This is a genomic window from Okeania hirsuta, from assembly GCF_003838195.1.
GTDB lineage: Bacteria > Cyanobacteriota > Cyanobacteriia > Cyanobacteriales > Microcoleaceae > Okeania > Okeania hirsuta.
Map to the genome: position 1 here is coordinate 1 of NZ_RCBY01000047.1, position 41,330 is coordinate 41,330.

The 41,330-nt window shown below is 36.4% G+C and carries 29 protein-coding genes; 20 read left to right on the top strand and 9 right to left on the bottom strand.

Annotation, left to right across the window (positions count from 1 at the left end; genetic code table 11):
* Window positions 1–90: 90 nt before the first annotated feature.
* Window positions 91–390 (bottom strand): DUF2103 domain-containing protein, encoded by a 300-nt coding sequence (locus tag D5R40_RS10555; RefSeq protein WP_124144238.1) that lies wholly within the window; start codon window positions 388–390, stop codon window positions 91–93.
* Between the two features lie 62 nt (window positions 391–452).
* Here D5R40_RS10555 and D5R40_RS40925 point away from each other — a divergent pair, with 62 nt between their 5' ends.
* From D5R40_RS40925 to D5R40_RS10580, 6 genes are all read left to right on the top strand, one after another.
* Window positions 453–587, top strand: coding sequence for a hypothetical protein (locus D5R40_RS40925; RefSeq protein ID WP_275670324.1), 135 nt, complete (start codon window positions 453–455; stop codon window positions 585–587).
* 549 nt (window positions 588–1,136) lie between these two features.
* On the top strand, window positions 1,137–1,568 hold the full coding sequence (locus D5R40_RS10560) for a cupin domain-containing protein (RefSeq protein ID WP_124144239.1): 432 nt from the start codon (window positions 1,137–1,139) through the stop codon (window positions 1,566–1,568).
* Window positions 1,569–1,699: 131 nt separating this feature from the next.
* The gene (locus D5R40_RS10565) at window positions 1,700–2,818 is read left to right on the top strand and encodes a DegT/DnrJ/EryC1/StrS family aminotransferase (protein ID WP_124144240.1); all 1,119 of its coding nucleotides are present in this window, start codon (window positions 1,700–1,702) and stop codon (window positions 2,816–2,818) included.
* Window positions 2,819–3,541: 723 nt separating this feature from the next.
* On the top strand, window positions 3,542–5,347 hold the full coding sequence (locus D5R40_RS10570) for an LA_3751/LA_3752 family putative glycosyltransferase (RefSeq protein WP_124154623.1): 1,806 nt from the start codon (window positions 3,542–3,544) through the stop codon (window positions 5,345–5,347).
* 699 nt (window positions 5,348–6,046) lie between these two features.
* The gene (locus tag D5R40_RS10575; protein ID WP_124144242.1) at window positions 6,047–6,811 is read left to right on the top strand and encodes a polyprenol monophosphomannose synthase; all 765 of its coding nucleotides are present in this window, start codon (window positions 6,047–6,049) and stop codon (window positions 6,809–6,811) included.
* Window positions 6,812–7,587: 776 nt separating this feature from the next.
* Complete coding sequence (locus tag D5R40_RS10580) at window positions 7,588–9,453, top strand: HTTM domain-containing protein (protein ID WP_124154624.1); 1,866 nt, start codon at window positions 7,588–7,590, stop codon at window positions 9,451–9,453.
* 286 nt (window positions 9,454–9,739) lie between these two features.
* On the opposite strand, the gene D5R40_RS10585 is transcribed toward D5R40_RS10580, so the two are convergent.
* Both D5R40_RS10585 and D5R40_RS10590 read right to left on the bottom strand, forming a co-directional pair.
* Complete coding sequence (locus D5R40_RS10585; protein ID WP_205127635.1) at window positions 9,740–11,872, bottom strand: tetratricopeptide repeat protein; 2,133 nt, start codon at window positions 11,870–11,872, stop codon at window positions 9,740–9,742.
* A gap of 105 nt (window positions 11,873–11,977) precedes the next feature.
* A complete protein-coding gene (locus tag D5R40_RS10590; protein ID WP_124144244.1) occupies window positions 11,978–12,475 on the bottom strand; it encodes a hypothetical protein in 498 nt (165 codons plus the stop codon).
* Window positions 12,476–12,938: 463 nt separating this feature from the next.
* Here D5R40_RS10590 and D5R40_RS10595 point away from each other — a divergent pair, with 463 nt between their 5' ends.
* On the top strand, window positions 12,939–13,694 hold the full coding sequence (locus tag D5R40_RS10595; RefSeq protein WP_124144245.1) for a choice-of-anchor K domain-containing protein: 756 nt from the start codon (window positions 12,939–12,941) through the stop codon (window positions 13,692–13,694).
* 129 nt (window positions 13,695–13,823) lie between these two features.
* Here D5R40_RS10595 and typA read toward each other — a convergent pair whose 3' ends face one another.
* A complete protein-coding gene (gene typA / locus D5R40_RS10600) occupies window positions 13,824–15,614 on the bottom strand; it encodes a translational GTPase TypA (RefSeq protein WP_124144246.1) in 1,791 nt (596 codons plus the stop codon).
* Window positions 15,615–16,075: 461 nt separating this feature from the next.
* Between typA and D5R40_RS10605 the strand changes: the two genes are divergently transcribed.
* From D5R40_RS10605 to D5R40_RS10640, 8 genes are all read left to right on the top strand, one after another.
* The gene (locus D5R40_RS10605) at window positions 16,076–16,489 is read left to right on the top strand and encodes a SufE family protein (RefSeq protein ID WP_124144247.1); all 414 of its coding nucleotides are present in this window, start codon (window positions 16,076–16,078) and stop codon (window positions 16,487–16,489) included.
* A gap of 619 nt (window positions 16,490–17,108) precedes the next feature.
* Entirely contained in the window at window positions 17,109–17,411 is a 303-nt protein-coding gene (locus tag D5R40_RS10610) for a helix-turn-helix domain-containing protein (protein ID WP_124144248.1), read from the top strand.
* An 88-nt stretch (window positions 17,412–17,499) separates the two neighbouring features.
* Window positions 17,500–18,396, top strand: coding sequence for a M15 family metallopeptidase (locus D5R40_RS10615; RefSeq protein WP_192901089.1), 897 nt, complete (start codon window positions 17,500–17,502; stop codon window positions 18,394–18,396).
* 1,199 nt (window positions 18,397–19,595) lie between these two features.
* Window positions 19,596–20,537: a peptidoglycan-binding protein gene (locus tag D5R40_RS10620; protein WP_124144250.1), complete on the top strand. Its 942-nt coding sequence runs from the start codon at window positions 19,596–19,598 to the stop codon at window positions 20,535–20,537.
* Between the two features lie 27 nt (window positions 20,538–20,564).
* On the top strand, window positions 20,565–20,789 hold the full coding sequence (locus tag D5R40_RS10625) for a peptidoglycan-binding domain-containing protein (protein ID WP_124144251.1): 225 nt from the start codon (window positions 20,565–20,567) through the stop codon (window positions 20,787–20,789).
* Between the two features lie 92 nt (window positions 20,790–20,881).
* Window positions 20,882–21,103, top strand: a complete 222-nt coding sequence (locus D5R40_RS35005) for a M15 family metallopeptidase domain-containing protein (protein ID WP_124144252.1) — start codon at window positions 20,882–20,884, stop codon at window positions 21,101–21,103.
* 327 nt (window positions 21,104–21,430) lie between these two features.
* Window positions 21,431–21,622 carry a peptidoglycan-binding domain-containing protein gene (locus D5R40_RS10635; RefSeq protein WP_205127318.1) on the top strand — a complete coding sequence of 64 codons (192 nt, stop codon included), beginning with the start codon at window positions 21,431–21,433 and terminating at the stop codon, window positions 21,620–21,622.
* A 162-nt stretch (window positions 21,623–21,784) separates the two neighbouring features.
* A complete protein-coding gene (locus D5R40_RS10640) occupies window positions 21,785–22,474 on the top strand; it encodes an ATP-dependent Zn protease (RefSeq protein ID WP_124144254.1) in 690 nt (229 codons plus the stop codon).
* Window positions 22,475–23,003: 529 nt separating this feature from the next.
* On the opposite strand, the gene D5R40_RS10645 is transcribed toward D5R40_RS10640, so the two are convergent.
* Entirely contained in the window at window positions 23,004–24,299 is a 1,296-nt protein-coding gene (locus tag D5R40_RS10645; RefSeq protein ID WP_124154625.1) for a DUF6745 domain-containing protein, read from the bottom strand.
* Window positions 24,286–24,579, bottom strand: coding sequence for a DUF8820 family protein (locus tag D5R40_RS10650; RefSeq protein ID WP_124144256.1), 294 nt, complete (start codon window positions 24,577–24,579; stop codon window positions 24,286–24,288). The genes D5R40_RS10645 and D5R40_RS10650 overlap by 14 nt, the downstream gene beginning before the upstream one ends.
* Window positions 24,580–25,661: 1,082 nt before the next feature.
* Between D5R40_RS10650 and D5R40_RS35010 the strand changes: the two genes are divergently transcribed.
* Complete coding sequence (locus D5R40_RS35010) at window positions 25,662–25,826, top strand: hypothetical protein (protein ID WP_161564972.1); 165 nt, start codon at window positions 25,662–25,664, stop codon at window positions 25,824–25,826.
* 628 nt (window positions 25,827–26,454) lie between these two features.
* Here the strand turns inward: D5R40_RS35010 and D5R40_RS10660 are convergent.
* The gene (locus D5R40_RS10660; RefSeq protein WP_124154626.1) at window positions 26,455–29,319 is read right to left on the bottom strand and encodes a zinc-dependent metalloprotease; all 2,865 of its coding nucleotides are present in this window, start codon (window positions 29,317–29,319) and stop codon (window positions 26,455–26,457) included.
* A gap of 1,195 nt (window positions 29,320–30,514) precedes the next feature.
* On the opposite strand from D5R40_RS10660, the gene D5R40_RS35015 reads away from it, so the two are divergent.
* On the top strand, window positions 30,515–30,652 hold the full coding sequence (locus D5R40_RS35015; protein ID WP_161564973.1) for a hypothetical protein: 138 nt from the start codon (window positions 30,515–30,517) through the stop codon (window positions 30,650–30,652).
* Between the two features lie 105 nt (window positions 30,653–30,757).
* Here the strand turns inward: D5R40_RS35015 and D5R40_RS10665 are convergent, their stop codons facing one another.
* Window positions 30,758–33,976, bottom strand: a complete 3,219-nt coding sequence (locus D5R40_RS10665) for a DUF1574 family protein (RefSeq protein ID WP_124154627.1) — start codon at window positions 33,974–33,976, stop codon at window positions 30,758–30,760.
* Window positions 33,977–34,672: 696 nt separating this feature from the next.
* Between D5R40_RS10665 and D5R40_RS10670 the strand changes: the two genes are divergently transcribed.
* The 3 genes from D5R40_RS10670 to ppc all read left to right on the top strand — a co-directional run bounded on the left by D5R40_RS10670 (window position 34,673) and on the right by ppc (window position 39,138).
* Window positions 34,673–34,903: a hypothetical protein gene (locus D5R40_RS10670; protein ID WP_124144258.1), complete on the top strand. Its 231-nt coding sequence runs from the start codon at window positions 34,673–34,675 to the stop codon at window positions 34,901–34,903.
* Window positions 34,904–35,397: 494 nt separating this feature from the next.
* Window positions 35,398–35,574: a hypothetical protein gene (locus D5R40_RS35020; RefSeq protein ID WP_161564974.1), complete on the top strand. Its 177-nt coding sequence runs from the start codon at window positions 35,398–35,400 to the stop codon at window positions 35,572–35,574.
* Window positions 35,575–36,042: 468 nt separating this feature from the next.
* Window positions 36,043–39,138, top strand: a complete 3,096-nt coding sequence (gene ppc, locus D5R40_RS10675) for a phosphoenolpyruvate carboxylase (RefSeq protein ID WP_124144259.1) — start codon at window positions 36,043–36,045, stop codon at window positions 39,136–39,138.
* Window positions 39,139–39,972: 834 nt separating this feature from the next.
* Here ppc and D5R40_RS10680 read toward each other — a convergent pair.
* Window positions 39,973–40,800 (bottom strand): class I SAM-dependent methyltransferase, encoded by an 828-nt coding sequence (locus D5R40_RS10680; protein ID WP_124144260.1) that lies wholly within the window; start codon window positions 40,798–40,800, stop codon window positions 39,973–39,975.
* Window positions 40,801–41,330: the final 530 nt, after the last annotated feature.

Sequence of the window (41,330 nt, forward strand, 5' to 3'; positions counted from 1 at the left end):
ACACTTCCCACACTTCCCACACTTCCCACACTTCCCACACTTCCCACACTTCCCACACTCCCCCGCTCCCCCACTACTGAAAAGCAAACTCTATTTAGTTAAGACATAAGCGATCGCCTCCTCTAAATCTTCTTGAGTTAAGCTAGTTAACATAAACACTTCTTGAACAGTTTTTCCTTGTCTAGCAATAAGTTTAAAACCACCTCTAATAGGCACTGAAACTTTTAACTTCATGTGGGGAATATGACTTTTGGACCTGCTGATAACTCCTGGAGTAACAGTTTCAATACCCTGACGTTGAGTTAATTTCTCTAAAATAGGAATCAACCCTTCAATATGAGTAGAATGATTCCAAACTAGACGACCTTTAGATTTTGATGATTTTTTCATAGGACTTTCTCCATCTGTATATCCTCAGTCTACTGAAAGGGAGAGACTAGAGGCAAAAAAAAATGGCCCGATACATAATTTGGTTGTGGTGCATAGTAATGGTAGATAGAGTGTGGGGGGATGGGGAGATGGGGAGATTGAGTAAAGATGCTGAGGATATAGAGGGAAATATTTTTCTCACTGTTGTCTTTTCCTGACTATAAATAGTAAATTTCACCACAGCTAAAGATGAAGAGAAAGAAAGGAGCGATCGCAACTTGACTTGAGAAAAAAGTCAAACTCCCTGTTTACTTTCTTACACAATGCTGGGCAAACAAGGAAGCATCATATTCGGACAACTTGTTTACTCTTTATTTGGATTTAGACTTAGACCTGGACTGGGACTAACTCATATGTACTCCGCAATGTCTTGAGCCTATTTTTTGATTTTGAACAGGTAATGAACATTTTGAACAGGTAAGTGAACATTTTGAATAAGTAAATGAACGGATAGGTGAGCAGAAAAATGAACGATTAGGCTAGAATTTTTGTGGTATTATTAATGAGGAAGCCAAACTAATTTATACAAGACTTACGCGTCAGGTAGGAAAAACTAGGATTTGAGATTGCTGTCCGTTGCGGACTGCTCCACAAACCCTGTTGGTCACTTTGGAGGGAAATACCTTGTACTGTGTAAGTCCTATGTATATATCAAGTTTATTGAGGCCTCACAAAATCATAAAATTACATGATCAGGATATTTACTTATGATTAAACAAATCATGTATCACAATGAAGTATTAGCGATGATTATTCCGGCTGATTTTAGAGAGCCTGGAATTCATTTTTTCACCCCAGATAGCTATTCTCAACAGCTAGCTTACATGAGACACCCTCAAGGCAAAGAAATTCAACCTCATCGTCATAATATGGTAAGGCGAGAAGTTTTTTATACTCAAGAAGTTTTACTAATCAAGGAAGGAAAATTACTAGTAGATTTTTACAATGACCAACAGGAATATCTTGAAAGCCACATTTTAAATAAAGGAGACGTTATTTTACTAATCAAAGGTGGACACGGCTTCAAGATGTTAGAAGAAGTAGAAATGATTGAAGTAAAACAAGGCCCTTATGTAGGAAATCTTGATAAAACCCGCTTTGAACGAAGCGATAATAGTCGAGAACAAGTTCTAGCATAATACCAAAATCCGGTGATTATAGACTGATTGCCTAAATTACTTAATCCGCTTTATACAAATGTTTTGAATATTTTTAATATAGTTATATTAAAGCGGATTTCGTATAAATTTAAATTGTAAGGTAAAGAAAAATGACAGAATTTATTCCTGTGAATGAGCCTTTACTAAAGGGAAAAGAAAAGCAATATTTGAATGAATGTATTGATACTGGTTGGATTTCTTCTGAAGGCTCTTTTGTTAAACAATTTGAACAAGCTTTTGCGAATCGTGTAGGTAGAAAATATGGTATTGCTGTTTGTAATGGTTCAATGGCAATTGATGCGGCAATTACTGCTTTAGGTATTGGTGAAGGAGATGAGGTTATTCTACCTACTTTTACTATTATTTCTTGTGCGGCAGCAATTGTTAGAGCAGGTGCAATTCCTGTTGTAGTAGATTGTGATTCTACTACTTGGAATATTGATATTAAGCAATTGGAAACTAAAATTACTCCGAAAACTAAAGCTATTATGGTGGTTCATATTTATGGATTACCAGTAGATATGAATCCAGTATTAGAAATAGCTGCAAAATATGGTTTAAAAATTCTTGAAGATGCAGCAGAAATGCACGGACAAACTTATTTTGGTAAACCTTGTGGTAGCTTTGGAGAATTGAGTACCTTTAGTTTTTATCCTAATAAACACATTACCACTGGTGAAGGAGGAATGATTGTTACTGATGATGAAATACTAGCTGAAAAATGTCGGTCTTTGAGAAATCTTTGTTTTCAACCACAACAACGTTTTATCCATGAAGAATTAGGTTGGAATTTACGCATGACTAACCTACAAGCAGCATTAGGTTTGGCACAATTAGAAAGGTTAGATGAATTTATCCAGCGTAAGCGAAATATGGGTAAACTTTATACTGAACTTTTAGCAGATGTTTCTGAATTAGAATTACCTCTGACAAAAACAGAATATGCTGATAATATTTACTGGGTTTATGGGGTTGTACTCAAAGATTCTGTTTCTTTTGATGCTAAAGAAGCAATGAAAAAATTGCGCGAACAAAAAATAGGTACTCGTCCTTTTTTCTGGTGTATGCACGAACAACCAGTATTCCAAAAAATGGGATTATTTAAGCAAGAATCTTGCCCTGTAGCTGAAAATATAGCAAGACGTGGATTTTATCTTCCTAGTGGTTTAGCTTTAAGTAACCAACAAATACAAACAGTTGTAAAATCATTAAAAACAATTTTTGCTTAATTATATTAATAGGTATTTAGGTGTTATATTATGTCCGGTTGAATAGTTATAAATAATAAAGGAGGAAGACCGAGTCAGGAAGACCGAGTCAGGAGGGAAAAAGAGGAGAAAGTTTTTTCATCACTAATTATCCGGACACGATATTATACCATTTATCAAGAGTAATGCTATATTTGGAAAGTGTCAAAATAAGCCTCAAAATAGCAAAGATGATTAAAGGCTTACATCACGTCAATAAATAGTATTTAGAAATAGAAATTTCAAGTAGAGCAAAGTTTTTGAGAATTGGTATTAGGTTTTCAAGTCGTAGGTTTTATACCAATTTAAAAAAAGAATTATACAAAATGGAAAGGTAGAGATTTATGCTTAAATTTTTAACCATTCAGTCGCTAGCATTCTGCCATGAAATTTCATCATTTATTGTATTTAAACGAGGAATTAAAATTAAGATTGAGCGATAATTAAAAGCCTGGGAAAAGGATTAATCATCAGCTAACTTTAGCTATTTATGTTTATTTTCATTGCTGATAACCCAGTTCCTCTGCAGGAGGCTATCTGACCGCTAATAGCTGTTTGCACAGCATTCCGCAGGAAATGCTTACTTTAAAATTAGCTCTCTCCAATGGTAGAAGCTACCTCTTTATATAATTTCCCCACCCTTTTTTTTCTTCTTTATTTCTTCCTTCTTCCTTCTTCCTTATTTTATAAATGGATGACAAATTTATGATAATTATCAAAGAACAATTATCTTGGCTAATAATATTAGCAGGAATTATTTATTCCTTGTATTTATTTTCTCAAGTCGCTTATGGTGCATTTTTTAATGGTGATTCTGGACTAAAAGCTTTATTAGCAAAACAATTAAGTAGTGGTAAATTGCGTTTTGACTTAATTCCATCTGAAGAAAAATGGGTGAAAGAACTTTGGAATCAAGGACTTTATCCCTATGAAAAACCGTTTGTTTTTTGTTTAAATAATCGCTACTACATTTCTTTCCCCTTTACTTTTTCTTTAATTACTGCGCCTTTCTATAAACTTTTTGGTTATAGAGGTTTATATCTGATTCCTGTAGTTTCTACCTGGGTTGTTTGGATAACTTTTAATTTAATTTGTCAATCTTTGAACTTTAACGTTATTAATACAAATCTAGGATTAATTGCTCTAATTTTTGCTTCAAATCTAACTTTATATAGTGCGATGTATTGGGAACATACATTAGCTATTGCCCTTTGTTTTGCGGGAATGAGTTTTTTCTTTATCCCTCAAATGTCTATATTTAATGTCATCATCACTGGATGTTTAGTTGGATTATCAGTTTGGGTTAGATCTGAATTTTTCGCTATGGTTGGTGCTTTGACAATAGTTGTTATTTTACAAGCATTTTCTCAAAATAATTTACTAGCAGCTTTAACAAATTCCAATAATTTCAACTGGCAGGATCTATATCTGAATTTGCAAGTACCAGTTTTCTACTTAATCAGTATGTTTTTGGTGGTCGGTGCTTTTTTAGTAACGAACAAAATTATTTATGGATATTTTTTAGGTCTTCATTCTCTGTTAGTGCTGGAAGAATTTTCCCTATCAAGAAGAATCGAAGAATTTAAAATAATTATTCAATTTTTAACTAAGTCTTTAATAGAATATTTTCCTCTAACCATTTTTCCTATATTTTACATTCTGTTATTTGGCATAGAAAATTCTCCTGATTTATTGAATGTTAATTTAATGATTGCTGCCCTTGTGTCAATAGGCATAATAATAACAGGATTTCAATTCATCAAAGGAGGTGTAAGAGAACTAAAAAATCAAATAAAAAAATGGTTGATTCCTTTGATAGCAACAATTTTATGGTTTTATTTCATGGGTCAAACAAGTGTAGAAGTGAATAATCAGATAACAATTATTTATTTGATATGTTTATTTTTTGTGGTAGGAGTATCTCTTTTAGTTGATATAGCACCTGATGAATTTACAGTTGGAGGAAAACAATGGGGACCAAGATATTTATTAATCCTTCTCCCCCTTATTTCTTTGATGGTGATTGAACAATTACAATACTTTCAAAATTTATCATCAACTATATTCTATTATGTTGCTTTATTTACTGTTTTGACTTTTGTAGCTTTAGGCATATACAAAAACCTATATTTAGGAACAATATACATAAATAAAAACAGCAAAGATATTGAGCCGACAATTCAGTTTTTAGCTAAAAATACTGACCCTGTGGTTGCTGTTTCTCATCAACACGCAGCCCAAGCATTAGAGTTTTCTTTGCCGTCAAAAACTTTATTATTTCGTGCTGAAGAAAGCAAAGATTTATTAAATTTAGCTCAAGCATTGTTACAAAAAAGCTTAGATAAATTCACTTACATTTGTTATCCCCATCGTGTCTGTCGTCCATTAACAGAAGCCACTGAAAAACTTCAATTTAGTCAAAATAATCAATTATTTCAGGTGAAGTTAAATAATTTAGGAACCCATGGTAAATATCCTATTTATCAAGGAGAAATTGTTGAAATAAGTTAAGATAGCAATTCTAATATTGGTGAGGTACAAAATTCGTTTGTTTTAGGGAGTAGGGAGTAGTAATTCGATAAACAGGGGATATAAAAAAACAAGGTAGTGGTGCATTGTAATGGTGGTCTATTGTAATTATGTTGGTCAAGGAAACGGTAGTGGGAGCATTTTGCTCCCATGAAGCAGCGCTATTCATCCTCATCTACCATTACTATGTAGGACTACCAAAAAGAAAAACAACTGTATCTCACTAATTTAAGAAACGCTATATACATTTATTTTGGAAATAGTAAATATGAAGTTTAAAGGGAACATAAAATAGGGAAAATAGGGAAATAAAGGAGATGATATAAGACACAGAAATGAAAAATTTTATTATGCCTAATTAATGAGACTTGACCAGAACACTCTTTTTAAAATCTATATCTATAATTTCCAATTTAAATGCGCAACAGCTTAAAGCAATTAAGTTTTTCAAAATAGGTAAGAATTTAGCTATTAGCTGCCAGCTCTCAGCTCTTATAAGGGGAATTTAATATATAGACTTTAAAAGCTGCTTTTATAGTAAAATTTAATTCTCATTCAATTAGTAAAGCTTTTATCTAGAACTAAAAAGAAGCAATAGCTGATGGCTGAATGCTGACGGCTGTTTGCGCAGCATTCCGGAGGAAATGCTTACCAAAATAGTAAAAAAATAAAAAAAAAATTATGTCTAATCAATTAGTTTGCACTGTTTTACCTACTTTCAATGAAAAAGATAATATTCGTCCTTTAATTGAAACTTTAATAGCTAGCGTGCCTCATCCTTATCTCATTTTAGTCGTAGATGATAATTCTCCAGATGGTACTTGGAAAATAGTCGAAGAAATTGCCCATAATTACCCCCTTTCTCTTCAAGATGACAGTTTTAAATCTGGTGTAGAATTAATTAAACGTATTGACGAAAAAGGTTTAACTTCAGCAATTCAAAGAGGAATAAATGAAGCGATCGCTACTTATGATGCTAAAATTATTACCTGGATGGATTGTGATTTATCTATGCCACCAGAAGATGTACCTAAGTTAGTCAAAGTAATAAGAGAAGGGAATGCAGATGTGGCAGTAGGTTCTCGTTGGATAAAAGGTGGAAAAGATATTGCTCATGGTATGATGGCTCGTATCTTAAGCTGGATTATCAATAATTATGCGATGTTATTTCTGGGTAATCAAGTACATGATTATACCAGTGGTTTTATTGCAGCACGAAGTGAAGTATTAAAGAAAATTCCTTTAAAAGGTGATTATGGAGAATATTGTATTGATTTATTATGTCGTTCTTTTCGTTTAGGTTATCATTTGGTAGAAGTACCTTATGTTTGTGTACCTCGCACTACAGGAGAAAGTAAAACAGGGATTAATTTGTTAGATTATTTAGATAAAGGACGTGATTATGTAACAACAGTTTGGCGACTTTGGCGGCAAAAAGAAGCTTAACGAAGTCAAAATTCAACAGTCAAAAGTCAAAAATAAAAAGTTAGAAGTTACAGTATATTTCGGGGAAATAAAGTCAGAAGTTACAGTATATTTCGGGCAAATGAGGTACAGGTTAATTAATTGATAATTACCTCTCGTTAAAACCGTCCTTCCAATAAGAGCGCGAACAAAAAACTTTCTCCTTTTACTACTCTTTCTTCTTCTTTCTTCTCTCCTGACTCCTAAATAATTAAGATTAATATCATACACTAATTCACCAACGCCAAAATAGGTAGTTTTGCTAATCTGTCTTGTACAAAACTTCTTGATAATTAATCGCTTAATAAACCATAATTATTGCTCTGCTGATTAAATATAAAAGCATTGACAAATAAAAAAAAGTTGGGTGCATCTCAATGCGTGAATAAAGCCAAAAATTTATCGCTTTTAGGGAACAGGGAACAGGGAATATATAGGAAAAAAGTATTTTTTTTTGCACATATTAAAGATACACCCTATTAATCCCTATTTATTGAGTACAATTACTTATCGCTTAATTGAGATGCACCCAAAAAGTTCCTTTTTGGAATCGAAAAAAGTGCAAATTTATCAGCTATTCATGCTCAAAAAGGAGCGTATTTTAGGCAAAAGTTGGGCAGAAAAATCATTCTTACAATTCTTACTTCTACCTCCTCGCTCCCGAACCATTTCTCCTGTCTCCTGTCTCCTGTCTCCTGTCTCCTACCCCCTACTAAAAGACTTTTTCAGCAAACCCATAATTAATAATTCGGTAAATTATGAGCAAACCCAATTTTTTTTCTCTTTTAAAATTAGATGAAATTATCGGTTTAGATTTACGATCGCTTGCCATATTTCGGATTGGTTTAGCGTTAATGACCCTTACGGATATAATTATTCGTTCTCAAGCTTTAAATGCTCATTATACTGATAATGGACTTTTACCACGTTCTGCTCTAATCGATATGCTTAATCCTTGGGATTGGTCAATTAATTTAATTAGCGGTCATCCCTTCATACAAGGATTAATATTTGCAGTAGCTATATTCTTTGCTTTAGCTATGTTATTCGGTTATCGTACCAGACTAGCAACTATTGCTACTTGGGCATTAATAATCTCTCTAAATAATCGTAATCCAGTATTAATTTTTGCCGCAGATCATGTGTTGCGGGCAATGCTTTTTTGGTCAATGTTTTTACCATTAGGTGCTTGTTATTCAATAGATAGTGCCCTTAATTCTGCCCGTAATCCTTTACCTAAAAGAGTATGCAGTGGAGCAACTTTAGCTTTTTTAATTCAACTTTGTTATATCTATATTTGGTCGGCAGCTTTTAAAACCAAAAGTGACATTTGGTGGCCTGATGGAGACGCTGTTTATTACTCATTAAGTTTTGACCAATATTCCACAGCATTTGGTCAATTTTTATTGAGTTTTCCTCAAGAAATTTTAAAATTACTGACTATTTCTGCACTGATTTTTGAGTGGGTTGGTCCGTTAATCATATTTATCCCTTTTCGGAATGCTTTATTTCGTTGTATAGCAATAGTTTCTTTTGTCTTATTACATATTGGTTTTGAACTATGTTTTCACATCGGCATTTTAAGTTATCTAAGTATTGTTAATTGGTTAGCATTAACACCTAGTGTAATTTGGGATAAAGCAGAACAAAAAATAGAAAATCAACAACGTCAAGGATTAACCATTTATTACGATGCTGATTGTGGTTTTTGTAAAAAAGTAGTTTATTTATTGCGTACCTTCTTAATTTTGCCGAAAACCCCTATATTAATGGCACAAGATTATCCATCTATTTATGAGGATATGTTAGCCGAAAATTCTTGGGTAGTAGAAGATTGGCAACAAAATCGTTACTTCAAATGGGAAGGAATAATTTATGTAGTGAGTTTATCTCCTTTATTTAGTTTTCTTGTACCTATCTTAAAATGGCAACCTTTAAAATCTTTAGGTACTAAAATTTATGAAACAATTGCTTCTAATCGTCAATTTGCAGGCAAGTTTACTGCACCTTTAAAATTTCGACCAATTGAAGTTTGCCCTTCCTTAATTTTAAACCTTATTACTATTACTTTACTTCTACTTACTACGATGTGGAATTTTAGAAGTTTTGTCAAACAAACCTATGCTTCGCGTCAAGAGCAGAAAAATGATTGGATTACAGCTAGTCATAAACTACTAAATAGACGAACTCTTCAATATATTCATCCTATTGGTTACATGACTCGTTTAGATCAAACATGGAGTATTTTTGCTCCGGCGCCCCCCAGAGATGATGGTTGGCACGTCATTGAAGGTAAGTTAAAAGATGGAAGTACAGTTAATGTTTTAGCAGAAGAACAACCAATTAGTTGGGATAAACCAAATATTAAACAGCGCCAAGAACTTTATGAAACAATTCAATGGCGAGTTTATTTTATTACTCTTAACCGTGCAGTAGGAAAAAAATTATATCCTGATTATGCAGCTTATCTTTGTCGTCAATGGAATTCTACTCATAAAGGTCAAAAACAATTAGATGGTTTAATTATTTACTATATGGATGAAAGAACTGTACCTCCTAATGAAATACAAACAGTTGAAAAAACAGTTCATTATGAAAAATCTTGTTCAAATAAGAGCGAATAGTTAGGGTTTGCGCTCAAAAGTCTTTTAGTAGAGGTAGGAGACAGGAGACAGGAGACAGGAGAAATGGGAATGAGCGAGGAGGTAGGAGTAAGAATTGTCCCTCAATTTTTCTGTCCGAAGGTTTGCCTTTTATGCTAACTTTTTGAGGGTTTTAGACTAAAACCAGCGCACTTTTTGGGGATTAAAGAAGGCTCAAACCTTTAGTTGTCAATGCTTTGAGATTATAACGGTAAGCCCTAGTTATATCATGTCCGGATAATCAGTTATAAAAAAGCCTTCTGCCTTCCTAAATTGCTTCATTCTCCATTTGTGACAAAATCTGCAAACTCCTTTCATCTGATAACTCCTGTTGACGACTTTCCCTGGCAACTTGCTGCAAAAATTTGAGATAATTCTCTAAACCAGTCTGACTATTAGGATGTTCTTGTCCTAGTTGTGAAAACAAAATAGCTAAAGCTTGCAGATATAATGGTTTTGCTTCCGAGTATTTCCCTTGAGATTCATATAATCCTGCTAAGTTGTTGAGGTCTCTGGCAATATCTGGATGATTAGGAGGCAGGGCGATTTTGTCGATTTCTATGGCTTGTTGATACAATGGTTCCGCTGCTTGGTATTTCCCTTGAGAATAATATAATTTTGCCAAGTTGTTGAGACTGGTGGCAATATCTGGATGATTAGGAGGCAGGGCGATTTTGTCGATTTCTATGGCTTGTTGGTACAATGGTTCCGCTGCTTGGTATTTCCCTTGAGAATAATATAATTTTGCCAAGTTGTTGAGACTGGTGGCAATATCTGGATGATTAGGAGGCAGGGCGATTTTGTCGATTTCTATGGCTTGTTGGTACAATGGTTCCGCTGCTTGGTATTTCCCTTGAGAATAATATAATTTTGCCAAGTTGTTGAGACTGGTGGCAATATCTGGATGATTAGGAGGCAGGGCGATTTTGTCGATTTCTATGGCTTGTTGGTACAATGGTTCCGCTGCTTGGTATTTCCCTTGAGAATAATATAATTTTGCCAAGTTGTTGAGACTGGTGGCAATATCTGGATGATTAGGAGGCAGGGCGATTTTGTCGATTTCTATGGCTTGTTGGTACAATGGTTCCGCTGCTTGGTATTTCCCTTGAGATTTATATAAACCTGCTAGGTTGTTGTATAGAGTCGCAACATCAGCATTATCTTTGTCTAAACATTTTTCAGCTATTTCCCTACACTTGACTAACCAAGTTTCTGCCTGTGAGTAAAATCCTTGATATTCATAAAAGCTACCCAATTTAATAAAAGGAACAATCAAATCATCATCGCTCAAATACTCAGTCAAATGTTTTGCCACTTCCTCAATATGGGGAATACCAACTTCAACTTCCTTTACTTGCTCCCGTGTAATATTCTGGGGAATTTTCCATGCCGCCCCCACCATCCCCACAACAAAACCACGTTTCAACTCATCCACCCCTGGATATTCTCTCAATTTCATCTGCAAAAATTTCCGCACCAGAGGATGCAAACTATAAACCCCAGACTCAACATTCTTAACTAAATGGAGATTTAGCAGATCCCCAAGAGCAATTTCCCACACTTCCAACACTTTATCATCTTCTATCCTATCCAAAAACAAACGAAAAGGTGCCAAAGCATACAACCCCAACAACAAACTTATTACTTGAGTCTGAGCATCCAACCTATCCCAACTCAAAGCGATCGCCTCTGCCACACCATGAGGATAATTAATCAACTCATTAGCAGACATTGCCCGATGTTCCAGACTTTTTCCCTGTAAACGCTGGAGCATTTTTGTCAAAGCTGAATTATCTCTATTCAAAGACTCCCAATACTCATCCAAATACCGCCCCACCAATTCGATCGCCAGAGGCAAATAACCCAACCATTTCAACAACTCCCTTGCCTTTGCTTCCTGGGGTTCCTGCAAAACTCTATCTCTACCCAATATAGACTTTAACAACTGCATCGCTGCCAAAGGTTTCAACACATCCAGAGGCAACTCCCGAAATGCCTTGCCAAAACTTTTACGGGTAGTCAGCAGTACCCGAAACCGAGATAAGTCTGGAGGCAAAAAAGGCTTTACCTGAGATTTGTAGTCAGTCACATCATTATAAATAAGTAACGCCTCCCCCTCAGACCAATTTTGCCAACAGTAGCGCAACTTTAAATCTTCCTCCTCCGGTAGAATAAGTCCGAGATTATTCTCAGCAAACCTGAGTATCTGAATACCCACATTTTCTGTAGGTACTTCCAACCAACAAATACCACCAGGGTAAGCAGACTTATTAGCATGAGCGTATCGACGGGAAAGTTCCGTTTTACCAACACCCCCCATTCCAGAAATAGAAGCAATAGCAACCCGTTGATGATTTTTTAGCAATTCGTGGAGTTGGGCAAGTTCCTTTTCCCTACCCACAAAAACTTTATTATCTAAACCTTCCTCCCCAGGAATATAGTATTTTTGGTTAGGATGTTGAAATTGGGTACTTTTCTTTATCGGTGCCCTTCCCGACGACTGCTGTCAAAAGGTAACTTGACCTTGAAACGTGGGATTTTGAATAACTACATTATTATTATTATCCGTACTTACAGAATTATTATTATTATCCGTATTTACAGAACCCCCAGTAATACTGCTTCCCTGAAACAAAGCACTAATTTTCTGAGCAGTTATCCCTTGAGACTTTATTTCTTCCAACTTCGCCTCAAGATTTTTCACATATTCTGGATATTCCTCTTTAGCAACCGCAACTACATCAATAATATCTTGCTTAAGTTCAGGGTTTTGATTTGCCACTGCCTCCATTTCCCGTATCGCTTGCTCAAAATCTCCAGGAAAAGGATTTTCCCGTGCAGGTTTCAAAGCAGCAAAAGTATTCGCAGGCATTCTTTTTATCCCTTGCCATAACTTACCCAAATTTTCGGTAGTCTTTTCTCCTAAACCTTCCCCTGTTTTTTCCACATATTTAGTTAAAAAGTGGTAGGCGATCGCTACTGCCGTCAGTTCTATCGGTTCCATTTTCCAGAGTCCTTTTTAGATAGTTAAAAGTAGCTTCTTATCCTAAAATATCGATTCCGGAAAATTATAGAGTTTAATAATATTAGCAAATACAAATAGAGGTACTGCATAAGCACTTTCAATAATTAATAATTAATAATTAATAACTAACAATTACCTCTCCTGGAAAAGAAGAGGCTTTAAACCTTAATTATTCGGTAAGTATTAAACCGGACGCGATATAAATATCTTGATAATTAGTTATCATGAAAATTCAATAGTCAATATTCTATATCCTATTTCTACAAATTTGCCATTATTTATAGAAATAGATAGAAATAGAATGAATTTTTTGCAAGATTCTTATTGCGTATTTTTACTGATTTTATAAGTGTTAAACTGAATTATATAAGTTCTCTGTCCTATTCAAATTTCAATCCTGATATTGCCTCAGAGAAATCAAAAAAAGGAGAGTAAATCAATAATGAACATACCTAAACTTTTAACAACCTTAGTAGCAACTACTACTATCTTATTTGCAGCAACAGAAAACGCCCAAGCTATTACTTTTTCTGGAACATCATCTGGATCTTGGGGTTTACCCGTTGTATCTACTGGTGTAGAATCTCTCTCCGATGAAAACGGTGGGACAAATAACAGATTAACTTGGGGAATTGCTGCCACTACATCGTTCAGAAATTATGTTCAGTATGATGGCTTAAGTTTCAGCACGGATGTAAATACTTTATTTGCTGTTGGTGATTTAACTTATCGTAATGGTGTTACTTACTATGGTTTTAATGGAGACTTTCCTCTAGAGGTTGAACTGTCTTTTACTAATCCTTTCAACAATGCAGAAAGCTTCAACTACACCTTCAATATTTTCAATACTCCTAACATCTACAACGACCCAGTTTTAGATGGAGATATACTTCTTTTTACTGCTAATGGTCTGACAAATGATTCTTTTAACTTTGCTGGAGTAGATTACACGTTGAAATTAGCTGGTTTTTCTAGTGACGGTGGTAATACTTTTCTTGGTGTGTTTAATTCCCCAGAAGATTCAGTAGCAAATGCAATATTATATGCTGAAATTATCAAGGTTGATGTTCCCGAACCCACAACAATAATTGCTCTGGGTTTATTCGGTATTTACTTAACAGGTTCATTACACATCTCTAGAAAAGAGGCAACAGGCAACAGGCAACAGGCAACAGGATACATAATTGACAGTTTATAGATAAGAATTGCTTTTATTTTTGGAGATGTCTATGTTGTCGCTCAAGTGCAACGTCAGGAGGATATCAATCAATTGTTATTAGCAGTGTCAGTCTAGTAGGGTGTGAAGTTACACACCCTACAAAATTAATTATCTCTTCACCAACTTCTTACTCACCTTCCGCAACCGAACTGACTCAGGAGTAATCTCCACCAACTCATCCGGTCCGATATATTCCAAAGCTCGCTCCAAACTCATATCCACAGGCGTTTGCAACTGCACCAATTCATCCCCAGTTGCAGAACGATGGTTAGTCAACTGCTTAGTTTTGCACACATTCAAATCCAAATCTTGAGGACGGTTATGCTCCCCTACAATCATACCCTTATAAACCTTAGTACCAGGAGTAATGAAAAACACTCCACGGTCTTCAGCATTTTTCAACGCATAAAAAGTTGCCACACCTTCCTCAAATACAATAATCACCCCATTGCGTCGCGCCTCAATTTCACCAATAAACGGACGATAATCTAAGAAACTGTGGTTCATAATACCTTCCCCGCGAGTCAAACGCATAAACTCACCCCGGAAACCAATCAAACCACGAGCAGGAACAGAAAAATCTAACTGAGTACGACCATTTGTACCCACCTGCATATTCTGCATTTCACCTTTGCGTTGACCTATTCTTTCAATACAACCACCAACAGCATCTTCAGGAACATCCATTACTAAAAGTTCAAATGGTTCGCATGGTTGACCATTTACTTCTCGATAAATAACTTGAGGTTGGGAAACTTGAAACTCATAACCTTCTCGACGCATGGTTTCAATCAAAATACCTAAGTGTAGTTCCCCACGACCAGAAACAGAAAATTTCTCTGGAGAGTCAGTTTCCTCTACTCGCAATGCAACATTAGTTTCTAACTCTCGCATCAAGCGATCGCGCACTTGTCGAGAAGTTACAAATTTTCCTTCCTTACCAGCAAATGGAGAGTCATTTACAGAGAAAGTCATTTGCAGAGTAGGTTCATCTACTTTAATTAAAGGTAGTGCTTGAGGTTCGTTAGGACAAGTAATAGTTTCACCAATATTAGCATCACTAAATCCAGCAACTGCCACAAGATTACCAGCAGCAGCTTCTTCAATGTCAATGCGTGCCAAACCTTCAAATCCCATTAGTTTGGAAATTTTTGATTTGACAATACTCCCATCTTCTTTGACAATTGCTGCTTGTTGCCCAGACCTAATCACACCATTATGAATGCGACCTACAACTATTCTGCCCAAATATTCTGAATAGTCGAGAGTTGTTACCTGCAACTGTAGAGGTTTTTCAGGGTCTCCCACTGGTGGTGGGACATGGTCTAAAATAGCATCGAACAAACATTGCATATCTGTTGACTCTACATCCAGTTCTTTTTTGGCGTAACCTGCCAAACCAGAGGCAAATAAATATGGAAAATCACATTGATCGTCATCTGCTCCCAGTTCTATAAATAGGTCTAGAACTTTATCCACCGCAGCGTGGGGGTCAGCTCGGGGACGGTCAATTTTGTTAACAATAACTATTGGCCGTAATCCTTTTTCCAGAGCTTTTTTGAGGACGAAGCGAGTTTGAGGCATTGGGCCTTCATTAGCATCAACAATGAGCAAACAACCGTCCACCATACCAAGGACTCGTTCTACTTCTCCTCCAAAGTCAGCGTGACCGGGGGTATCAACAATATTAATTAGAGTATCCTTGTATCTTACGGCAGTATTTTTGGAAAGAATTGTAATCCCACGTTCCCTTTCCAAGTCGTTGGAGTCCATTACACAATCAGGAACCTCTTCCCCTTCGCGGAAGATACCGGATTGTTTGAGGAGTGAGTCAACTAGGGTTGTTTTGCCATGGTCAACGTGGGCGATGATGGCTACGTTGCGAATAGGAAGAGACATAAGAAGTTTTGATTACAACTATTAGTGTTAAGTTTATTTAACTATTGTACCTGACAGAAGACAAAGATGGGCTAAGTGTAATCTTCAAATTATTTTCAAGTCTCACTATTACTATTACTATATTGGTAATAATTTCATTAGCATTCATACTTACTTATTTTCATTTATAAGTATTTTCATATTAAGTATAAACTTTAGTTCACAAATAAAAAGTGATGTAATTTACTTTTGATAGCTTCTTTGAGTTGATAGTTATTTTTATACCTTTTATAGATAAAAATTGGCATCTAATCTAAATAGCAAGTTCATTTATTTATTCATTCCTTAAGCTTGTATTTTTTGCCAATAAATCTGATATTTAATTAAAGATTTATTTAAGATTTTCTACAATTTACTTCGCACAAAAAATCTGTTATAATTAATTGATTACACAATTACTTTTATTTGTTTGAGTGCTATCTATGGCTTTACCACCATCATTAGAACGTATTGTTAAAAAATTCCAACGGGCATCTTCTAATAAGTTGCGCTATGAACAACTGCTTTGGTACGCAAAAAAATTACCTGATTTTCCAGAAGCTGAAAAGATACCAGAAAACAAGGTTTATGGTTGCCAATCTCAGGTATATATTACTGCCAATTTAAATGATGGTAAGGTTTGGTATCAAGGTGATTCTGATGCTCAGTTAGTGAAGGGATTAGTGGCCTTATTAATTGAGGGAATTAATGGATTAACTCCTGAAGAAATTGAGCAAATCACTCCAGATTTTATTCAAGAAACAGGTTTAGCAGTAAGTTTGACTCCTTCCCGTGCTAATGGTTTTTATAATATTTTTCAAATGATGAAAAGTCAAGCTAATGTATATTCAAAATAACCTAGTTAAAGATTATCTAATAGACATCTTCATCAAATAGGAAATAGGGAAAAGTAATTGACAATTTCTTGATAAGAATTGATTTTATTTTTAATTTTTGGAGAGGTCTAATATATATAATTGAAAACACAAATAATTGACTTTTTTCTGAAAATATAGTACGTATGCTCTCCGTTCCCACAATATATTAACCGAGAATGGAACAAACCTGCACTTTGTATAGGATGCTATTAATGGGAGAGTAATTCCCATTGACTGAAAAAATGGGTCTCAAGCCTTACCCTTTGAGGACGACTTTTCTATTAATTTTTTAGCATTTTCAATTTCTGTTTCTGGTATAGAGTCTATCCACTCTTCAACAATTTGAGTTAAACTTTTGTCCTCCAAAGATGTGTCAACCTGCCCTGAATCTTTTCAACAACTTAGTTTGTTTGATTGATGGTCGGGGAGGATATTAACCAGACACTATACACTATAAATAATAAATTGAGTCTTTTTTTAAAAAAACCTAGACAATTCTATTTTAACAAGTTTAAAATAAGATAGTTTAATTAATTCTCTAAATTAGTTTTCAAAAAAACTTATACTGTAGATGATTGCTGGAGGAAACATAAAAGATATGGATATGGAAGCCCTGAGAGAACGTGCGGGGCTTACCCGTGCAGAAGTAGCAGATCGACTAGGAATAAGCGAAACCAGTGTTCGTAACTGGGAAACGGGGCGTACAGAACCAACAATGACTCCCCAAAAGTACCTAGAAATTCTGGATATTTTAAAATGTACTCCAGAAGAATTAGCAGTAGCTAGTGACAAGTCCATTAGTCAACGCCACAAGCGCAAACCAGGTAGACCAAGAAAAATGATCGACAATAATAATGGAGCAAGTGAGGTAAAAAGTGCAGAATCAGCAACTGGCCATTAATGAAATTGGTGATTAAAAAATCAGCAAGTGATCGGCACAAATTTTAATTTTGCCTTGAGTAAAGTATGATTTCAGTGAAAGTGCAGGAGTGAAAATTTTGAATAAGCTCGGTCTATTTAAGAAAAAATCTCCAGATGAACCGAAATTGTCAGTAGATGACATTCCAGAAGCTGTAAGAGATGAATACGAAAGTCCAAAACAGCAACCTATTCAGTCTCAGAAAAAATGGCAGATTTGGAAATTATTAGGTATAGGGGCGATCGCTCTGATAATTAGTATTGCCTTGCACTTCCAACTTCATCAAACTCAAGACAAAGCTTTTGTTAGCCAAATCAAACAAAATTTAGGTATAAAATTAGTTGAACCATCTCCAACTCCTACAGTAGTAACTCCCTCACCATCTCCAACTCCTTCTATTGAGCAGAAAGAAAATATTCTTGGACATTTGCCATATAAAGAGGCAACTTGGCAGGAACTAACACCAGTTTTTGGTAATCAAAATGTCAGACTCCGCTCAAATGCAGCAGAAAGATTTAATGCTATGACAGATGCAGCTTGGGCGACAAATATTAATTTAGTTCCTATTTCCGGGTTTAGAACTTTGGCAGATCAAGAGTATTTGTTTTTTGAGCTAAAGGCAAAGCGAGGACAGGCAACATATCAACGAGCCGAAGTTAGTGCCCCTCCCGGTTATAGTGAACATCATACAGGCTATGCCATTGATATTGGAGATGCTAGAGTACCAGATAGTTATCTCAAAGTTAGTTTTGAAAATACAAAAGCTTTCCAATGGTTGCAAGAAAATGCAGGTAACTATGGTTTTGAGTTATCGTTTCCGAGAGATAATCCTCAAGGCATTAGTTATGAACCCTGGCATTGGCGCTTTGTAGGTGATAGTCATAGTTCAGAAACTTTTGAACAAGCTAGGTCACTTGAACAAGATCGACAAACTGAGAATCAGGATTTAAGTAATCTTGAGAATTAAGTAATATCAAAACTTCCTGTCAGAAAGTTGCTTGAAAACTTGATCGCCAGACTCAACTTCTGGCAACTTTAAGCGTTGGTAAAGTGCGTGTATGATATTCATCTTAATTCTTTAGGAGTCAACCCACCCGCGCGCCCCTCCCTGGAGGGGAAGTCAGTCGGACTTCCTTAGGAGGGAAGAAATAATCAGAAACCCCGAATAGAAGGAGAAAGTTTTTTGGTCGCGTAAAGGTCACGGAGTTCTATCGCGCTCTTATCCGGACATGATATCATACCTCTTTTCACCAACGCCCAACTTTAAATCATCCTTTAAATTAATTTATCAAGAAATATTGATTTATTTTAAATTTTTGGGCGTTGGTGAATCAAGCGATGAAAGCTAAATTTATAAGGTATAAAATGCTTTTTAATTAGTATTTAGGCGATTGCCATTTAAAAAAATCATAGCCAAAATCACCAACGCCAATTTTTGTTCATAATCAGTTATTAGCAAATAATTTTGAGCTAAAACTTAATTTATAGCACTACGCAAATACCTTAGGACGTTTATATAGTAATAAGCGCTGGTATATTTGCAAATTGCAGGAAGGGCAAAATAGCTAAAATCTTATATGATCGGCAATTTATTCCCCCTTCCGGAGCTGTTGCCTGTTGCCTGCGCACAGCGCTATAAATGCTCAAACGAGCGTCAGGGATTACTTCTGACTTTTATACGGGCGTTTTGATCCGCAACATGTAAAGCAGCAGCTCTACGTTAGCAAATGGCCATTAGCTAGCGCACAACTACATTAACGCCCCTACTAACTTCTGTACGTCGCCAATCCGACGGCTCCCCTATGCGCGTAGCGCTGTAAACGGTTCTCTTAGTGGTCTGTCAGCTTTGAATTGATGGGTTGAGACGAGCAGGGGGAGCAGAAAGGATAGAGACTGCAGAGGAAAATTAACCCATCAAAACTAACTTTACAAAATACTAGCGGGCAGGTTCCGGATATTCTCTTCAACTTCAGAAAATATAACTATCCTGAGTTCGGACTGTCGGTTGATAGAAACTTGAGCTTCTATCGATCTCAAAAATGCGGTTGGCTTGACTGTAAATTTCTATGGACAAGATACCGCTGACAGCATCGGTTGCAGCAGGAAGTAAGCATTAAAAATTCACTTGATGTGAAGCTTTATATCAGTTTTATGGAACAGTAAATCATGCTGAGTAATTTGCAAAAAAGAACAGCCCAAGCTATCATCAATATCTTTGAAACTAGCAGGGTTGTGGGAGATTATTCTTTAGTTGTTTGTGCTCCAGGAGACCCTGGTGGATTAACCTATGGAAAATCCCAGACCACGATCAATAGTGGTAATCTCTACTTGTTAATCAAAGCTTATACAGAAGCAGATGGAGCAAAGTTTGCTGATGAATTGTCTCCCTATCTAAAAAGTTTAAAACAACAGGATAGAACTCTCTGTGACGATAGAAATTTACATAGAATTTTGCGTCAAGCAGGCAAACAAGACGATGTGATGATAGACACACAAGATGCTTTCTTTGATCGGGTTTATTGGACTTCTGCGATTAACCGAGCGACTTCACTTGGTATTGAAACTGCTTTAGGGACTGCAGTTGTTTATGACAGTACAATTCATGGTTCCTGGGGACGAATGCGCGATCTCACAATTGAAAGGTATGGTCATCCTTCTGAGATTGGAGAGCACCCTTGGATTTCTAACTACATCAATGTTCGACGAGAATGGTTAGCTAATCATTCCATCAGAATTCTAAATAGAACCGTTTATCGAATGGATGCTTTCCGGAAAATAATTGACATAGGAAACTGGAGCTTAAACTTACCTTTGAATGTGAGGAGTTTAGTAATCAGTGAAGAAACATTAATTCCAGATATTATTGTTGCTCCTGTAGTAAGTGGACTTCTGTTATTTTTAACAGAACCTTATATGAGAGGAGGAGATGTTAGAGAAGTACAACAGGCGTTAGTTGATCGCGGTTTCTATCTAGAAGATGGAATTGATAGCGTTTTCGGTCCTCAAACAGATGCAGCCATTAAAAAGTTTCAACAACAAAATTGGTTGGTAGTTGATGGAATTGTTGGTTCAGCAACCCGTTCAGCACTAGGTATAGATAATGATTAAACTTGGATTAAGTAAGGAGAAAAACTAATGGGAATTTTATCAATGGGTTCATCAGGTGAAGGTGTAAAACGTCTTCAAGAAAGACTCAAAGAATTTTCTTTCTATCAAGGAGAAATTACTGGTAATTTTGATGCAGCAACAGAAGTAGCTGTTAAATCTTTTCAAGATGCTGATGGGTTAGCGGCTGACGGAGTTGTTAGTTTAATGGCCTTGCACGCATTAGGTTTATTACACTTAGAAACAATTGAATAAAGGAAAAACACAAAATGCAAATGCTAAAAAACGTTACGCCTTGTCTATGAACAAAAATTGCTTATGAGTTATCCCGTCAAATTCTGGCTGAAGTGAATAACGTTGTCCCAGGAACTCTCGTAGATTTTTCAGACCTTAATATTTCCATTTATCCAAAGCAATTTCCTTTATTACAGCCAGCTGCCAAAAATGCACTAAGAAGAGCAATCCAAAACCGAGGCACCACAATGGGGATTAACTCAGCCTATCGCACTTGTGCTCAACAATATCTATTGCGTTACTGGTTTGAATATGGAAATCCCTGCGGTTTTTAAGCTGTTGCACAACCAGGAAGTAGTAGTCATGAAAGTGGTTTAGCTTTAGATGTTGCTGACTGGAGTGGTTGGAGACCTTATTTAGAAGCTCAAGGCTGGACTTGCTATGGTCAGGGGAATGTAGTTCATTTTAGTTTTCCTGGAATTCCCATCGGGAATATAGAAATTAAAGCCTTTCAAACTCTTTGGAACAAGAACCATCTCAACGATCAAATTGATGCTGATGGCTTATATGGACTGGAAACGGCAAGTAAACTCAGTATTTCTCCCTCAGAAGGTTTTGGAGGAGACCCAGGACTGCGAATTCTGCGATTAGCTAGTCCTTTTATGAGGGGTGGAGACGTTCGTCGAGTTCAGAAGAAATTGAAAGAAGGTGGTTATCTTAATAATGATAGTGACGTTGAGGGTATCTATGGACCAATAACAGAAGCTGCTGTCAGGAAATTTCAAACCAATGAAGGAATTACAGTTGATGGGGTTGTTGGTCCTGAAACTTATAGAAAATTAGGGATTGAGTAGTTTGAATTGAACATTGAGGTAGAGGGCAAACCTTGGTTAGTTGTCATTAAAAATTTACTCTGAAAACCTAATTCTTGTTGATTTTATAGTATTTAAAAAATATAGAATATAACTTAAATGTTGTTTTATAATAATGAGAAATAACTACTATAAATTCAATATATGAGACAAACTTCCCTGAATATTATTGCGATTAGTATTTTTATAATGACAATGTCTGCTTTACTAGGACCAATTTTTAATATATCCCCAGTAATACCAGCGATCGCTACTTTTTCTGTGATGGTACTAGCTGCTATAGATACATTAGGATGGCAAGGTCAGGCAAGTATGATTATTGTAGACTTAGTGGAAGGTACATCCTCAGAAAGACGCGACCGGATTATTAGTCACGAAGCTGGACATTTTTTGGTAGCTTATTTGTTAGATATCCCTGTTAGTGGGTATGCTCTCAGTGCATGGGAGGCATTTCGGCAAGGTCAGTCTGCTCAGGGTGGGGTTAGGTTTAATGACGAAAAGTTGGCTGCCCAGTTACAGAGGGGTATGGTTTCTGAACAAGCTATAGACCAATATTTTACGGTCTGGATGGCGGGTATTGCTGCAGAAGATTTAGTTTATGGTAACGCTGAGGGTGGGGCAGAAGACCGGGCAAAAATTACAGTAATCTTAACACAATTAAAGCGCTCTACAGAATCTAAACTTAAACAAAGTTGGGCATCCTTGCAAGCACGAAGTTTAATCGAAAATCATCAATCTGCTTATCAAGCATTAGTGACTGCGATGACACAAAAAGCTTCTGTATCTGAATGTTATCAAGCAATTGAGCAAAATATTTCTGCAGATCGGACATGAGACTTATAGCCTTTTTATCTGCAGAAATATTTTGCTCAATTGCTTGATAACATTCAGATACAGAAGCTTATCAAGCAATTGAGCAAAATATTTCTGCAGATCGGACATGAGACTTATAGCCTTTTTATCTGGGATATGGAAACCAAGTACTATTAAATAGGGAATAGTAAAGGTGGGAAAACATCAGGATATAGGGTACTGGAACAGTGCGCTTTTTTGATCAGAAAAACCTCAATCTAGATTTACATCTCAAATAAAAACACTATCAGGAGTTATGCATGAGGTACGAAAAACTATGATTTGAAATTGCTGCCCTGTAGGTTGCTTAAGACAAAAATACGCTGCAGGTCTGTAAGTCCTGACTATATTATATTATGTCCGCTTAATAGCGCGATTAAAAACTTTCTTCTTCTGTTCCTTGTTTTTTCCTCCTGACTCCTGACTCCCCCTCCTGGGAGGGGGAGGGGCGAGGGGTGGGTTGACTCCTGACTCCTTAGTTAGTACCTAGGAAAAATCAAATCTACATCTATTAAGTTTCCACCATAAATTCTTCTGGATCAACCCCCCAGTTTACCCAAGCAATAGCCTCCCTCGCTTTACTAATATCTGGAGGCACTCTTGTGGCATGAATATAATTTGTACTAGGGCAAATCATTTTTAATAGATAAATTGGTTCAACATCAATATAATTATCTATTCTCAACAGAGTATACTCTCGCCAACTATCTAATTCTACTGCTTGCAATTCCTGACAAATTCTACTGTAACCTATTCCCTGAATTAATACTCGTCGTAGTTCGGCATTTTCTTCTTCCAGTAACCACCGTACTTGCCATCGTTCGGGATATAATAATCCATATTTTTCTGGCAGCTTTACCCCATGATAAGCATAGATCCGATAACCATCAATAAATCTAATTGCCGATCCCCCTTCAGCATGAAAACGGTTTTGTTCGTCCAGAGATAGCTTAATTGGGCGGTCACATACCAAACAGATATTCTCTAATTGTAACACAAACCCGCATTCTTTGACCAACTCTTGAAGTGCCTGCCATTTTTTTTGGTTGCAACTACACTCAAGTACAGAGATACAGAAATCGATCATTTCAATGGAACTTGCCATCAAATTTTGGCTAATATTTGAGACTAACCCGATTGCATCGCCTATTTGTTGCAGGGGTTGCTTAATCTGTTCCTCCCACTCTCGTATCAGGGGTTGACTAGACAGATGCTCCCATATATTCACTTCTATATGTTGTGATAGGGGTTGTCCAACTTGTTGCCAAATTAAATCTCCGAATCGAATTAAAGGATTTCCTCCAGGAAACTCTATTAGTTGTTGTCGCAACTGTTTTTGCTGCTGTTCCCAGATTTGCCTAATAATGCCACCTTGCCATTGTACCCACAGCTCCTCTAATAATTCTGCGTGTTCAGCTAAGGTATCTTGCCAGATAAACATTAGCTGTAGTAATTCTTCATTGGGCAAATCATTTTCCAGTTTCAGCCAGAGTTGTTCATCAATTTGGCTTTCTATTTCTTCTGAGAGTTGAACTTGTAAGGAAGTTAGTAAGGGAGTGCCCAACATTTGCACTAAACGTTGGGGCGATCGCGATCCTACTATCTCTTTTATAGTATCTGGACTACTGATAAATAGAATCTCTGGCTCCCGTTTTCCCATCGCAGAATAAGCTGCGTTTACTGCATTTGTTGCCCTTTCCCTATCTATCGGGTCAGTTGACACTATATTCTTGTGCCACTTTTCCTGATACATTGGTATTAATGTTTTTTGTTCTGCTGTGAGGTTTTCAATTTTAGTCTGCCACATAGCGCCACCCAAGAGGTTCATATTCTCGCTGAATGCGTACCATCCAATTTCCTTGAGGAATCTCGATGGCTTTATGTTCTTCGTGGGTTAAAGTTACTTTTTCTGACAAAACTTTCAGGTACAGAGTGCCATCTTTTTCGCGTAGCTCTGCATCTCCACGAGTAATCCTATGAGAGTGTCCAGTGACCTCTCCTTCTGCTAAAGTCAGGTGAGATAGTTTTTTACCTAAAGCTAGCTTAACTGATTGTAATATTACATCACCTTGTCGAATTGGCTGCATCCTTATTTTTCCTTAGCCCTAATACTAACTGCACAACAAATATTTATGCCACCCTGTAATTTACATCGTACATCATGGCACATTTGTCAATCAACTTTAATATAAGTAGGTAAACGTTAAAATTTTTCGTTAGAGAAAGGCAGTAGGCAGAGAGCAGAAAGCCGAAGGAAAGAGGCTTCTGAGCTACTTGAATTTTTGTTACATACTTTGTTTTTTTTCGTGTTTACCTACTTAATCTATTAATTTCTATCTTTATATATTTTTGTAAAAATTATGATATACATTTATCTAGTCATTTTTATATGTAATTATGGATTCCCGTGATTTTATTTGTCGCTTTACTAAAGTAAAATTTTGATAAATGCAGTTTAGATCGCGTCTTTTATATTATTTTTATAATTTTTACAATTATTTAATATTTTTTACTTATAGTAAAGAAAGAATTGCTGAGGACATAGATAGATTGATATCATGTCTGATTACAGCAGTTTTCATTTGAATCGACCATAGTAGGGACGTTCCATGGAACGTCCCTACAAGTATTATTGTTTTGAATATGTAGTTCACCAATCTGAAAAGCGCTGTAAACCACTGTAATGATCATTGCTTCTGAGAAACCATAGGGAGGAGTCAGGAGGAAAAAACAAGGAAGAGGAGAAGAAAGTTTTTGTTTAGCTGGCGCACAACGCATCCTATCTCCTTGGTCGGAGCTGCGCTAAGGTCATGCTACTGCTTTCCGTTAACGCTCTTGGTCACCGAATGCGAATCGCAAACTGCGACATCTAACACGGAGCATCCAACGGAGTTCTATCGCGCTATTAAAGGGACATGATATTATCCCAATTTCATAAAATATTGCTACATTGTACGCAGGAGTAGAAGAAGAGAAGCATAAAAAAAAAGAAAAAAAAAGATTCAATATTTACAATATCTGCGAGCGATAAAATTTTATACTTAAGGCCAAAAATATAGATTAAGCGGTTGTTAGGGGAGCTTCCCGAAGGGTGGAATGGCGAGGAGACCTTGCTATATCCAATCGACAAAGAGAGATGTAATATCAAGTCCGGTTAAACAGTTATAGAATGGTTAACTCAGGAGGAGTCAGGAGTCAGGAGTCAGGAGTCAGGAGGAGAGAGGATTACAAAGATGGGCCTACTTATGACGATTGGAGAATTTTTTTATGTGCAATTAACCGGATTTGGTATAATATCATGTTCCCCCTCCGGGGGAGCTACGCTAACGGTTGAATACTTATAAATAACTGTTGTGAGTCCTCAGGAGTCAACCCACCCCTCGCCCCTCCCCCTCCCAGGAGGGGAAGTCACCTCCTCAGGAGGGAAGAAAGGAGAAAAAGAGGAAATATTGGTATTGGGGGTATTGATAATTTCAGTATTTCTTTGGTACTTTCGGTACTGTCAGTCCTTAAATTTTATTTATAACTGACCCGTCCGCAATTCGTAGCTCCCTCAGAGGGGGAACATGATATAACTACCTTTGCGTGGATTTGGTATTGCAAAATTTTAACACAAATATAGTCATTCATGTTAATCTATAGACATGAAACTCTCAGACTATGTGAAAAAAGTAGGAATAAGTTATTAACAGTCTGGAGGTGGTGGAAACAAGGGAATTTAACAGGTGATCAATTGCCTTTTCGTACAATTATCATCACGGATGACTACAATTCCAAACCAGATGTGATAGCTTGCATTTATGCAAGAGTTTCCAGTGCACAAAACAAAGATAATTCTAGATAGACAAGCTGAACGGTTAAAAAAATTATGCCATTGCAAGAGGCTATAAAATCTTAAAAATTGGCTAAGATTCTAGTTTATCCTAACTATTACTATACCCTACCATATGTGTTGCCACCTACTAATTAGACTGTAATTGTGCATTCAAAGTTTTCACAATTCGATCGCGTATTTCCTCCAAATGCGCTATGGTATACTCATCCATTTTCTTACCTCGCTTTTTAATTATCTTCTCCAAATCTTTATCCAGTTGTCGCAATTCATACCAAGCTAAACTTCGAGCATCTTCAGGTACAGTACGATTACGCAATACCATTGAAATAAGTAAATTTAGATGTTCCCGTTGCAAAGAGCGACGCATACTAGAAATCTCAACTTCTCCACCACTAGACTCTAAAACTTCCGTCCAGATACTATTTTGCAGAATCTCAAAAAGTTCCGGTAGTTTCAACGCATTATCTGGGGTTGTCTTCAACTCCAAATCTCGTAGACGAGTCAAACGAATATCAGAAAGGAGCGATCGTAAAACTATCCTTTGCAGAAACAAAATATTATCTTGAATGGGATAATCTAAAGGAAAAACTAAAACAGAGCTTCCCCAATGTCGCCAACGTGATGGTGCTAACTTATTAAGTAAATCTGGTGCAAACTGAAACGCATCTTCAGCAAAAATATATTTATCTATAATTTCTAATGCTTGGCGTTGTTGCTCTACAGATATAGCTTCAAATGGTAATCGCCCATTAGTATTTTTTGTACTCTCCCGATTAAATGACTGACCGCCTACATACAAAGTAGTATCCATTATTTGCTGGATATAATAGAAGAATACCGTATCAAACATTACCCTGATTTCGCTATAACTTTCATCATTTTGAGGAACGCGCTTTTCTAGACTTTTCCAAATATTCCGGGCGTTATCCAGTTGCCACTGGGAATAAATTAATGTATTGCTACTAAGGTCAAATGTATTTGCTGCTGGATCGAGAATATCATAAGAATCTTCATCTGTGGCATAAGATAATTCTGGTTGAGACGCTCGTCTAGCAATCTCTTGTAAGAATCCTTTTTCACTTATATAGCTAGTGGTGCCACTGGGTTTATAACCGTATTCAATTGCCCAATCATCATAAGGACCAACTATAGTGGGAAAATAGTCTCCTTGTATTGTTCCCTGTGGAGCTATATTAACTGGTACATAATCCATTACAGATGCTACTAACCCTTTTGTTTGAGTAATAGTTGTATCGTTTAACTGTTCTGGTTCGAGCATTGTACTACCGTGGAAATTATGTCTCAGACCAAGAGTATGTCCAACTTCGTGAGCAGTAAGATATTTTAAATATTGATTTACATACCTATCCATTTCTTTACTGTGGGGTCTGATGTTTTGCAAAGCATCCATTGCCACCGCCCCTATTGCCAACTGCTGAGATGACTCCCAATCAAAACAAAGATGTTCTGATGAGTGAGAGTTTGATAATGACGACTTCCGAAAAGATTGATATTTTGCTTGTAGAGATTGAGGAATAATGGATTCTATACTGTTATTTGAAGTATTAGGTTCCGTCTCAGTTTTTAGATTTCCTAAATAGCGAGAATACATATCTAATACGCAGGGATTGTAACTTTTTCCATCCTTGGTTTGAAAAGCTTCAGGCAGAGATTGATTTTGTAAAATTATACTGCCTACTCCGCCATATTTAATACTTCTAATAATACCTGCATTGAGAATAATATCTGCATCTAAAATTTGCCCTGTTAATGGATTGACACGGGAAGGTCCAATACCTGCAAGCCAAGAGTCAAAAATAGTAGACCAACGAATTGTGTTGTAACGAATATCGGCCGGGTCCCAAGTAGCATCATCAGGCATTTGTTTGGCTTGAATCGCATTAATAAATCCTGCTTTTTCAAAAGCTTTATTCCACATTAATATTCCTTCTCGAATGGCATCACGATATTCGATTGGTACTGTATTTTCTATCCAGAAAGTTATTGGTTCTAGGGGAGGTGATAAAGGTGCGCTAGGAATTTGTTTTTCTAGATGCCATCTCTTAATGTAACGAACATAAGGTTCTCTACGATTATTATCAGAAAGATCTTTATAAGCACTAATAAAATAACCTACTCTTTCATCTGCTAATCGAGGAATATAAGCATTATTTATTGGCAATTCAGAAAAACTGTAGCGAACTTTGAGGTTAAAAGCACGGCTATCTGCCAAAGATTCTAAATATGCTGTATTATCTTTATTTAAAATACTATAAACTGACTCCAATTCTATATTTAAAGGAAATGCTTTAGCATCACTAATGTAAGACTTTGTTAAATCTATTGAGTAGTCATTAGGTAAAGCATTTTCTAATGATGGTAAATTCATTTCTCCTATTAATAAATTTTCCAAATCAATCAACAATGTTTTTCTTTGAGGATGAGTTGCTTCAATGGGCAAAGAATATAAAATTGAGTCACTAAAAGAACGTTGAATTGAACGAGCTTGAGGGTCTAATTCGTTAGTCCGAAAATTAAGATTGGGCAGGACAAATTGAATATTATCTTGATGTTGGCGCAACTGAAATACAAAATCTCTGATTGGTATACCACTAATTAAACCTGCCTCGCCAATACCTGATTCTAAAGTAATTATAGAAAGGAAGTTTTTATTAAGTTGCTCTGGTTTAACTTCCATTAATGTTTTACCTGTTTCTTCATCCCTATAAATGGTAAACATCCCTTCTCGTTTCTCCAATCCATCAATTAATTTTTCATAAGAATCATCTATTTCTGTGGCAGTAATAATTTGTTGTGGGTTTGCTGAAATATTGGTTGTTGAAGCTCTAGTTGTAGGAAGGATAAATATAACCAGTAAAAATGATAAACAAAATAATAGTAATATGCTCGTAATTTGAGTAATTTTTTGCGAAATTATTTTGCCTATACAGTTTTTCTGTTTATGAGTTTTATTTTGACCGATAGTCCACATAATTAATTAAAGAATAAGGAAAAAGTATAATACAATTAGCAAATATTAAGTTATATCATGTCCGGTTGAATACTGATAAATAACGACGGAGGAGTAAGTCCTTAGGTCGGGGAAGCCGTCGGATTGGCGACGTACAGAAGGTAAGAAGAAGGAAGAGGATAGGAAAGTTTTTTATCGCGCGATTAAACGGATTTGATATTATTCATAACTAATAGTAAGTTTTGTAATTTTTATCCACCTTACCTAGTTTGATGAATTCAAGTTTCTTTTTTCTCTATGATAATCCGAAAATTTATCGACTGCCAATAGTGCGGATAAGTATAGTCGTCTGGGCAAAGACTGTCGATATGTTGTGTTATCTTACAAATCCTTGTCACTTATTTAGATACTCTTAAAGATTATTTAAAGCCTGGAAAAACTCTAATTAAAATTATTGATAAACTCAAGTAATAATTAGCAATTTATCAAAAATAAGAAGGATAAAATTGATGATAGTTTAATTCAGTCAGTCATACCAAATATCACGCATTTTTGCTACCAAATAATTGCTAAAAACATTACTGAACCTGACTTATTACTTAATAACTGAAGTCTTCAAGAAGAAGAGCATTATTTTGAGGAATTTGTAAAAGAATACTTGATTTTGTAGTTTAGACTATAAAAAAGTTGCAAAAATTTCATATTTGGCAATAAAATTTATCGTTGTCACCCTTCCGTTGCATGTTAAATCTTGGGTTTTATAGCACGACACAAATAGGTGAGGAAATCCCTCTATTTCTCTATTTCCTACTCCCTTTTCACTCAAATTGATTGTCCTAACCAAAGAACGTACTGCTATAGTAAACATATTTTTCAACAGCACTATTGCACTATTAGAGATAGATAGCAAACCTTGTGAAAAACCCTAAATTCATGGGCAGTCTCTACAAACTTATAGCGCTGTGCGCAGGGAACAGGCAACAGGGAACAGGGAACAGGGGGAATAAATTGCCGATAATATAAGACTTCTAGCTCTTTTGCCCCTACTACAATTTGTAAATATACCAGCGCTCATTGCTATATTAGGGATTTATAGCAGTCTCAGGAAAGTTAGGACATCTCAAAAGCTTAAAACTCAGATAATGCAAGATTTTTCCTTATTTCTTCTTCCTTCTGCTATAATACTAATTTGAAAAAATAATGTTACGAATAATAAGTGCGATCAAAAGATTTTGCAACAAATGTCCCTTTGACGAAAAATAGAATTTACGACCTAAAAACTGGTATTGAAGCAATTCCCGTGGGACTCGGTCCGACTGAGTTACCCTCCTGGGAGGGGTTAGAGGTAGGTTGACTCCTAAGAAATAGCCTAACTATTTGTAGCAAACATTTATCAAATTGGTATAATTCTAATAAAATTCCACCTAAAACCTAAAACCCCAAACCTAAAACCTAAATTTTAAGGTTCTGACCAAGGGATAATATTATCCTCAGCTAACTGTTGAGAAACAGCGATCGCTCCATAAAGATTCAAATGACTAGGGTCAGAAAATTTGTCATAAGCATCTGGCCATGCACCACCTAAATCTCGGAATAAAAAGTTTGAATATTCTAGAGATAACTGCTGCATATATTCCTGAAATTTTTGTTCATAGGTAGTTCGCGCCTCATCTAAATATGCTGTAGTTAAAGGCATATTCACAAATACAAAATTAATCCCTATTGACTGAGTATACTGTAGTAAATTCTTCAGTGCAGTTATTTGTTTTCCTGGCAACTGGAAGTTAGCATAATCTGCATCATATTTACCTGAAACTTTAGCATAGTTTTGATAGTAATTTTCTGGCTCAAACTTAATTGAAATTGGTAGAAAACCGTTAGATTGAAATTGGTCTAATTTATCAATATCTTCTACTGCTAAATCTTTGTCTTTTTGTTGCTGCAAAAAATTCCAATTTTTCGGATTATTTATGATTGAATTTATTAAACTTTTGAGGCGGTCGCGCTGTTGATAAGTCACCGATATTTCCTCAATTTTTCCCTGGATATTTTTAAATATTTGCTGGTATTTTTTAATGTCAAAATTAACAGATGTTTCTGATGTATTTGTCTCAATAGTAAATGTGCCAGCATCTACTTCCTCATAGCCTTCAGAACTCGCAATAATATCAAAAGTTCGATCCACTCTGCCACTATTAAGAGCGCGAACTCCATCAGCAAATATAATTAATTGCGGCAGTTGTTCTGCTGGTAAAACCTGACGTACAATTAAATCTACCACCTGAGCTGTTGCCCCATTTATGCCAAAATTATAAACTCTTAAATCTGGATATCCTGCTGTTGCTAAACTTTCCTCAAGTACTGTAGGATTAACCCCTCTCAATGCTCTAGAACTACCAACTATTAAAATATCTGGTAGTTTTTTTTCTACTTGTAAATATTGTTGATAACGAACTAACTGTTCATCTAATTGCGGACTATTAAAACTAGGATAAGTAGAAAATTCAGGAGCTTCCACAGCATCTTCATTCACTTCTGTAGGAGTTTGACAATTCGGACCATGACAAATACTTCCAGACCGGGAAATATCTGGAAGTTGCTGTAATATTGCACCTAATTTTAGATCGGTTTGAACTGTCAACAAAATACCCATAGCAGCACAAGCAAAAGCAGTAACCCATTTACCGGAATTAAAAGTATTATATGTCAATGAATTACCCATTTGTGTAGAGTATTCTTCATTAGGAATGAACAAACGAGAAGTAATAAGTAACTGTTGAATAGCCGTAAAAAGTTGTGTTGTAACTGTGTAATTATTATGAGGAGTTAACAGCTTTGAGTCAAATTTTTCAGTTTTCTGTGGTGTTAACTTGAGAAAAACACGATCTGCTCTTTTTCCTAATAACAAATCCATTTCTGCAGAAGCAGCAAACTCCGGAGGTTGTTCCGAATACTGACGACTTCTGGCAGTAAAATTAATACCATAGCGCCACAAAGGCAATTTTTGACCAGCACGACGTCCATACACCCTGACCCCACTAATTCCAGGAACTTGAAGTTGACGCAAAAACTGAGCGATGGGTGGTCCTACTTGAGATTGAGAAGGACAAGTAGGAGCTTCACTCATAACGTGCAATAATTCCTGCTTAGGTAATATTAGTACTCGAATACCACCTGTTTGTAATTTTTGATCGAGGTCTGGATTAAGTAATTTGTTTAACAGAAAACTAATAGCTTCATAGTTTCCCTGACTTGCCAAAACTTTAGCACTTGCTGCCATCTCTGAATTTTCTGATGCTGGTAAATTCAACCAGTCGATCCAAAGAGGTGACTCCGATTTTTGTTTCGGTTCATTAATAATACAACCATAGATAGTAGCAGCTTGGATACCTCTAGGTAGAATAGTAGATAATGTAGAGGCGATCGCTTCTTTTGTCTTCTTTTTATCTGGAGCTTCTTGGTTTGAGTTATTAGTATTAGTACAGAATAAATGTAATGTAGATTCTTTGAGAGTAGCTCGAATCTTGATTTCAAGAGTAGTAAATTGTTGTTGTAGCAAACGTTCAATTGCTGCCACATCTCCCCAACTTGCCCATTCTTGTAGCATCAGATCGGGTGGAGTTAGATCCACCCGCAGCATCCAGTCCGGTGCAGTTTCACCCTGAACAAGTAGAGAAATTAAAGCTTCATGGAAATCTTTGAGCTTTAAGTCTCGTAGCTTTTGGGCGATCGGTTCTGCCAATAGAGATGGAGCTGGACTATAAGCTGCTTCACAAGAGACCCATAGAATTTTTTGGGTTTTCAATTCAGGACTTTTGGCAGAATCTTCTGATTGTTGGGTAGTTTCTGTTAATTTTTCCTTAAGTTGTCTTTCTCGAATACTGACATTTACAGAAACCCCTAACTCACCTAAAACTTCACTAAGATAACTAGCAATTGCATCTGGATGGCCATATTTGGCCAATCTTTGATAGGAAACCGTCAGGGGAGAATCAAGTAAATATTGGTCTAATTCTTCTGTATTTTCTGAGTCTGCTTCTAATTCATTGGGTTGTGTTGATTCAGTAACAGAGGAATTTTCTGAGTTTAATCTTGGTGATGAAATCAGTTGTGAATGGTCTAATGTGTCATTTGTCAACACAGATGCCTTGTGGGGAGTTGAAAGTAATTCAGAGGCGTTGTGATTAATATCTAGTTTCGGAGATTGTCCAACAGTGACTTTTCTCAGATGTTCTTCCGGTAAAGTTTGACTATCATTTTGATTTTGTGGGTGTTTTGCAGGAACAACATAATTAGACTTCGAGAGAGTATCAACTTTTGAATCAGAGGAACTAGAAGGAGTATTTATCTGTTGACTCTGAGTTCCTACCTTATTACCATCAAGTTTTACTGTCCAGTCAGGTCTCCTGCGACCTAAAGCTCGGCCACATAGAAACATCTGGTAAATTCGAGGTTGATTAGGAGGTAGTAGAGATTCTAGATCGACCTGACCCAGTGCCTGGGAAAACTGGGCTAGTGCAAAGTTCATTTCTGGACATTTTTCGGCTTCACAGAGAATATGTAAATGATTGCCACGCAATCTCACCTGTACTTGCACTTCTGGAAGTCCCAAAGCTTCTTGTGCCCAATCTCCTAAAGGAGAGCGATTTTCCGTCAATATAGTTTTATTCCCTTTCATCTTCTCCTTTTTGTGGGAGACTCCCTTGTTCGGCTTAACTATTCGTTAGTGACATTTTGGACTGTAGCGTATAAACATATATAAAGGAAAGCCTATTGCTAAAATTCATATAATATAGTTGAAAATCATGGGTATATTCGTATATTATTATACTATATGATGATATGAGCGAAAATTTAGAGAGTATTTATCAATTGAAGAAGGCAGAAGGCAGAAGGTCTAATTGCTTATGGATTTAAACTCCAAACAATTTTAAGCACCCCCGTTGACGGTGGGGTATTAAATCAGCCACAGAAAAGATAAATATTAAATCGCGTAGGGTGCAAAGCGTGTTACGTAACGCACGCTTCCCAAGCACGCGGTGCGTGAGGTTTAAAACTGACCATTATTCCAGAAATGGTAAGTATTTAGTCACAGGCCCTATTTTTACTTTTGTTGGCAAACAGTCTCTGAGGAGCCACGGACTAATAAATTAAGAAAAATTTCTATTGATTTTAGCTTTGAATGATAAAAAATGCTATATCATCATATCAAACTTATTAATTATTTCTCACTTTTAGCTGTCTTGCCATCTTAACAATTAATATTCAACCAAACTTTAATATTATCGAAATTTGTTGAGTGGCTGAATATGCTTGAGTCTTGTTAAGCTTGCTATATTAAGTTCTAGCGTATAAACTTACTAAGGTAAAATCAATGCAATCCTTTCGAGAAAATTCCTCTGAAAATCCTACAATAAAAGCTCCCAGTTGGAAAATTTCCTCAGATATTTTACTTAGCTTGGCCACTGGTCCTGTTTTATTAGGATTATTGGGTAATAAAGCCATTAATGAATTATTACCAGAAATTGGCCTCTATAGTGAGGAAATATTTCGGGGCGATCGTCTACCAATGCTTAATTTTCCCCAAAATTCATCAGATTCCTAATTTTATTTGTTATTTGACTATTTATAGTTTCTTTCAACAAATTCCTAAGATTTTTTAAACTTAAGATTAAGGGTGCAACAACTCCCATCCTTTTCTATAGGTTAGCTCAAAGCCTCTACTACTATGTGATTAATTAACAAAAAACATTGCTGAAAGCCTAGCTCTCAAAGGCCTACTTTACTCTCAGGTGTATGATACAGTAATGTTAGTTGAAATATGCAACCCCCTACTAAATATAGGTAAAGTGTTCTCAGAAGGTCAAAATATCCGAACTTGCGGTGGCGAAAAAACAGCAAAAAACTAGAGCAAACCAAAGTATCTAATAAAATAAGATTCAGTGAATAAAACAGTAGCGGACGGTAGCGGACGGCATCCGCCAACTGAGGTTAACCACCTGAATGACAGGGGACAGCACAACCTATACAATACTACCGCAATATTAGAGCATAGTTAAGCGGTCTCGCGGGAGCCATGATCCCTACTCCTTGAAGCAAGTGGAATATGTCAAAAAAGCACATTTATTCCATGATGCTTGTTTAGTATTTGGCATTTTTCTGATTAACGATTGGGAAAATAACCAAAATGTTATAAAAACATTAACAAAAACAAAATTACCAGATAGTTGGTTTAGTGATGTAGAACTTAGAAGTATTTTAACACTAGACCTATGACTAAATGTAAGCTACTGAATAGCCTACAAAAATTTTGGCAGATAAGAGCTAGGGGGTTTAACTTGTAGATGAAAAATGACTCACGAAATTTATAGAGAAAGATTAATGACTCTCGCTTCCTTTTAATAGTGGGAAGCAAAAAGTTATTTATTGTTAAAAGAAAGGGTGGAAAAAGAGGTATTTAATGAGGAATATATATTTTTTTAATAAACGGCGTTGGTAATTGATGGGATAATTTATATTTTGGGGTACCGCTCTGTAACCTACCCCGGTTAATCATTGGGGGATTGCCCCTACAAATTTTATCCTGTAATTTACCAATGCCTAATAAACCAACAATAGTTGAAAAATCCCCTATTAGCAATAGCTATTTTGATAATTTGGTACTACTAAATCTCATTGAACGAGTATAAAAGTATCAAACAATATATTGATTTTGATATCAGTATCTACTAAGGAATAGGTAATATGAGTTCACTACTAAAGTCAGAACAGACAACGCTAGAACAAGGGGTTAATAATCCCCCGACTAAAGTTTCAGGTATGTTTCTGGGTAATCGAATTAAAATAATTGAAGATTTATGGGAATTAGTGCTAAGGCAAGAGTGTGGCCAAGAATTGGTAAGTATACTCCAGAAAATGCGCTCGGTTAATTCTCCAGAAGGACAAGCTTTTAACTTTCTAGATTCAGAAATTGTACAACTTATTGAACAGTTAGAACTCAAAGATGCAATTCGGGCCGCCCGAGCTTTTGCTTTATATTTTCAGCTAATCAATATTGTTGAACAACATTATGAACAAAGGATTCAACAACTAGCCTACTCTAACAACAAAGGTCTGGGAAAACTAATCTTTAAAGATGATGAAGTTAAGGATGGTGAAGCTTGTTCATTGCGGATGGGAAGTATTCCTGTCTGGAGCGATAACAGAAATAAACCTGAAGGAGAGGGGACATTTCATTATCTATTTCCCCTATTGCGGACTCTGAATGTGCCATCTCAATTAATTCAACGATTAATTGATCAATTAGATATCCGTCTAGTGTTTACAGCACATCCTACAGAAATTGTACGTCATACAATTAGAACAAAACAGCGACGCATTGCCAAAATTTTCCAACAGCTCGATCTAGTAGAAGAAAGTTTTTCAGAATTGTCTGTAGATGGAGAACAGGAAAATTCAATGGTTTCATCCTGGGAAACAGAATCTCTCAAGGAACAGTTAACAGAAGAAATTCGTTTGTGGTGGCGTACAGACGAACTACACCAATTTAAACCTACTGTACTTGATGAAGTAGAAACGACTCTTCATTACTTTGAAGAAGTGTTGTTTGAAGCTACTCCCAAACTATATCAAAGGTTTAAGCAAGCTCTGCATAGTTCTTTCCCTTACTTAAAACCACCTACTTTCAATTTCTGTAAGTTTGGCTCTTGGGTGGGAGCTGACCGGGATGGTAATCCTTTTTGTACACCAGAGGTGACTTGGCAAACAGCTTGCTATCAACGGAAGATAGCGTTAGATAAGTATATTGATATTATTGATTCCCTGATCGAACTTTTAAGTTTGTCGTTGCATTGGAGTGATGTTTTACCAGAACTGCTGGACTCGTTAGACCGCGACCAATTGCAAATGCCCGAAGTATATGACCAATGGGCAATTCGTTATCGGCGAGAACCATATAGGTTGAAGTTGTCTTATGTGAGAAAGCGTTTGGAAAATACTCGCGATCGCAACTGGCGCTTGTATAATGGTGATTCTCTCCAAAGAGAAATGGAAGTTCTCTCCCAACGTCGAGAAACAGCAGCAGTTTATCGTTCTGGTGGCGAATTTCTAGAAGAGTTACAACTAATTCAACGTAACTTGAGCGAAACTGGTTTAAGCTGTAGTGACTTGGAAAATCTCATTTGCCAGGTAGAAATTTTTGGCTTCAATTTAGCACGACTAGATATCCGCCAGGAATCTTCTGTCCATGAGGCTGTGATTAATGAAGTTACTGAATATTTACAAATTCTGCCTAAACCCTATATTGAAATGTCAGAGGCAGAACGAACTGAGTGGCTATCAACAGAATTGCCTACTCGTCGCCCACTAATTCCTACAGAACTACCTTTTTCTGAGAGGACTTGCGAAATCATTAACACTTTCCGAATGCTGCGACAGTTACAGGTAGAGTTTGGCCCAGAAATTTGCCAAACTTACATTATCAGTATGAGTCGTGATGTCAGCGATCTATTGGAAGTGTTGTTGCTAGCTCAAGAAGCAGGACTGTATGACCCGGCAACTGGAAAAAGTGAGATTCAGGTGGTTCCTCTGTTTGAGACAGTGGAAGACTTGAGAAATGCTCCCAGGGTGATGCGCAATTTATTTGAATTGCCTTTGTATCGGGCAGCACTTGCTGGTGGATATAATCAATTACAAGAACCAGCAGACTCTCAAATGCAATCTGAGTTAAAGACTCTTTATTTGCAAGAAGTGATGCTTGGTTACTCAGATAGTAATAAAGATTCTGGGTTCCTCAGTAGTAACTGGGAAATTCATAAAGCTCAAAAAGCTTTACATAAAATTGGTGAGGAATATGGTATCGCATTACGGATATTTCATGGGCGCGGTGGTTCGGTAGGACGTGGTGGCGGTCCTGCTTACAAAGCTATTTTAGCTCAACCAGGTAAGAGTATTAGTGGGCGGATTAAGATTACTGAACAAGGTGAGGTGCTAGCTTCTAAATATTCTTTGCCTCAGTTGGCAATGTATAACTTAGAAAATGTTACTACTGCAGTTATTCAAGCTAGTTTACTACATACAGGGTTTGATGAAATTGACACCTGGAATGACATTATGGAGGAGTTGGCGGTAAGATCGCGCACTCATTACCGACATCTGATTTATGAACAACCGGATTTAGTAGAGTTTTTCTATCAAGTTACCCCGATCCAAGAAATTAGTCAACTACAAATTAGTTCTCGTCCAGCTCGGAGGAAAAATGATAAAAAGAAGACAATTTCTGGTTTACGGGCAATTCCTTGGGTGTTTAGCTGGACTCAGAGTCGCTTCCTGTTACCTGCTTGGTATGGGGTAGGAACAGCTTTACAAGAATTTGTGCAAAAGCAACCAGAAGAACACCTGAAACTTTTGCAGTATTTTTATCTAAAATGGCCATTTTTCACTACTGCAATCTCTAAAGTAGAGATGACTCTAGCGAAGGTAGATTTACAAATGGCTCATTATTATGTCCGAGAATTATCTAATCCAGAAGACCGGGAAAGATTTGAGGCGTTGTTTGAGCAAATTGCTACTGAATATCACCTAACGCGGGATTTAGTTTTACAAATTTCTGGCCATCAACGACCTTTAGATGGAGAGCCAGATTTGCAGCGTTCTGTGCAGTTGCGGAATGCTAATATTGTTCCTCTAGGTATGTTGCAGGTAGCTTTGTTGAAACGCCTGCGTCAGCATGATACAGGTACGCCAGGAGTAATTCACTCTCGCTATAGTAAGGGTGAGTTGTTACAAGGTGCTTTGTTGACTCTCAATGGTATTGCTGCTGGAATGCGGAATACAGGTTGAGGAAGAGTGAGATGAGGGCGTGGGTGAATTTCAAAACTACCCATGTTCTTTTTATAGCGATCGCAGTTTTCACCCTTGATAGACAACATTAGGGAAGTAGGTAGTAGGCAGTAGGGGCGTTAACGATAGTTATGCGAAGCTAACGGCCGTTTGCTCCTACAGGAGTAGGGGAGTAGGGAACAAAAAATAATTTTGCCTAGCGATCAATCTGACCATAAAATATATAGCAACCGCCAGGTTGGTTAGGACAATTAGTGCGATCATCTTGCTCGCGACATAAATCATCATAGTGACCCGATGTCCTATAGCAATGAGCGCTCAGGTATTTACAACTGAGTAGATCAAAGTGCAGTAAGGGAAAAGGTTGACAAAAAATAATAGAGTTGTCGCTAAATAGAGGGAAAAAATCGCTCCAACCTAGACAGAGCAATAATTTCAAGGCCTTTTTAGCCACCAATAGCTACAATCCTTATATAACAAGGTTTTTGGGGGTTTTTGAAGTTATAAAGCGACAAGTCTAATGTGTAAATATGCCAGAGCACATTGCTATAACTATAATGGCGACTGCTATACAGTTACAGCGCTGTGCGCAGGCAACAGCTCCGGAAGGGGGAATGAAAAACCGATAATATAAGGCTTTTAGCTATTAGACACCTCTTGTAATTTGTAAATATGCCAGCGCACATTGCTATACAGCGTATTTCATATTAGTGAGTACACCAGTCGCGGGCAAGATGCCCGCACTACAAAGACTTTAGCATTTATATTTGTACCTCATCTACCTGTAATCTGCTGTAATTTTGCTTAACCTAATTTACTTATAGATCAGTTAAATTATACTTTCTGAGCAATCTGAAGCGCAGATAGGTAAGAAAGGTTAATGATATTGCCATGATATTTTTTTAAAATTGTACTCAAATTTTCAAATAAAGTATTACGTTGCTTTGCATCCATTGCTATATAAGGTGATAAGGTGCTTAAAAGTGCTAGATAATCATCAATATCATAAGTTACTTCACATATTAACTCTTCAGAAACTAAGTTTTGAAACTTACCAGAGTCAATAACCGCATTTCCTATACTACTAATATTTTGTTGATGAATTGCGATCGCTTCATACCCTTTTAAATCAGATGCGTAGGTCTGATAAACTGAATCTAATAATTCCTGATAAATATCTTGACTTGGTTGGGGTGGAGTATTCCAAAGTAAAACTAAAAAGCCATTAGTTTTTAAAGCTTCAGCAGTTTTAGCATAACGAAATTCAGACGATACCCAGTGAAAAGAAGTAGCAGCAAGCACTACATCAAACTGATTCTTTTCTAATTCCCACTCTTCAAAAGTAGTATTGATGATTTTAACTCTTTGATAGCGATCGCAATTTCTCAGCGCTATTTTATAAGATTCTGAATTTGGTTCTACGCAGACCATAGAAAAACCAAGATCGGCAAAGCTAGTTGTTGCTGTTCCTGTAGCACATCCTATCTCTAAAATCTTAGCATGAGAAGAAAGTTGAGCTATTTCTACGACACGGTTGACTAATATTTGGGGATAACGAGGTCTAGTTCTATCGTAAGCATCTGCTATTTGGTCATACCAATTGGATTTCTGTTCCAGGTTAAAGTCTTGATACCAGTTATTTTTGGGTGAGGAATCAGACATAATTGTTTGAAATATTAATATTAATATTTGTATTTTAGGGTAGCTGTATAATAATCGGTAAGTAATGTCAAGATTTTGTAAAAGTTTGGCTAATGTATATTAGTGAAACATCTTGTTTATAATTTGTTTATAAACATTTTATCTACACCTCAAATCTGTTTAGTCAAATATTAACAATTATCAAAACTTTGTTGTCTTAGTTGTTCTAATCCCATACAAAAAAAAACAGCCAGTTTTGGCCAGGAATTATTAATCAGGGTGCATCTATAAAATTATATTTTTACATACATTAGACAAAATCAAGAAAAGTTGTTAAATAAAAAAACCTCCACCAATTACGGCGGAGGTTATCTATCAGGGTGCATCTACCATTTCTGTTTCCCATACTCCCATACTTAATCCGGAAATTCTCAATTTGATTTTCTATTGTTTTATTGTCAAAAAAAACCTCCACCAATTACGGCGGAGGTTATCTATCAGGGTGCATCTACCATTTCTGTTTCCCATACTCCCATACTTAATCCGGAAAT

Coding starts and splice junctions, on each gene's coding strand:
- D5R40_RS10665 (WP_124154627.1), bottom strand. CDS start 33,976: ATGAAAGGGAATAAAACTATATTGACGGAAAATCGCTCTCCTTTAGGA.
- D5R40_RS10555 (WP_124144238.1), bottom strand. CDS start 390: ATGAAAAAATCATCAAAATCTAAAGGTCGTCTAGTTTGGAATCATTCT.
- D5R40_RS40925 (WP_275670324.1), top strand. CDS start 453: ATGGCCCGATACATAATTTGGTTGTGGTGCATAGTAATGGTAGATAGA.
- D5R40_RS10575 (WP_124144242.1), top strand. CDS start 6,047: ATGTCTAATCAATTAGTTTGCACTGTTTTACCTACTTTCAATGAAAAA.
- D5R40_RS10565 (WP_124144240.1), top strand. CDS start 1,700: ATGACAGAATTTATTCCTGTGAATGAGCCTTTACTAAAGGGAAAAGAA.
- D5R40_RS10625 (WP_124144251.1), top strand. CDS start 20,565: ATGGGAATTTTATCAATGGGTTCATCAGGTGAAGGTGTAAAACGTCTT.
- D5R40_RS10660 (WP_124154626.1), bottom strand. CDS start 29,319: ATGTGGACTATCGGTCAAAATAAAACTCATAAACAGAAAAACTGTATA.
- D5R40_RS35010 (WP_161564972.1), top strand. CDS start 25,662: ATGGTTAACTCAGGAGGAGTCAGGAGTCAGGAGTCAGGAGTCAGGAGG.
- ppc (WP_124144259.1), top strand. CDS start 36,043: ATGAGTTCACTACTAAAGTCAGAACAGACAACGCTAGAACAAGGGGTT.
- D5R40_RS10680 (WP_124144260.1), bottom strand. CDS start 40,800: ATGTCTGATTCCTCACCCAAAAATAACTGGTATCAAGACTTTAACCTG.
- D5R40_RS10670 (WP_124144258.1), top strand. CDS start 34,673: ATGCAATCCTTTCGAGAAAATTCCTCTGAAAATCCTACAATAAAAGCT.
- typA (WP_124144246.1), bottom strand. CDS start 15,614: ATGTCTCTTCCTATTCGCAACGTAGCCATCATCGCCCACGTTGACCAT.
- D5R40_RS10610 (WP_124144248.1), top strand. CDS start 17,109: ATGGATATGGAAGCCCTGAGAGAACGTGCGGGGCTTACCCGTGCAGAA.
- D5R40_RS10635 (WP_205127318.1), top strand. CDS start 21,431: ATGAGGGGTGGAGACGTTCGTCGAGTTCAGAAGAAATTGAAAGAAGGT.
- D5R40_RS10645 (WP_124154625.1), bottom strand. CDS start 24,299: ATGTGGCAGACTAAAATTGAAAACCTCACAGCAGAACAAAAAACATTA.
- D5R40_RS10650 (WP_124144256.1), bottom strand. CDS start 24,579: ATGCAGCCAATTCGACAAGGTGATGTAATATTACAATCAGTTAAGCTA.
- D5R40_RS10560 (WP_124144239.1), top strand. CDS start 1,137: ATGATTAAACAAATCATGTATCACAATGAAGTATTAGCGATGATTATT.
- D5R40_RS10640 (WP_124144254.1), top strand. CDS start 21,785: ATGAGACAAACTTCCCTGAATATTATTGCGATTAGTATTTTTATAATG.
- D5R40_RS10580 (WP_124154624.1), top strand. CDS start 7,588: ATGAGCAAACCCAATTTTTTTTCTCTTTTAAAATTAGATGAAATTATC.
- D5R40_RS10590 (WP_124144244.1), bottom strand. CDS start 12,475: ATGGAACCGATAGAACTGACGGCAGTAGCGATCGCCTACCACTTTTTA.
- D5R40_RS10620 (WP_124144250.1), top strand. CDS start 19,596: ATGCTGAGTAATTTGCAAAAAAGAACAGCCCAAGCTATCATCAATATC.
- D5R40_RS10570 (WP_124154623.1), top strand. CDS start 3,542: ATGATAATTATCAAAGAACAATTATCTTGGCTAATAATATTAGCAGGA.
- D5R40_RS10595 (WP_124144245.1), top strand. CDS start 12,939: ATGAACATACCTAAACTTTTAACAACCTTAGTAGCAACTACTACTATC.
- D5R40_RS10605 (WP_124144247.1), top strand. CDS start 16,076: ATGGCTTTACCACCATCATTAGAACGTATTGTTAAAAAATTCCAACGG.